This is a genomic window from Paraburkholderia panacisoli, assembly GCF_008369935.1.
GTDB classification, from domain to species: Bacteria; Pseudomonadota; Gammaproteobacteria; order Burkholderiales; family Burkholderiaceae; genus Paraburkholderia; species Paraburkholderia panacisoli.
Map to the genome: position 1 here is coordinate 57,672 of NZ_VTUZ01000037.1, position 43,746 is coordinate 101,417.

Sequence of the window (43,746 nt, forward strand, 5' to 3'; positions counted from 1 at the left end):
GCTGCGTTCCAGGACAACGTTGCGGCCCTTCGGACCCAGCGTGACCTTCACAGCGTTCGCGAGAATGTTCACGCCTTCGACCATCTTGGCACGGGCGGAATCACCGAATACGACGTCTTTAGCTGCCATCTTCTAACTCCTTGAATTCTTTGGATATGACCGGGAAAAGTAGCGGCTTTGCGCTTACTTCTGCACCACGGCCATGATGTCTTCTTCGCGCATTACGAGCAGTTCGTTGCCATCGACCTTGACGGTCTGGCCTGCGTACTTGCCGAACAGGACGCGGTCGCCGACCTTCACGTCGAGCGCGATTTGTGCGCCCTTGTCGTCACGCTTGCCCGGGCCGACTGCGAGGATTTCGCCTTGATCCGGCTTTTCCGCTGCGGCTTCGGGGATCACGATGCCCGACGCGGTCTTGGTTTCTTGATCCAGACGTTTGACGATCACGCGATCATGCAAAGGACGAAGGTTCATACATACTCCTCTCTTAATTGAGACTGAAGAACGCTGAGAAAACCCGGCTGGCAGAGCCAACCGGCGATGTTGTTAGCACTCTCGTGCAGCGAGTGCTAATTATATGGACGGGCGGTGACAAATTCAAGAAGGGATGGCGCGCAATGCGGAAGATCGTGTCGCCATGGGGCTAAGCGGCGCTTTCACGCGCCCGGAAGGAACCGCGCACGCCAACGGGACTCGCTGTCGACGCGAAGAAAGCCAAGCAAAAACAAGCACTTGCAGCCTGATCAGCGGCTCGTGCCGCCGCGCTGTTCGGGCCGCGCGACGCGGTGACTTAAATCAGCGGCGCGTGATCAATGGCGGCGGCTGGCGGATTTCCAGGGAAACCCCTGGCCTGTCTTCGCACACACGCGCGTCCGGCTCCGCGCACGAAAACACCAGCGGACACTTCCCCCGCCTCACTTTCCCGCTGGCGGCCGCACCGCGTTTTTGGCCTGCCACTTGAGCCGCCCGCAATTCGCTTTGATCCGCGACGCGAATTCCGCAGGGTCGCGCTCGCGCAGCGCGCTCATCTGGCCGATGCCGCTCTCCGCGCGGCTCCATCCCACCTGCCAGTGCCGATCGAAGTCGGCGGGATCATGCAGCAACTTTCTCAGCCGCTGTTTGTACCCCTCGACGCGCTCGGCCGACGCCCCGCACAGCGCCTGCGCGAAGTGAGCCCGCTCGCCCGCCGTTTCGGCCTTGGTATCCGCGGGGACCTCGGCGGCCATCGTCGGCTCCTGACTATCCGCTGCCGCACCCAGGGATTTCCCCACACCTTCTCGCCGTTGTCCGCCGTCTGGCGCAAAAGTGTCTTTAATAGACAGCAGGATGGCGTTTTCGCGCGCTATCTGCCCGACTGTCTGGACGATACACGGTGTTACGCTGGAACAAGCAGCCTTCGCAGCAGTGAGCCGCCGTTCAGCGGCAGATTCGAACGCCAACAGAACACGCCGCGAAGCGCACATGGCCAATGAAAAAGGCGAAACATCGCTGCGGGAGCGACTGCGATGGAATTTAAAACATATACCGTACTGACGCTATTGGTGTGCAGCAGCACTGCCTTCGCATGGCAGCCGCTCACCTATCCGATCCGAAGTCAAAGCCCCTATCGGCGCAGCGTCGACACCGCGCTGTGCTACGCGGAAGCGACCCGGGTGACCAAGGTCAACATAGTGCGCGAACCGCAGATTCCACAGCCTGCTGCACCTGCCAGCAAAGCCTCGTCGACCGGCGCACCGGCGCGTCCGCCATTACCACCCAGCACTTTCTCAACCGCGCCGATGAGCGCGAGCATGCCGGCCGCTGCGACCGAGCCCGGCGCGAAGGCGCCAGCGCCGACCGCCGCAACGGCCTCGGGCGCCTCGGCGGCGAAACCAGCGAGCACGCCAGCCACCGCCGCGATGGCGGCTTCGGGGACGATCGCTGACCTCGGCGCATCGGAGGCGGCGATGGCCAGTTCGCCACAGGCGAACGCGGCGTCCGCTGTGAAGCTGCCACCGCTGCCGGCACCCGAGCCGCCCATGACACGGTACTGGGCCGCGTACGGCGCATGCATGCAGGCACGGGGTTACGTCGTCGCCCAGTAGCGATCCCTGCGTGCAAATCTCGTTGCCGCGCCCCGTTCTTCGAATCGTGGCGTCGACATTCGACGCCCGTTAGCGACTTGACCATGCTTAGCGATATGACCTCCAATCAGCCAGGTTCCCGGCGATGCGTCCAGTGCGGTGCGCCGCTAGCCGGCCGCTTTTCGCCTTGTGCTTCGTGCCGGGCGCTGCCGGCCGACACGTTCGACGCACGCGCCGCATCATCGCGGGAATTGCAGATTCCGTTGAATCATCCTCGCTCGATGCTCGCCACGACACTGCCACCGCGCAGAATCTGGAGTCCGACGTCGCGCGCGCTGGTCAAGCGCTACGACTCGATCGAAGAGCCCGCGGGCCCGACGAGCGCCTATCAGCGGTTGCGCAAGCCTATGGTGGTGGGAGTGTCGGTGCTAGTGGCGACATCCGCTGTCTATCTGGGCTTCGTCCATAGCGACGATTTGCGCGTGGGTACACCGATCGCGGTCGCCGGCAAGGTGCAGTCGCAGAACGGCAAGCCGTCCATTCCCGTTGCCGGGCGACCTGCAGCGGTCGTCGCTCAGCGGCAAGCCACCGTGGTCGCTCAGTTGCACCCCGCCGGCGACGCGCAGCAGAAGCCCGGCGTCGTAACGCAGCAGCAGCCCGCCGTCGTTGCCCAGCCGCAGTCAGCCGTCCCCGCTCAGCGACCGCAAGCGGTCCTCGCGCAGCAACAACCCGCCATCCTCGCGCAACAGCAGCCCGCCATCGTCGCCCAGCAGCAGCCCGCCGTCCCCGCTCAGCGACATCCAGCGGTGCTCGCGCAGCAACAGCCCGCCGCCATCGCGCAGCAACAACCAGCGGTCCTCGCGCAGCGGCAGGCTGCCGTCGTCGCCCAGCAGCAGCCTGCCGTCCCCGCTCAGCGACAGCCAGCGGTGCCCGCACAGCAACAGCCCGCCGCCGTCGCGCAGCAACAGCCAGCGGTCCTCGCGCAGCGGCAGCCCGCAGTCGTCGCCCAGCAGCAGCCTGCCCTCCTCGCTCAGCGACAGCCAGCGGTGCTCACGCAGCAACAGCCCGCCGCCGTCGCGCAGCAACAACCAGCGGTCCTTGCGCAGCGGCAGCCCGCCGTCGTCGCCCAGCAGCAACCCGCCGTCCCCGCTCAGCGACAGCCAGCGGTGCCCGCACAGCAACAGCCCGCCGCCGTCGCCCAGCAACAGCCAGCGGTCCTCGCGCAGCGGCAGGCCGCCGTCGTCGCCCAGCAGCAGCCCGCTGTCCCCGCTCAGCGACAGCCAGTGGTGCTCGCGCAGCAACAGCCCGCCGCCGTCGCCCAGCAACAACCAGCGGTCCTCGCGCAGCGGCAGGCCGCCGTCGTCGGCCAGCAGCAGCCCGCCGTCCCCGCTCAGCGACAGCCAGTGGTGCTCGCGCAGCAACAGTCCGCCGTCGTCGCCCAGCAACAGCCCGCCGTCCTCGCGCCGCAGCGACCAGCCGTCGCCGCGCAGCGACAGCCCGCCATCGACGCGCCAAGACTCGCGTCGTTGCGTTCCTCTTCAGTTACACCCCCGGCCACATTGCCACCCGCTCAGCGCCGCGTCGCGCTGGCCACGGCGGAACCCGGGCGCGCCATCGACAATCAGCCAATCAGCCAGGCGGATAAACTGCGCGCCGAGGTGTCGAGGTATCTGAGAGCCGCGCGTGTCAATCTGCAAGCGAACAATCTGTCGGCTACAAAATCGCGCCTCGCGGCGGCCATCGCCGCACAGCCCGACAACCGCGACGCACTGCGCATGCGCTCCACGGTGCGTACGCGCGAACAGCAGCGGGATGCGCTACTCAGCCTCGCGCACGGCTGCGGTTACGTCGGGCATTGGACATGCATGACGCGCAACGCCAGCATTGCCCTGCAGATCGATTCGAGCAGCAAGGAGGCACGGCGTCTCGCGACACTGTCGATGCACGAATCCGCTCCCCCAAGCGCGGCGCCTGCAATCGACGCTGAGCCCGAGCCGTTGCCCGCCATCCGCGGCATGATCGCGCATCATTGACGTTTCGCCGACCGGCTTCGGCGAGTCACGCTCTTCGCCGCGCAACGCTCGCGGGGTACGTTAACGCGCCGCGGAGGCGAAACTCACCTGCCGCGCAATCGCAGGGCAGCGGACGCAGTATCCCTAAGCGTCAGACCGGCGCGCGAGCGTTGTGCGGCTGCTTCAGCGCGACGGCATCGCGACCACGTTCGACTCAGCCAGCACGGTCGCGACACCGGAGCGCGGGGCGGCAACCTGGACGTGCCCGGCGATGCCCCTCTTTCTCCAGCGCAATGACCGCGCGCTGATAGTCGGGGGCTTCAACCACGCCACACAGCACGAGACGCGCACCGCTCACCTGCTCGAGCACTTCGCGAAACGCACGGACCGTCCACGGTGGATTATTTATCGCCGCATACCTACCGATCTGCGCGACCTGCGCAGCAGCGTCGCTGGACCCGGCGCCGTCGGTGAACAAAAGCAGCGCGAGGTCGACGCCGTCGGGACCACGGTCATCGATGGATGCATGCCGATGGCCTGCACATAGTCCGTCACACTTTGGCAGTGACCGGCCTCGCCCGGTCGCCAGAACCCGGCCAACCAGCGACGAATGCGGTCCGGGCAACTGACAACCGGCGAGATTTCCTCACAATGGATCGGTGCGCGACCGTCCGCGATAGACCGACGGCAAAACAACGTCGACGGGGAGGATCAGCAATGCGCCATAAGTATGCAACGCCCTGGATATGGATTTTTCTCCTCCCGCTCGCGCTGGACTATCAGGGGACCGACGCGAACCCGGCCCACTTCGCGCCACTCTTGCTGGTCTTGCTGTCGATGGCCGCGGGCCTCGCGCTGTTGCTGATCGCCCCCCGCTTCCGCGTACCTTCGCGACTGCGTTCGGTCGTCACAATCAGCACGCTGCTCTGCGTGTTCGGCAGCATCGTCTCCCAACTGGCTCAGGGCAATGACACCGGCAACTATCTGCACACCTTGCTGCCCTTCGTGCTGTTCATGCTCGGCTACTTCGTCGCTAGCCGCCCGTGGAGCGAATACCGGCTCGCGCAATTCGAAAAGGCGTTGTTTCTCGCCAGTGTGATCAGCCTCGTGAGCACCTTTTTCTATGGGATGGCCGCGAGCGGCGGTCTCGATGAGGTGCGCTTGAGGATCGTGTCCGTGACGCTGCTCGGATTGCAAGGCGTGCTGCTGCACGAATTCGTCGTGGCGCGGCGCTTCTCGTTCTACACCGTCGCTGCATTCGCGGCCACCGTCCTCGTCGAATTGGTGAGCGAGACCCGGAGTCTGCTGGTCGGCACGGGCCTGCTGTTCCTGCTCGCGACGGCGCTGAGGGCGCCGACCATCCGCCGCATCAGGCACATGCTTGCCCCTGGCCTGGTCGTGGGCGCGGTGCTGGCCGGCACTGGCGGCATCGCGGCCTGGAGCTTTCCGGACGTCGCGCAGCAGTGGACGCAGCACATCTTCGCATCCGGGGAAGCTGTCTCAGGCAAGGATCCGACCGCGATCGCGCGTCAGTCTGAAATGCGCAATCAGTACGACCAGGTGACCTCGTCGGCAAGCACGTTGCTGTTCGGCGAGGGCTATGGGCACGAGTATCGTTATTCACCCGTCCATCTGCCCGGCCTCGCGGGTCAGTTCACTGAAGAGGATCTGAACCCGATCCATGAGTGGGCCGCAGGTCACAACTTCTGGGTCTATCAACTGTTCGCCGGCGGCCTCGTGTTCGGCATCGGTATGCCGCTGGCGATGCTGGCCGCGCTGGCGATCTGCTTTTTCTCCTACCGCTACTGGCGCGCCGTCGTGCCCGAAGCGCCGCTGCTGCCGGTACTCGGTCGCGCGATCATGCTGTTCGCCGCATTGCCGGCGACCTCGATCGGCGGCAATCCGCTCGGCCCGCGTTTCTCCGGCCTGGTGTTCGGCGTCGCGCTCGGCCTGATGATCGCGACCCACGCACGCTTGCAACGCGCGCTGCCGGCGCGCGCGAAGCGCCCCGCATGGCCGCCGCAGCAGTGTTCGGCCGCGATGCCCGATTTGCCGGGCCGCGTTCATCCCGGCATGGGGCGCTCCGATCTCGCGGTCACGCTCGGCATGTCGCATCCGGTGGGCGCCCCGTCCGAGTCGAAGCCGTCCGGCGCGCTGGTGCCGCGCAACTCGCCGGCGCCACACGCCAATCGACCGACGATCGCCCGATGAAAGACCTGCCGCAGGTCGGGCCGAACGCGCGGACTGGAAACGGAAACGCGGCCCGGCAGCTGTCGCCGGGTGCGTCACAGGTCGCCACTTCGACGTAGTGCCCGGCTTTGGGGTTGGCCATGCCGCTTAGGTGCACGCCGGCCGGTATCGCGCATTGCGATGGTGTGCAGGCAAGCGTTTGGGGGGCTCCGCGCGCAAAGCGCGGCGCAAGATAGATTCAACTCCACTTCATCTTCCTGGGGGCCACGATGACCACTCCGATTCGGCATGCTGCGGCATGGATGCTGATCGCCGTTGCAACCTGCGCCGTCCCGGCTTTCGCGCAGAATAACGCTGCAACCGCCGCGATGACGGCCCGCGCTTACGGCGCCGAGGCGCCGGCTCCCTTCCGCCAGACCGAAAACAATCGAAACCGCGAACAAGAGTTGCTCGGCGCACCACGCGAATACGGTGACGGCGACGGCGGTACGCGACGCAATATCGACGATGCGCAAAGCGCTGCGCTACTCGACCAGAACCGCATGACCATAACGGGCGGACAGCCCGCAGCCGGCAAAGGTCAACGCACAGCGCCGGGGGCCGCCCACAACCCGCTGCGCGTCGCCGCCCAGGCCGGCCGTCCGAATGTGGGCGCAGCCCTGCTGCCCGCAGGCGCGGCGAAGAAGAACGCCTACGCCGATCCGTACGGCGCAGGCAAGCGCTCCGTCTACCGCTCGCCGTGGTGAGATCGCAGCGATGAGATGACCGCGTGCCGGATCAATGCCGCGCGGCCTCCTTCACGTCGGCCGGTTTAAGGTCGCCGGCCTCAGCCGTTGAAGGTTGCGCATCGAGATACGCCGCCCTTGCCTTCACCCGTTTCACGCCCCCTGACAAAACAGGCTGGCGAGACGCCGCGCGAAAGCAGCGGCACCACGGCGATCCATTCGCTTTCAATGAAGGGGTTGACGGCCGCCTGATCCGTGAGGTGAAGCTCGGACCGCGTCCGCGTAATGACGCTCCAGTAGCCGTCGGCGGCAAGCCGACGGACGAGCGCCGAGCCAGGCACGCCACGGTGCCCCGCGACGAAGCTGCGTGCCTGCTCGTTGATTGCAGTTACTCGTGGTGCTCCAGCGCGGTGAAGCCAGCCAGCGTGACGAGCGCGTCGCGGCGTGCGATCTGGTAGTCCGAGCGCACCATTTCCTTGACCATCTGCTCGAACGACGTGGTTGGCTGCCAACCCAGATTGGCGTGCGCCTTCGACGGATCGCCCAGCAGCGTTTCGACCTCGGCCGGCCGGAAGTAGATCGGATCGACCCGCACGATCACGTCGCCGGGCGACATCCTGATCTCGCGCCCTTCGACCTTTTCGACAATGCCGACTTCATCCACGCCAGTGCCTTCGAAGCGCACGGTGATGCCCAGTTCAGCGGCGGCATGCTGAATGAACTGCCGCACGCTGTACTGCACGCCGGTGGCGATCACGTAATCCTCGGGCTTGTCCTGTTGCAGCATCAGCCATTGCATCTCCACGTAATCGCGAGCGTGGCCCCAGTCGCGCAGTGCCGACAGGTTGCCGAGATACACCGTCTTCTGCAGGCCAACCGCGATGCGCGCGATCGCGCGGGTGATCTTGCGCGTCACGAAGGTCTCGCCGCGCACCGGCGATTCGTGATTGAACAGAATCCCGTTGCACGCGAAGAAGCCGTAGGCCTCGCGATAATTGACCGTGGTCCAGTAAGCGAACAGCTTGGCGACCGCGTACGGGCTGCGCGGATAAAACGGCGTGGTCTCGTTCTGCGGCATCTGCTGCACGAGCCCGTACAGTTCCGACGTGGACGCCTGATAAAAACGCGTTCTCTCCTGCAAGCCGAGAATCCGCATCGCTTCAAGGATGCGCAAGGTGCCGAGACCGTCCGCGTTGGCCGTGTATTCCGGCTCCTCGAACGACACCGCAACGTGGCTCTGGGCCGCGAGGTTGTAGATTTCGTCGGGCTCGATGCGCTGGATCACGCGCAGCAGGCTGGTCGAGTCGGTCAGATCGGCGTGGTGCAGAAAGAGTCGTTGCTCCGGGTCGTCGTGCGGATCGCGGTAGAGATGATCGATCCGGTCTGTGTTGAACAGGGACACCCTGCGTTTGATGCCGTGGACGATATAGTCCTTGGCGAGCAGCAACTCAGCCAGGTACGAGCCGTCTTGTCCAGTAATGCCGGTGATCAGCGCAACCTTGCGTTTCATGGAACCTTCTCCCAATTAAGTTTTTCCGAGGCCTATGCCAACCCCAACCCGAATACGAATACCCGTTTCAATGCCAATCTCTAGGTGTGAACCGACACCGCGGCGCGGTCCGGCATCCTCCCGGACACCCTGCCTTCATCCGGCAATGCTGTCGTAGCCGTAATAGCCACCCTGATACCCCGAGCCGAGGAACGCACCTTCCTGCGGCACATCGGTCAGCAGCACGCCCCGCATCGCCACCCCGCCATTGCGCAACCGTTTGGCCGTCTCGACGATCTCGTTGACCGGATGGCGGCCGTGGCGCACCACCAGCAGCGTTGTGCCCGCGTATTTGCCGATCAGCGTCGAGTCGGTCACCGCCAGAACCGGCGGAGTGTCAACGATAACGAGGTCGTATTGCGGCTTCAGTTCGGCAAGCATCATTTCGAAGCGTTTACTCATCAGCAGTTCGGCCGGGTGCGCGGGCAAGGTACCCTTGGCGAGCACGTCGAGACCTGGCAGCACGTCGCGCTGGATCATCGAGTTGAGATCGCCGCCGCGCAGCACGTCGGACAGACCCGGCTGATGAGAGATGCCAAAGTGCGAATGCACGTCGCCGCGGCGCATGTCGCCGTCGATAATCAGCACCCGCTTGTTCGCCGACGCCACCAGCGCCGACAGGTTCACCGACAGGAACGACTTGCCGGAGTCGGGCCGCGAACCGGTGATCATCACGACGTTGTTCTCCGCGTGATCGAGCGATAGCTGCAACGAGGTTCGCAGATTGCGCACGCCTTCAACGGCGAGGTCTTCCGGCGCCTGCTGCGCGAGCACATGCTGCCCGCGACGGCGCAGCGAAACCTTGTGCTGCAGGCGCAGCTGGGTCTGGCTGCGCGGCACGACTGCGAACACCGGCAGGCCGAGCATCCCTTCGAGTTCGTCCGGACGCTCAACGCCACCGAACATCGCGCGCTTGACGAAGATCAGCAGGATGCCGAGCGCGAGACCGCCACCGAGTGCGATCAGAATGACCTGCATGCGCTTCGGGCGCACGGGTTCGTCGGGGGCTTCGGCGAAATCCACCACACGCACCGTGCCGACCTGGCCCGCCTTCGCCATGCGCAGCTGCTGCGCACTGTTGAGCAGGTTCGTGTACTGCTCCGTGCTGACGTGCACGTCGCGCAACAGGCGCAGCGCGGTCTGCTCGTTATCGGGCATAACTGCGACGCTGCGGTTCATGCTGATCTGCGCGCCCTGCAACGCGGCGATTTGCGCATCGAGCGCGGCCACCGCCGGATGATTCGCCGTGAAGCGCTGCGACATCTCCGCGCGTTGCTGCTGCAGGTCGAGCAACTTGGTCTTGTTGTCGACGATCTGTTGCAGCAGCAGGCGGCTTTCCTCGCCCAGATCGACCGCGCCGTGCGCGTTACGGAACTTGTTGTAGCGCTGCTCCGCTTCGTCGAGATCCTTGCGCGCGCCCGGCAGTTGCTGATCGAGGAAGGCCAGCACCTGCTCGCCTGCGGTCGACCGGTTCTCCCTGTCCTGACGCACGAACTCGCGCGCCACGCTGTTGACGATCGCCGCAGTCAACGCACTGTCGCCGCCTTCGAGACTCGCGCGAACCACGCCGGACTGCTGCGAGGTTTCCTGCACCAGCAGCGCTTTTTGCAGGCGGTTGACGGTGGTCAGCGTCGACGCGCGCGACAGTTCGAAACGCGAGCCGGGCGCGCCCACCAGCTTGTCGACATGCAGCGCGATCGGGCCGTCGGCGGTATCGGTTTCGACCGTCTCGCCGACCCGGCCCGACAAGATCGCAATGCCGTTGCGGTCACGCAGCACGTACGTCCCCTCGGCGCCCGCAATCAGCGTGAAGGTCGTGTCGTACATCTCCTTCGACGTGTCGAAACGCGATACCGCAATGCTCTGGTTTCCCCATGCGAAGCCGGACAGGTTGATGAACGACGGCAGCCTGAAACCCCACTGGCCGTTCACCAACCCCGCGATCATCCGGCCGATGACCGGAAAATAACGCGGCGTCGCAGTGATATCGAGGTGCAGCTTTCTAACCGTGTCCTCCGTGACCACGCGCGATTTCAGCAATTCGATCTCGGCCGCGGTCGACGGCCGGGTGTCGAACATGCCCGTGAGCTGCGGCAAGGAAGCGTTGCCGTTCGCATTGGCATTGGCCGCCTTGTCCTCGACGTGGAACAGCACGTCCACCCGATACGTCGGCGGCGCGAGGAACGCATACGCGCAGCCCAACGCGAGCGCGATCAGCGTCACCGTCAGGACGGTGCGCCAACCGCGCACGATCGTGCGAAGGTAGTCCGACAAATGAAGCTCGTCCGGTCCGGACACGTCGGTGTAGCCGGTGTAGCGGTTTTCATAATTGAATGCCATGTTGTTCACCCGCCAAAGCCCGCCGGTTATGGGTTCACGCTGCGCATGCCATCATTTCGTCAGCACCACGCCCGTCACAGCCGCATTGATCGCCGGCAGCAGCAGGTTCAACACACGGTTGAAGCGAACCAGTCCGCCTTGGCCGACGTACACGATGTCTTTCGGCTGAAGCTCGAACTGATTGGCGAGCACCATCGACACCGGCGACGTCGCATCGAGGTGATAGATCTGCGGCGCTTCGCTCGTCGAATTGCGAATCACGAACAATTGCTTCGCCGCCGCCGTGTTGGAGTCGAAGCTGCCGCCGTCGGAGATCGCTTGCGACAGCGTCAGCGAACCGTTGCGCATCGGCAGGACGGTCGCCGGCTTGTTGACCTCGCCCATCACATACACGCCGCTGTCTTCACGCGCCGCCACTCGCACGATGTCGCCCTGTTGCAGATAGATCTGCGACGGATTCTTGCCGCGCTTGATCAGATCGTCCAGGTTGAGCGAATAGACGACGCCATTGCGGATCAGTTCGACGCGGCTGCGGTCCCCAGTCGGGTTAAAGCCGCCGGCCTGGTTGATCGCCATCGTCAGTGACATCGGGATGTCGTTCAGCGGTTGCGCGCCAGGCGTGTGCACTTCACCGTCCACATAAACCTGCGAATTGCGGAACGAAGCCACCCGCACCGTCACTTCGGGCTTCTGGTACACCTTGCTCAGACGCTTGTACAACTCCTTCTGAATCGTCCCGACGTCCTGGCCCGCTACATGCAAGGTGCCCGCGTACGGGAACTGCACGTTGCCGCTTTCGTCGATCAGGAAGCCGGGAGTCGCATCCGAACTGCGCGTGCTCTGCGTCGGCTGTCCAAGCGCGGCGGCGAGTTCCGGGTGATCCCATACGACGATCTGCAGCACGTCACCGGGACCGGCCCTGTACACGGGCGGCTTGCCGAACAGCGCGAGCGTCGCCGGCGGCACCTGCGCCGACGTCTGATCCGCATTCAATTTACGTACCAGCGCGAGGTTGATATCGGTAATCGGTACCGTCTGCTGCTGCGAGGGTTCCGTGCTGAAGTCGCCACCCGTGTCCTGAATCGCGGCCGGTGTGATCATTCGTTGGCCTGGTACGATGCTGCATCCGGACAACAGCGTTGCAGTAGCGAAAACCAGGAGACTTCCCGTGCGTAGTCCAAGTGAGCTCATGATGTTTCCTCCGTACGCCAGAGCGACTGTTCTCGGGAGAGGCAGCGCCCAGCAGCGTGTTTGTTAACTACGTCTTAGTAAGCGTTTCGATGCACCAGTCCGGCCACTATCGTCGCGCCGATGATCCGCATGTCGAGTGCGAACGACCAATGACCCAGGTAATACAGATCATGTTCGACGCGGCGCTCCATTTTCTCGATGCGGTCGGTCTCGCCACGAAAGCCGTTTATCTGCGCCCAACCCGTAATGCCCGGCTTGATTCGATAGCGATTGATATAGCCCGCGACCACTTTCTGATAGAGGTCGTCGTGCTCGAGTGCGTGGGGACGCGGTCCGACGACCGACATGTCGCCACGCAACACGTTGAAAAATTGCGGCAGCTCGTCGAGGCTCGTGCGGCGCAGGAACGCGCCCACTTTAGTCACACGCTTGTCATGGCGCGTGGCCTGACTAAGGGTGCCTTTGGCCTCGGTATGCAGCCGCATTGAGCGGAACTTGTAGATCGTGAAGACGCGGCCGTCCGCGCCCTTGCGCTTCTGTTTGAACAGCACCGGCCCGCGCGACGAGAGCTTCACCGCGATTGCGATGCCCAGCAAGAGCGGCGCGAGGCAGAACAGCGCGGTGGCCGCGAACAGGCGGTCGAAGACTTCCTTCTTCAGCATCGAACTGGCGGACAGCGGCGAGGCGACCAGATTGATCGCCGGCACGCCGAGCAGATCGACCACGCCGCTTCCTTCGAACAGCGCGTGGCTGCGCACGTCCGGCACGAAGCGGATGTTCACCAGATCGTCGCGGAACTCGCTGATCAGCGAGCAGATCAGCGGCTCTTCGCTCAGCGAAAGCATCAGCCAGAGTTCATGCACGTCGTTCGTGCGGATGTAGCCGGCGAGCGCGTCGACGGTGTCGAACACGGGCACGCGCGAGTTCGTCACGGCCGACACGTCCGACCGCGTGTTGTAGACGGCCGTCGCGCGAAAGCCGGCAGTCGGCGCGGATTCGATGCGGCGAATGATGGCGTCGCATTGCGAGCCGCTGCCGACGATCGCGACCTGGTGCAGATTCATGCCGGCGCCGCGAGCACGCGCCAGCACCGCGTGCGTGATCAGCCGGTAAGCGATCATGAGGCCGCCCGTGGTCGCGGTCCAGTACGAGAACCACAGCCGCGACACGAGGTCGATGCGATGCAGCGAATACATCAGCACGAGCGCGCAGCACTGCACAATCAGCCACGCGAGCGACACCTGGCCGGCCAGCGCCCGCTTCGAGCGGCCGCGCCACGATTCATAGACACCGAACGCCGGAAAAATGGCGAGTGAGAACGCGGCGGAAAACATCACCAACGCCCAATAGAAACCGGTTTGAGCGAGATAATCGAAGCGGATCTGCGACGCCACCGCCGCTCCCGCCAACACCAACGCGACATCGAAAATTCGCGCGAGCAAATCCTGAAACTTGCGCATTTTGCTTACCTCGTTCTTGCCGTTCTTGCCGTTCCTGTCCGGGAAAGAGTGGCGGCGTGCTGCTTACGAGCAGCGGCCGTAGTTGTCGTTGAACCTCACAATGTCGTCTTCGCCCAGATAGGCGCCTGACTGGATTTCAATGATTTCGAGCGGCACCTTGCCGGGATTTTCAAGCCGGTGGCGCGTGCCGAGCGGGATGTAGGTCGATTCGTTTTCGCTGAGCAGGAACTGCTCTTCGCCGCGCGTGACGAGCGCCGTGCCGCGCACCACCACCCAGTGTTCCGCGCGGTGGTGATGCAGTTGCAGCGACAACTTCGCGCCCGGCGTCACCACGATGCGCTTGACCTGGAACCGCTCGCCACGGTCGATGGAATCGTAGAAACCCCAAGGGCGGTGCACCTTGCGATGCGCGTCGGCCTCAGGCGCGTGCTCCGCCTTGATGCGCGCGACCAGCCCCTTCACGTCCTGCACGTGGGAGCGGTCGACCACCAGCACGGCGTCCGAGGTTTCCACCACCACGACGTTGGTCGTGCCGACGCATGCAACCAGCCGCCCTTCCGAATGCGCGTAACTCGCCACCGCGCCTTCGAACGCGACCCGTCCGCGCCCGGCGTTGCCGTTGGCGTCCTTGTCCATCGCGGCCCAGACGGCATCCCATGAACCGAGGTCGGACCAGCCGGCATCCAGTCTGACGACGACACCCGCAGGCATTGACGCCGGTTCGCCGTCATGCGCGCCGTGCGTGCCGTCGATCGGGCCGGGCTCGGCGCCTTTGGTCAGACGCTCCATCACCGCGTAGTCGATCGAATTCGCCTGCACGCTGAGAAACGCCTCCGGCTGCGGACGGAACATCGCGCCGTCGGCGCTGCCGCCGGCGAATGCGCGTTCGCACGCCGCGTGCATGTCTGGATGCAGGCGCTTCAGCGTCTCGAGCCACACGCTCGCGCGAACGATGAAGATGCCGCTATTCCACCAGTACGTACCGGCCGCGACATACTGCGCGGCGATTTCTTGCACTGGCTTCTCGACGAAGCTGTCGATTGCGTGACCGCCGTCGCCGAGTTCGGCGCCGATACGGATATAGCCGAAGCCCGTATCCGGTCGCGTGGGCGGCACGCCCAGCGTCGCGATCGCACCGCGCTCCGCGTAGCGCGCGGCGCACTCCAGTGCGCCCTGCAAGACCTGCACGTCGGCGATCGAATGATCGGCCGGCATCACGACCAGAATCGCGTCGCCGCCGTCCGCGCACGCGAGCGATGCCGCCAGCGTCAACGCCGGCGCCGTATCGCGGCGCGCCGGCTCCACCACGAGACGAGCCTCGACACCGTTTTCGTGAAGCTGGTCAGCAATCACGAAGCGATGTTCTTCACCGCACACGATAATCGGCGAGGCGTCCACGCGCCAGTCGCCCGGAAAGCCGTCCATGCGTCGCGCAGTGGCCTGCAGCAGCGAGTCAGAGCCGACCACGTCGATCAGTTGCTTCGGAAAGTTTTCGCGCGACACCGGCCACAGCCGCGTGCCGGAGCCGCCTGCGAGAATGACCGGGACGATGTGCGCGCAAGGCGCGCGGACCGCTCCGGCCGCCGCGTCGCCCGGTCCAGGCAACGCGGCGCTTTCAGCTCCCTCATTCGACATATTCGGATTCCTTATGATCACCAAAGGTCCAGCGATTTACTTGCCCCACAACGTGTTGCTCGCCCGGCCGTCAGGCCGGCTCCGTTCGCGCTACTCGCCGACCATGCGGCGGCTTTGAATTCTGAATTCGGTGGGAGAAATTCTCATCCGCTTGCGGAACACCTTCGCAAGGCGGTCACCGTTGCCCATGCCGGTGCGCCGGGCAATCTTGTCGACCGGCAATTCCGATTCGATCAACAGGCTGCACGTCACCGCGAGGCGTTCGTGCAGCAGAAAGCTCGACGGCGTGATGCCCATTTCCATCTTGAAGCGGCGTAGAAAGTTGCGCTCGCTCATCGCGGCGAACTGCGCGGCGTCGGCGATCGAAATCGCCTGCTGGCAATTCGCCTGCAGCCAGCGGGCAGCCGCGCGCACTTTATCGCCAGGGCTCAGACCACCGTCTTCGCCCAGGAGCGGCGCGAGGTTCGAGCACGAATCGGCGAGCAGGCGTTCGGCCACCGTGCGCGCGGTGGCGCCGCCAAGGTCGCGCTTGATCATCGCCAGCGCGCTTCGCATCGATTCGTGACGGTCGCCCGCATCGGCGGCCGATTCAGGCGCTCGCGCGCCGTTCGTCTGCTGGGTGGAATCGCCGCCTTCCTTGCGCTCGGGTGCGTAAGCCACGTCCAGCAGCGCACGCCCCTCCGCGATCGGCCGGATCATGCCGGTGTTGTGCCGGACACAGCGCAGCCATGCGATCAGCCGCTCGTCGTCAGCGGCCGCGAGGGCACCCTTGCCGCCCGCCAGGTACAACGCATCGAAGCCGCTGGAGTGCCGCGCGTCAAGCCCATCCGTCCATACCCGCAGTGCGGACGACGACGTCACCATGCCGCCATCGGCCGAGAGAAAGGAAACCTCGTACAACCAGGCGCCCGAGCCGGACGTAGCCAGTTCATTCGCTGCCTGGAAGACCTCGGCAACAACGCCTGCGCCTTGCAGCGAGCAGTCGTTGAACAACAATATCGCGATGCGACGCACACCCTTGTTCGGAGCATGCGCCCAGCCCAGCATTGCAGACTCGAGACTCGCGCAGGTCATAGTCATCCTTTCAGCAGAAACGGAGTAACAAGTCACTTTTTACCGCCACAATAAGGTCGGCTCTGTTCGGTGCATCATAGTGACGGGCACATTCAGCATTTAGCCGCCATGTCCGAAAAGCGCAGACAGGCCGGTGTCTCGGTGACATGGCCGGATGGCGCAATTCGGGATCCCGCAACTGCGCTGCTTCGCAATTAATCAGGCCGCGATTCGCTATGAATGAATCGGCATTTTGCGAATCTTAATGCAAACAAAACGGGGATTGCGTACGGCAGCGCACACTACGCGACTACTCGAAAATGGCGCACTTACAATTTGACTCGACTCCTGTCAGGTCCGTAATAAGTGATTTTTTGCCACGAGGCCGCCGCCTTGAGTGTAGACGTCCTCCCCCGCCAGCACTTACAGAGCGTCGATGCGGGCGGGTTTCTTCTGAAGATTTATATGGCCGGCACGATTAAAAAAGGCATCCAGTATAGTCACTTTGAAAGCCGACAATGTTATTTAATTGGTGGTAGTTGGCTAAGCAGAATAGAAAACTGGAGATTAATGTTGCAGATCTGAAACACGGAAATAAGACAGCTTTAGATCGGCCGGCAATAGACACGCCAAGAATCGAATGTGTCAGGTCAGGTCCGGTTCGATTCCGCCATTTAATTGCGGAAAAGCACTATGCGATTTATGCAACAGTTTGCTGGCAGAAGCACGAAGGCCGTATTGACCTGGCGAATTAGAACGCTGCGCAGCATTTCGCCTGTAAAACCCTGGTCAGCACATACAAGTTTCACCGTCGGGCCAGTTACACGTGCTGAACATGACGCGCGAGCTCGGCCACCTGCGCGCGCTCCTGCTCGTTGGCCGGCGTAATGCGCACCGCGAGCAGCATGCCCAGCGAGTCGACAGCCATATGAATCATGCTGCCCCGCTTGCGCTCATAACCGTCGTAACCTGCCCGCGGCCCCATTCGGCGACGTGGTGCAAACGTTCGTCGCTGGAAGACGCATGCCGAGAACAAGACGGGGAAGTTATATCGACCATGGATGCCGCCACGTAAGCCAACCCGACTACGGCGCAGGTCGGCCTCAGAGCACTGACCGGACAAAGTATGTGTTGCTCCGCACGGTCGTCGCAAGTGCGCGCGGCGGAAAATGGCGCGCTAGCGGCGCAATCTGACAGCCTTAGCGCTTGTTGGCGCACATAAGATCTGGCCGGAGACGAGTTAGCATCCTTAACAATACGTTGGAGCCGCGCCTATGAACAGCCTTGCATGGCTAATGATGATCCTCGCCTCGATGGTCGGAGCGGTCCTCTTTGCGACGATCGGCGCAATACTGTTCGCGCTGCTGCTTGCAAACGTGTCGAATCAGCTCACCCGGAACGACGGGCATTATCGGGACTATTGGAACTATTAGTGCGCCGACGGACACCGCGCATCGCACTGCCGCCCGACCTGCGGGAGATTCAATGCTGACTCAAATCGATTTTCTAGAAGTGGTCCGTCTGACACCCCTGGTCTCGATCGATCTGATCGTTAGCGATGCCGAAAGGCGCGTCCTGGTCGGCCGCTGCCGCAACCGCCCCGCGCGCGGTACATGGGTCGTTCCTGGCGGCCGCGTTCTCAAGGACTAGACACTCGACGCGGCGTTCGCGCGCATTGCCGAGGCCGAATTGGGCATCGCGAATCTGGCGCGCTCAACCGCGCGCTTTGAAGGCGTGTTCGAACATCACTACGGTGGCCTGGCATGAAGAAGCCGTAAAGGTTATCTGGATGACGCCGCAGGACGTTAAGGCCAGATATTCGTGCGCGAGCTTTGTCGGTTGAAACCGGGTGGTATTCAACATTAAGGGAAACGACTACAGGCTGGTCGTAGCGATCGCCTACCTCCTCGGAGTCGTCTACATCAAGTTCGTCGGAGCGCATGGTGAGTACGACAGGATTGATGCTGAAACCGTAGAACTGGAGTAACCGAGATGGAAATCCGTCCAATTCACAACGAACACGATTACAAGGAAGCCTTGCAGATAGTATCTGGCCTGGTCGACGCCGACCCAGCTCTCCGCTCTCCGCTCTCCGGAAGGAGACCATATTGAGGTGTTGGCTACCTTGGTGGAGCGTTATGAAGCTGAGCATTTTCCGCTCGATCTTCCCGACCCCATTGAGGCCATCAAGTTCCGCATGGAGCAGGCCGGACTGTCAGCCAGTGACATGCAGCCGTATCTCGGCGACCTGAATTGAGTCTACGAAGTGCTCAATCGGAAACGCGGACTAAGCCTTGCCATGATTCGTCGTCTGAATCACGGGTTGAAGATTCCCGCTGAAGTACTGAAGTACTCATCGGCTAGGAAAAGCAACGCGACGGACTCGATAATGTGCAAGCAGATTACTTCGGCCGGTGTGCAAACAGATCGTGGAATGTGGTGCTGTTGATGCCGCTTGTCGATGCGATTGCACCGATTCGCGGTGTACGTGGGCGACCGCCTCAGAAGCCCAAAGTTATTTACGCCGATCGTGGCTACGACTCCGAACCACATCGCCGGAAACGTCGCAAACGTCGCATCAAGCCGGTCATCGCAAAGCGCCAGATCGGGCACGGCAGTGGTCTCGGCAAATTTCGCTGGGTGGTCGAGCGTCCTCACGCATGGCTCCCCAACTTTCGTCGTCTTCACATTCGCTTTGAACGTCGCGCCGACATTCACGAAGCAGTCCTCAAACTCGGTTGCTCCCTCTCTGCTGGAACATCCTCAGGCGTACGCAGCAGTCTTTTTGAAAAGGTCTTTTACAAAGAGAAATTACCCGGCCGCATCGACCGGCTTCTCTCCGATGATTGATCGCTTCCGCCCTTCGATTACATCAGATGATTAATAGCCCGCGACGAGTGAGTTCTTCCGGAATATCTGGTTTCTCCCATTCCGAAGTTCGTCTGTATCCGCCGACGTGCCTTTCGGAGTCGCCGATTGTTGCGCGCAGCTGTCGCGCGCTGGGCAGCGAAGGCTTGCTGCCTGACTTTTTACGCCGGCATCTCCGCCTTAAGGTCGCGTGCGTCTGATGTCGCAGGACCGGGTTCGCCCCGGCGAAAACGCACCAATTATCCGAGCATAAGCGAAAAATCGCCCTCGAACGGTGCATCGCCGACTGGCTCGCTACCGCACTTGAAATCACTCCGCAAAACGCGATTTTTTTCTTGGGGGTCGAATTCTGAATAACTGTAATCATCCAATCCTCTTATCATCACGAGAAAGTAGGGATCTTGGCGACACACCAATTTATTAGAAAAATTATTACTATTTGTCCGAAAAGTACTATTTCCTGGAGGATTTGGAAAGTACTTCGGGTAGGATCTACCCCGTTCACGAAGGGATACGAAAGAAATTGCGTGCTGCTGCAGCGATGGACATTCGTCTGGTGAAACGTTTGCGCATCCGGTGACGAGAGGTCCGAGCAGCAATCAATGTCGTGGTCACGTCGTCTCCCAACTTTTTAAGGCAGTAGGACGGGCGAATCGCTCGCGGCAGCGATCGACGACGCTCGTCTGCTGGATTGCCGCACGTAGTCGAGCCTGCCGTCGCTCGTTTAATCAGCATTTAAGCTGCGTCCGGGATTCAGAAGAAGATCTTTTTACATAATTAGCATAACGAAGTAAACCGGGTTATCCATAAAACTTATTTATTTTAAAGATTAATGTTTCCGAACCACAACCAAGTTGAAAACACCGTAGTCGACCCCCGAATCGCAGTCCGTCGTAAATTGCTGGCCTCGCTCATCGCAGGCGGCGGTGCTCTAGTTCTCGCCGCGTGCGGCGGTGGCGGCAGCGATTCGTCCGTGCCCGATGCAGTTGCCAATCGCAGCAGAAGGGGTGGGAGCGGCGCCAGCTCGGCTTCCCCCGCTTCTTCCGCCAGCACCGCCGCCAACACGTCTGCCGGCTCGAGTGCGCCGCTGCAAAGTACAATCGGCGCTGCGGTTCAGCAGATGCAGATGGCTCATCAGGCCAAGCCAAACGGCGTTCCAGACGGGGTTGCCTGGGCCATGGCTCCTGTCCTTGAGTATCCGACGCCACCGTCCAACTTCACGGCGATGACCGGCTGGGGCGAGATTCAGTGTGCGGTAGGGGCAGCAAACACAGCGACGGCAGCTACGGTTGAAATGCGCAATTTCAGGACCTATGCCATGGACTCGTCCGGCCAGTTGACTTTGGTGCAGAATCAGGGCTCGCTAGATGGCGCACTGATGCTCCCGACTTTCGCGGACAACACAACCTTTCCCACGCAGCTGACAAACTCGGGCGGGATCACTACGACTACCCTCGATCCGACCAAGGCATTCCATTTTTATCCCGATAGATCGACCATTCCGGCGGGGACGCAACGCCTTGTCGTTACAATGGAAGCCAAAATCAGCGCTCCGGCCGGCGTGACAAATCCCAGTATCGATAACAGTTATATACTCATGCTAGGCGCCGACTGGTGGGAGTCTATGACCGCACAGTGGAACTATTTGACAACCAACTTTCTCTGTGGCAGTGGGCGCTTCGTTTATCTGACGACATCCTGGCAGGCTTTTACGTTCACCTCGATCCAAAATCCATCCGCATCGGTGGCAGCAACGCCTTTCGTCTGTTAATTTAGATCTGCATCAGGAAATCGCCTGTGATCAGTGCGTGTGTGGTTGCGGGTTAGGTCATTCGCGCGATGTCCCACACGAATGCGGCCAGCTCCCGGGCGATGGCGATCACGGCAACGTTGGGATGCTTGCCACGGGCGACCAGTCTGCATACCGCTTGCACAGCCGCAGCTGTGCGTCCCACGCGCGGTCGATGATCGCCTTGGGCAGTCCATCATGGCATTGCTGGATGGCGGGGCTGACCTTGGCGGGGTGACGGTACGACCATGCTGCTTCAACCAGCAGGCGACGCGCATGGCTGTTGCCGACCTTTGTGATACTACCCAGCCTGCGCCTCTGGCCGGAGGAATGTTCGGATGGCGTAAGACCAAGCCAGGCAGTCAGCTGCCGCGGGTGATCGGAAGCGTGACAGATCACCGAGCCCGGCAAGCATGCCGATCAAGGTGGTGAACTGAATACCCCGCAACGTCTGAAGCGTTTGGACTGACGCCCTTCTAAAGGTCAAGTAGCAATTTGAACCTGCGCGATCTGGCGGTTTCTCTGCCGAATGAGGCAGTAGATCTCCCGGGCGATATAGCGCTTGAGACAACGAATCGCTTCACCCTTGGAGTGTCCCTCGCTGACGCGTTTGGCGACATACGCCTTTGTACGAGCGTCAGTTCGTAGTCGACCGATGGCAATGATGTGCAGTGCACTATTGGCAGCGCGGTCGCCGCCGCAATTCAGCCGTTGCCGCGTTACCTTTCCCGAAGACAAGTGCGCTGCCATGACGGAGCGCCGTTACCGCACGAGCTGCGTGAGCGGTTAATGCGCGAGTGCGAACGGCTCGCACTCGTCGAACAACAACTTGCGGCGCTGGAGAAGATGCGACAGGCAAACGTACCAGCACCCGCGCGCCAGCGTTGCGATGCGCTGGCGCGCCTGCAGGGGATTGGCGAAGTAGGCGCCTCGCGCCTTGCCCTCGAGCTATTCTGGCGAGAGTTCGACAACCGCCGCGAAGTCGGTGCGTGCATCGGGCTCGTGCCACAGCCCTACGACAGTGGCGAAAGCCAGGTCGACCAGGGGATCAGCAAACAGGGAAACCGGCGGGTGCGCGCGCTGCTGATCGAGATGGCGTGGACCTGGCTTCGCTACCAGCCCGGCAGCGCATTGGCGAAATGGTTTAACCACCGCACACAAGGTACGGGACCGAACCGACGCGCGCGACGCATCGCAATCGTCGCGGTCGCGCGACGTCTTGCCATTGCGCTGTGGCGCTATCTGAAAGACGGCGTCATCCCTGACGGCGCACAGCTTAAGTCCACATAAGCCCCTAAAGTTCGGCAGAAAGGAGATAAAGGTTTGGCCAGGCAGTGACGTAGCAAACATGGTTGAAGTGAACATGCCCGTGGTCACACTGGGTTGCTGAAGCAACCGAATACTTTCAGATGGGGCATGTTCCCGGGCGAATGATTCCGGCGTAACGCGCATGCAGGATAAGGCTGGTGATACGCCAGCGGATAGAAGGCGGTGAGGATGCTGGTTCTTCTCACGAGCGCAAGGGCGGCTTCAGACCAAACACAGGTCAGACAGGTTATGGAAATTTCGGGAAAAGGGATCTTGACAGAAGTCTGCTCATAGAAGTGTGATCCACCGTCGAGATGTACTGCTACGTCGCCCTCAGGAAGCTCGAACAACATGTCTTTAGAGAAACTGAAAAAACCGATCCCCGCATTGACACGGGAAGTCATATCAGTATCTAGCGATTGCATTCATAGCGCCTATACAACGTAGTAGTACTAACTTAGCATGGAAAGAGAAATAACTTATGGCTGTGATGTTAGCTTAACTTACCCAAAAACGTTGGGCGTCGATGAGGTCGAAAAAGCGACCAGTCGTGCCGTTTTCCGGCAGGAAGCAATACTAGTGCATCACCACCACAAAGGTATGAGTGGCTTTAAGTGTGACGAATCCTTCGCTACGGAATTTCAAACGGCGCCTAAAAATAGCCGGCGACAAATTTGCCCGTATGTGCGGAAGCGCACATACAAGCATCAACCTTTTGCCTCGCTCGGCGAGTCGTTCGCTTTTACTTCTAGAGGGTGTTAGGCACTTTGAGTCGGACCAGGTATCCTGGCGAGATGAAAAACGCAGGCCTTACCCAACGGATGTATCGGATGAAGAGTGGTACTTCGCCGCTCCGTACCTGACCTTGATGAACAAAGACGCACCGCAGCGCCGCTACGAACTGCGCGAGATGTTCAACGCGCTGCGCTGGATCGTACGCGCGGGTGCGCCATGGCGTTTGTTGCCCAATGACTTTCCACCGTGGGAACTGGTCTACCAGCAGACGCAGCGCTGGATTCAGGCAGGCTGTTTCGAGGCGATGGTGAATGACCTGCGTTCGATCATCCGGATCGCGCAAGAGCGGCGTGGTCAACCCAGCGCGGTCATTCTCGACGGGCGGACCCTGCAGTCGACCTGCGAAAGTGGTCCTCGCGCGGGTTACGACGGCTACAAACGCAAACGTGGCAGCAAGGTCCACATGGCGGTGGACACCTTGGGACAGTTGCTTGCTGTGCATGTCACGCCGGCCAACGAACAGGAACGCGCGCAGGTCGGAGAACTGGCGCGTCAGGTGCAACAGGCCACGGGCCAGACGGTCAAGGTGGCGTTCGCTGATCAGGGGTATACCGGCTAAGAGCCTGCGCAGGCGGCACTCGACGAAGGGATCGAGCTTCAGGTCATTAAGCTGCCAGAGGCGAAAAAGGGCTTCGTGCTGTTGCCGCGCCGCTGGGTAGTCGAGCGCAGCTTTGGCTGGCTCAACCGCTTCCGCCGACTGGCCAGAGACTACGAGCGATTGCCCGCAACCTTGGCTGGCTTGCACTTCGTCGTATTCTCCGTGCTTATGCTTGTCCACTTTGCAGCCCTTAACAAAAGTGCCTAACACCCTCTAGGCGGCTTGCGTATTGAGCCTTTCACGACACATGTGATTACTTTCATCAGTATTAAGAAATTTTCTTGGATAGCAGCCAGCCGTATGGTCGTTTTACGACAAGAGATAGTATTGGGTTGATTTGACATCCAATTCGGCTAGCATAGGTTGAGCAAGCGAGGCGATGCGTAAGGGGAACATCTTAGGGACGTCATACGTTTACGCGCGATAGCATCCGCGCCTGTCCGATTCGCCCATGGGGATGGAAGTGACCGTGAACGCGCGTGAATGTAACGCAGTCGATAAATTGGAACGAAGCGATGCTCAATCTTGCGATAAGTTTCGCCTGCTCATTTTTGGCTATTTTCTTGATTGTACGCAGCGAGAACACCCACGCTCGATTCACACTAGACCGGGATCTTGATGGCGTCCAAAAAAATCACGCGTACGCGGTGCCGCGAGTTGGCGGCGCCGGCATTGCATGCGGGGCGATAGTCGTCGCTCTAACAGAGTGGTTGTGGTTGAAAACACAGGTCACGGACTTCGCTATGTTGCTTCTTTGTGCCGTACCGGCGTTCGGCAGTGGCATCGTCGAGGACCTCACCAAGCGTGTTTCGGCCAAAGTCCGGCTGTCAAGCGCCTTGGCTTCCGCCTTGGCCGGAGCCTCCTTGATCCATGCAGTGGTTCTACGAGTCGATCTTCCGTTGTTTGATCAAGGGTTGCATGTGTGGCCTTTAGCAATCGGCCTCACTATGATAGGGGTAGCGGGTTTGACCAACGCGATCAACATCATCGACGGCTTCAACGGACTGGCGGCAGTTGTTAGCATGGCCATCTTTGCGTCGATTGGCTACGTCGCTTATCAAGTTTCTGATGTCCTGATCATGAGCATATCGTTGACCATGGTCGGAGCGCTTAGTGGCTTCGTAATCTGGAATTATCCGATGCCGAAGGTTTTTCTAGGAGACGGAGGCGCCTACCTTGTGGGATTCACCATCGCAGAATCGCTTCTTCTCCTGATCGCACGTCATCCTAGTGTGTCCGCCTGGTATGCCATGGTTGTTGTGATTTATCCTGTGACCGAGACGTTATTCTCAATCTATCGGCGCACGATTGTAAGGGGACGAACAGCCGGCGCGCCGGACGGTCTTCACCTTCATACGCTTGTATACCGGCGGATCGTTGGCAAAGGGCTGGATAACGAGAGTTTGCGCCAGCGGACGCGTCGCAATTCCCGAACATCGATCTATCTTTGGATATTGAATTTCATGGGGGTAATTCCAGCGACGCTCCTCTGGAACACCCGGTTGCCGCTCGCTATCACGATGCTAGTATTTGTAATCTGTTATGTATGGCTCTATTGCTTGATCGTTCGCTTCAAAGCACCTCGATGGCTATTGCTGTTTGGGCGTGACGCGATAGTTGTCTCGACCGCGGTCGAGCAAACCCGAAACTGATGCCTCTCGGAAGCAAGACTCGTATAAGAATGATCAAGCGTGGGTCAAGCAGACGAACGGTTTGAGCGTGCAGTGAGGCGCGACCGTGAGCAACGATGCGTCACCGCGGCAGGAAGCCATTCCATTAGTCGGTTCGATGTTGGCGGAATTCATGTTACCAGCAACCAATTCGCCATACTTCCTATCATGGCCTAAGGTCTTAAGACACTCGTTCAACGCCGCAACATAGCTTTTGAACGTTGGGGATGACATGAAAGAAAAACACCTGTTCATCATGGGAACGCGAGGCATCCCGGCGCAGCACGGCGGCTTTGAGACATTCGCCGAGCGACTGGCGCTCTTTCTGACAAGGCGCGGATGGAGTGTGACTGTCTATTGTCAAGGCCAACTTGGCGATACTCGGATTGGCGAGGATAGTTGGTGTGGGGTAGGGCGAATTTTCGTACCCGTTAAGCGAGAGGGCGCAATGGGAGCGATCGAGTTCGACTTGAAGTCGATCCAGATTGCCGCGAAACGGGAACCCGCGCTCGTGCTGACGTTGGGCTACGGCACGTCGGTTTTCTGCACTTATCTGCGTTGGCGCGGCATCAGAAACCTGATCAACATGGATGGGTTGGAGTGGCGTCGTTCGCAATGGCGTTGGCATGAGCGCGCGTGGTTGTACATGAACGAACGCATCGGTTGCTGGACCGGCAATCATCTGATAGCTGACCACCCGTCCATCGCTGCACATCTCGGGACGCGTGTAAGTCATCGAAAGATCACGATGATCCCCTATGGTGCCGACCGGATCGATGAAAAGACTGGCGACATACCTCGGGAACTAGGCCTCGATAACACGTCGTATGCGCTGGTTATTGCTCGTCCTGAGCCCGACAATTCGATAGTGGAGATTGTTACGGCTTTCTCACGCCGGCCTCGTGGCGCCAAACTCGTCGTACTGGGCAAGTACGATCCGGTCAATAACCCGTATCATCGCAAAGTCATCGATGCCGCTGGCGCCGAGGTGTTATTTCCGGGTGCCATCTACGATCAGAATGTCGTGAAAGCGCTGAGACGTCACGCATTGTTTTATCTGCACGGGCATCAGGTTGGCGGCACCAATCCATCGCTCGTTGAAGCTCTGGGAGCCAGTTCCGCCGTGATCGCTCACGACAACGAGTTTAACCGTTGGGTCGCTGGGCCCGACGCGCGTTTTTTCTCTACTGAATCAGATTGCGATTTGCACATCTCCGCGCTGCTCGCCGATTCCGCCGCCGTGCGTGCGATGCGCGAAGCGAGTAGCCGACGTTTCGACAGCGCCTTTCGGTGGGATAGCGTGTTGGCCCAGTATGAGGCGTTGCTCGAGCGTAATCTGCAAGACCAGAGAAAACCAAAAGCCTCGCCGGTGCACCCGTCACCCGATCCGGCACAGAGTAGTAACGCAGTCCCTGAGTCCGCCGCTAATGCGGGTGTAGCACTCGCAGCGACGGGTACGCGCTCCCATGCTGCGCATACCGAAGGAGAAGAGCTTTAGAGAACAGGAGATACCAAACGATCACTAGCCTCACCAGCGAGCAAGCTTAAAGAGGTCGGCGCTCACCTGTTATCGCCACGAGACCCGCAAGACGGTGAGCGGCGGTATTGTGGAACCCGGTGTTACCGCGGATCGATTGGCTAAGAACGCGGTGACGGTTAGCTGAGAACGTTGCTTTCCGCGGTATCACCCACAAACTGAAAATCCCACCACCACGGCCAAACGTACGCAGGAATTGATGGCGCCCAAGCAGCAACGCAACTCCGAGGCCTGCTTCGTCTAAACAACCTGATCCAGCAAGGCGGCCGGCACGTTATTCAGCAGGCAATCGAGGCGGCATTGCTGGAACAGCAATTGTACGTAAAAACGTTGGACGGACAACGATGAGATCGTTCGCGACGGCTAACCATTACACACTCCGTCCGTCCACCTAGCCCGAAACGCGGGCACGCGCGCCGTTCCCGAGTGCGACGAGGTCCACGGTCCTTGACAGAACCTTCGTGCAGTGCCACCTGCTCAAATTCGATGGTCGCGGCTAGCGCCTCAGGCAAGCCGCAGAAAGCCTTGCGCCACTCTTTTCATTCTATGTGCCGCGAAGAGAGTCATAAATGTCTCGAATCCGCCGATAATGTATCTCAGAGGAGAATTGCTGCTCGGCTTTGCGTCGCGCTGCCCGGCCCATTCCGGGATTGCGGCGTTGCTCCCAGACCGTCCGTACTGCCGTGCAGAGCGAATCCACATCTCCCGGCTCGATGATGTCGCCATCTTCGCCCGGCGAGATCAATTCCGGCAGGCCGCCGATGCGCGTGGCAATGACTGGCCGCCCCATAGCAAAACTTTCGAGAACCGCCATCGGACAGTTTTCATACCATTCCGACGGCAGGATCGATGCAACGGACTGCCCCACCAACGAATAAAGTTCTGAGCCGTCCTTGAAGCCGGCAAAGTTGATGTTAGGGCTTGTGGCAGCCAGTGCCTGAGCCTCGGGAAGAAAATTCCCTTCCCCGATTACCATGAGCGGAATATCCGGCATTTGCATGAATGCCTTGATTAGCGTCCCGACTCCTTTCGATTGCTCAACCCGCCCAAAGAAGACAAAGTAACGTCCGGTCTCCGTTTGTGGCGTGAACTGCGCAATGTCGATGAAATTCGGCACAACCGAAATCCTGCGCGGATCAATTCCGTTCTCCGCCATCCGAGTTGCGCTGAATTGACTCACGGCGATAAATCTGTCAATCGCGTCGACGCTGCCTAGCCATCGGGAAACATATGACTCTGACATGGATATCGCGCTTCGCAGATAAGAACCGCGATTGCATTTATGCACCATCGCTCGCCAATATTCTTTCCCGTGGCATGCCTCACAGAGCGATCCACCGCGACTGCAGCTGTACACCGCGCATATCAGCTTGTAATCATGCGAGGTATGAATGATCGGGATACGCGCATCCTTAAGAACCGGCAAGATCGAGGAAGTCAATTTGCCGTAGTAAATATGAAGATGAGCAATATCGAACCGATTGCCGGAAAGGAGCTTCCGAAGATTGTATTTCGCGGCCGGTGAATAGTGATACTTCAGAACGTCCAGCACCGATGGCGACTCGATGTCCGCCCCGGACGGAAAGTACGTCGCCCACTCCGATGGCTGGTCCTTGTCGCTCTTCGCACAAAACGGAACCACGAGGTTCCCCTCTTTTGAAAGAAGCTCGCCCAGAGAAAGAAAATACCGATCCGAACCGCCTCTCACGAAATGATTATGCGATACGTTCAAGATATGCAATCGTGTGTTCATAATCTCCTCGACGCTTCGTTCGCGCTGGCAACTTAAGTGCCACGCATGTCTTCAGACTAGTTAAGCTCGGAATGCCGGACGCTGCTTGAGAGGGCGCCTGCTGTGAAATATAGAAACGACATCACCAGGAAATTGTTAACCAGGTTGTCCGACAAGAAATAAATACATATAAAGACCACGGGTATTCCTGTGAACTGCCTTCCAATGTTTCTCAATATCAAAACGTTTAGCGTGACGAAGCAAATGAACAAACCGGGACCGAGCTCAAAGAAGAACCTCATATAGTCGTTGTGAGGCACAAGATTGAGATCTGTGAGTTTCACGCTGCTCCCAACACCGAAACCGAATAGTTGATTGATCAGCGGGCCATCCATGTATAGGCCGATCAGATTGACCCAGTGCTTCAGCCGGAAGATCAACGAGATGTCGCTGGTTCCAGAGGCAAGGTAGATCTGCGCGTAGTCCAGTTTGCTAAGCCCCCAGACTCCGCCCGACTCCGCTAGCACGCTATTGAGCGAGCGCGAGGCAGTGCCCGCCCGCGACAATACGTCGAATCTCTCGTTGAACTCGACATAGAACGCTGTGAGTGCGGCTCCAATTGATAGATTGGGCAGTATCCTGAAGCAGCCCGGGTAGAGAAGATAGATCGCCACCGTTACGGCCAGCAATGCACCCAACGTCTTGAACGCGAACACGCACGCGGCGAGGTAGACAACGATCAGCCAGCGCTTGACGCCGCCAAGCACCAACGCCCACGAGCTGACGACGGCAAATGCGACCGCATTGTTCCGGTTCGCGAAGAAAGACAGCGTCTGTTCGTTGAAGTCACTGCTCGCTGCTCCACCCCCGCGGTATAGATCGAAGAGCGCGCTGAGTACAGGCACCCCAACGAACAGTGTGGCTAGCCACAAGTTCGGGGGGCTTTCGAAGTATTCTTCGTCAGTTGTTAGCCCCGCAAAATAGAACATGAAAATGGACAGTATCTTGATGGTCTCGCCGACCTGTGCGTCATCGATATTGACGATCAGATTGGCCACAGCGAAAAAAAGCGTGAAACACATGAGGACACGAGAGGTACGGTCGAGCCGGTTGGCTTGCGCGAGCAGCACGATGCCGACCCGCAATACCAATGCAAATGCGTACCCGTTGGCGACAAGCTTCACGGGCTCGCTATCACCCGTGTAGGCCCAAAGCATGAGAATCGCTACATAACCGAATTCCCACAGCAAAAACGATTGGTAGGAGAAGCCGCCGCTCCGCGCGTACTCGCTACTGGCGAACCTCAGATTCATACCATCCCCCGAAAAATGACGCGGGCCAGACGGCCCGGCTCGGCCGGCGATCCTCTTGCGTAGGCGTCACCGTGACGTGTACTTTTCAACGGCATGACGGGACGACGGATCCATGCAAGCATGTTCAGAACAGGGAGATCGTCCGGTTCTCCCGAGCCTTTGGAATACCCATGCAAGCGATAAATCGTCGCTGCCCCACCGCAAATCCATGATATAGGGCGTAGGCGCGGTCGTCGGCACGTGCCTGCAGATCCGGCATGACCGTCTGGTAAGTGGGCATGCGTCGCAATACGTGTCATGGCTCGTGTAGGCGGCGGACGCGGCGAGCAGGCTTGCCAGCTGTGCGGCGATCAGGTTTCGATACAGCAAATCGGGATCTCCATTGTTATCTGGATGAGCGGTTTCGTTCGATATCGATCGGGTTGCTTTGTGCCGCGGCGTGCTCCCTAGCCGAACTTCGAAAGCAACTTCAGCAGAAACAGCATAGGCCTGAACGACACCGGTCTCGCATCCGGATTGAGGGCGAGGCGAACGAAATAGACGGCATATGCGGGCACCTCGCGGAAGGTCCAATAAGCATCCATCGCGCGGAGGTGATGGGGATAAGTGCCATAGACGACAGGCGCGCCTGCCCGCTCGATTGCGAGCCTAGCTCTGGGAAGATGGTAGGACTGGGTCACGAGCATGACGCGCCTCATGCCGTGCTTCCGCATGAAAGCAATGGCGTTTCGCGCCGAAGCAAGCGTGTTGTTGCCGTGCTCGTCGACGACGACGGCGTCTTGCGCCACGCCATGATCGATCAACCATGTGCGCATCGCCTCCGCTTCATTGAGGCCGGGATCTTCGATGGCGCCACTCACGAAGAGCGTAGGACACTGTCCCGCGCGATGACATTGCAAGGCAGTATCGAGCCGTGCCACGAGAATCGGTCCTGGCGTCCCGTCATCTTCGAGCGCGTTGCCGAGAATGACCGCGATATCGGCGTCTCCGTAAGGCGCGGTCATACCCTTCAGGCAAATCAGAACCGCAGCCACAAACCAACAGAGCGCTGTGGCAACGCCGACGCGCAGAGCAAACCGAATCAATCTCCGTGACATCGCAGCTCCCAAGGAATTTCCGCGTCACGCACGATGCGGCGCGATACCCACTTGTCCCCGCAGCCACTCGACATCGACGTTCTCAAGATAGCGCTTGATGCTCCCCGAGACAGGATGGAAGCCCTACCCGCCATAGAGCAGTTCATCCTCGGCCTGCTGCTTCGTCCAGCTTTGGAATAGCACGCGATACAACGCCGACACGAACCCTGTGCGGTCCGCGCCATGCTGGCAGTGGATGAGGAGGACATCACGGCAAACTGGAGTCGTAGTGATGCGCGACATAGGCGCTTGTGCCGTACCGTCTCGCCAGTGCGTAGTTGCTGCTGCGCACCTTCACCCTGTTGAGTATGATCCCGCTGATGCGAGCGCCCGCGTGACCTAGACGCTTGATCGTTGCATCGATTTCGCCGACGAGCGTATCTGCAAAGCGCACGACCAGGAAAACTGAACCGGCGACCGGCGCCATCATGCCTGCGTCGGACACCGGTAGTACCGCCGGTGTGTCGATCAGGATGATGTCATAAGCCCGTGACGCATTCCGGATGCACTCGCTGAAGCGTCCGGTCATCAGGAGATCCGCGGCTGCCGCCGGGTAGCTGCCGGTCTGAAGAAGATCGAGTTTGGGCGTTCCTCCCGTTGTGACGACCTCATCGAACTGCCTAAGGCCCGACAGCACCTCGCTGAGACCATCACCCTTGGGAACGCCGAGATACCGGTAGAGTTGCCCCTTTCTTAAATCGCCATCGACCAACAGCACCCGCTTGCCGCCCGTAGCCAGCACGGTCGCGAGGTTAGCCGCCAGAAAGGATTTGCCTATCTCGGGCAGTGGGCCCGCGAGCATGATCACGTTGTTTGGCGCGCCGATCAACAGTAACTGGATGGCGGATCGCAAGATGCGCAGGCTCTCGATGGCGGGGTCGAGCGGATAGCTGGCCGCGAGCGGCAACTGCTGTGGCAAACCATGTTCAGCTCTCCGCGTGATCTCTTCCTGCCTGTTGCTCAGCGGTATCGTCGCGTAGACACTCAATCCGCTTGCGGACTCAATGTCATTGGTATCGGTCACGCCCCGGCGCAACCGATCCCAAACGATGGCGCCTCCTCCCCCAAGCACAGCGCCCATCAAGAGGGAACTGAGCATGATCAGCCACTTCACAGGCCTGACAGGACGGCCTGGAATTTCTGCAGGATCGATGATTTCTGCCGTGCCTGCTTTCCCGGCGCTCACGAGTTGCATTTCTTCCGCATACTTGCGCATCGCCACGTACACGTCGGTGTTGACGCGAACATTGCGCATCATTTGCAGAGCAATCTGCTCGGCCCGAGGCATGGCGCGCACGCGGAGATTCAGCGCATCGATTTCGCGCTGGGTTGCCTGAATCTGCTGGTCAGCCGCCACGACGTTCGGATTCGCGGCAGCGAGCGTTGCGGAGAGCGCCTGACGCTTGCGCCGAAGGTCGAGCAGCGCCGCATTGTTATCAGCGATTTGTTTAAGTAGTAGCCGCCCCTCTTCACTGAGATCGAGCAACCCATTCGCGTCGCGATAATTGTTGTACGCGGTCTCCGATTCTGTGACCTGTTTCTCCAAATCCGGCAAGGCTTCGCTGATGTGGGCGAGCGCATCATGCGCGATTCTGGCCTTGCGCTCGTTGTTCCAGTTCACATACAAATCGGAGATCTCCTTGACGGTGCTAGCCAATACTACGGGGTCATCGCCCTGCATGGACAGCTTGATGACGTTCGTCTTCGTGCCCGCCTCGGCGAGTTTGAGCTTCTTTTGCAGTTCTTCTACCAGCACTGGTTCCGAGTTCCGGGTGACGATGAACTCACCTCCCGGCCTGCTGTGTATGGAGTCAATGCGTACAGTCAGCGGCCCCACTTTCGTGTCGAATCGCTCCGTCACTCCAATGCGTCCAGCAATGCTGGACTTCAGCCCGGGACCAACCAGCTCGTAGCGGTCGTTGGCGAGGGCGCGAATGGCGAATTTCTTCTTTTCTAGTTTTGCGGGAACGTCAAAAGCGCCCACCTTAATAGTCTCATCGCCCCAGACGTAGCCTCCAAGCCCAAGTAGTCCTGGAGCAGAAAGGCCTTCTCTGTAGTGGGCGATCGCTGACCCGATCAGTGGAAAACGGTGCGGTTTCGCTTCGATATAGAGCTTATTGTTCGCCATCGCCTGTGCAACGATGCGCCTCGATCCGATAACCTGAATCGCGCTCTCGGCCGATGCGTTGTCGTTGAAAGCGGGCGCGACGTAGTAACTCAGCGTATCTGCTGCCGCCGGCGGCTGCTTATCGCCATCGGCGACCTTGATCAGCGCGTTTGCCTCATAGACTGGCGGAGCTAGAAACGCATAGGCGCAGCCGATCAGAAAAGCACTGATAGTTGTAACTGCAATCAACTTTCTGTGATCCAGCAAGGAGTCGATAGCAGTAGCAAGGCCGATCCCGTCGGTCGACGGACGTTGCTGAACATGCTTCTGGTCTTTCGTTTTCATCGGAACCCTCGTCCGAACACGATACGCGGTGCGCCCGAGCCGACCTATTCCAATTGGTCGGTTACTCTAGCTGCAAACCCGCCGAGGAACTGCGCGAAGACGCACATCTAAAATTGCGGAAAACGCCCGTCCCATCGCCCGCTGCGAAGCCAGTACTTAAGCAAGCGCGGAATACCTGTTAGTTGAACTGCGAGCAAGGCGGTCGATGCCTTATCGCCGATAATCATCGCTCGCAGACGGAATGGATCGGTCCGTTCATCGTTCCAGCCGATGTCGCAAGTGCGTGCTGTTCGGTACCCCGCCGCTTTTACCAATTCAATCTCTCTCGGGCCATAGTTGCCGTTGGGAAAAGCGAAGTGCTCGCAGGGGCGTTTCACGAGCGCCTCTACCTCGTGCTTCGAAAGGGCGATTTCATCTGCGCATTCGGTGTCGTTGCAACACGTGAGAATCGGGTGAAATCGCGTGTGCGATTGAAAGTCCACGAAGGGCCGCATTGCCTTAATCTGGCTGATTGTTAGCCCGGTCGCCTCATCGTCGCCGTCCTGGCGAAAACCAGCTTCCTCGAGTTCCGCGACGCGCGTATCGTTCGGTTGTCGCTTCAGGCGCTCGAGGCCCGCGCGTTCGGCACCCGGATGCATCCACCAGTGCATGCGTGGTCGTCCAACGATACGGCTGCATAGAAAAATGGTGGGACGTACCTCGTGCTTGATAAAGACGGGTAACAGGTCGGCATTGCCCGCATGGCCATCATCGAGCGTGATCGCTGCGCGCGGACGGCCCGTTCCAGGTCGACTAAAGTCGTCAAACGGTACCAGATCGCAGAACTTGCTCAGGTACGTGAGGTGTCGGTCCAGCGTCGCTGGATCGGGATCGTGATAGAGCAGAATCGCGACACGGTCGCGCCATAGCAGCATTCGCGTCGCACGCGCAAGGCCTATCCAGATCACGACCTGGACAAGAGCTTCCTTTAGCGCCGCCTTCTTTCTCATTTCCAATGCCCCTTCCCATGAAGGATAACCTGGCACCCACGCGTGCATGACCGACCGACTCCGCGCCTCCCCCCCCTCTAACCATAACCGCTCGATCCCGACGTCATCGTCGAACAGTTTCCCGACATACCACGCGTGTTCTGGACGGCAATACAGGTTGAGGCACTGTCAGGATTCCTGCGTTACGGTCAGATGTGCTCGTAGCAATCGTCGAGGCGCACACCGTCGATGAGATAGGATCCGTAGCGAATCTCAAGTCACTTTCCGAGATGAGGAACTTAGCGTTATCACGATTGGAGGGCGCTTTGCCGCGCTCCAAGATCGCGTTCCCTTCTTTGCTTCTGCGATACCTCACTTGACCACATCAAAATAAGTACGAACATCGGCCATTTCGCCTCATATCAGAGCACGAATTGTCGATCCGAGGGGTAGCGTTGTTCGACTAGTGTGCGCCTGAAATTACAGCAACTAGACCGGGAGCGCTAGCGAAATAAAGTAAGGTTTGCCCCAAGTGTGTCTTGCAGGGGAGTTAATCTTACCTGCGTACGGTATCGCACATATCGCAAAGGAGTCTTATGATATTTTTTCTCGGCAACGAAGCGCCCAGCGATATAGTCTGAACTTTCAATCATATTATTAGTTTGAAAGTCAGAGTCGATCTTGAATATGCGGCACTCGCATAGCTGCCCAAAAAAGCACGTACGTGAGCGGAGACCGATTTATCAAAAAGTATCAAGTTTGTCGGTAGAGGCTAGTTTGGCGTCGAGAGTCGTCTTGCATCCGATCAGAGTCTCGTAGCCGGACGGACAGGCTCGACGCCAAGGCGTTATGGTCGCATGCCTGCCGCCGTGTGCTTGGAGTCGTCCACGACCTGATCCTAGACGCCTTTCAGGTCGCGATATTGTTGTCCAAGCCTCAGCATGGCGCCGGGTGCTGTTTAAAACGGATTTTTGTCGGATCCTATCCATGAACGACGCGTATTGTTAACAACACTGGGGGCAATATCAATTACAAAGTTTTCAGTTGTCAAGCGTTTTCACTTCGCTGGATGTGGATTTTGTGCTTCGATTCGAGATTACTTCTCGCACATTTCGGATTGCGAAACATGCGTTTGGCTCGTACGTATATTTTGCGATTGGGAGCGGGTATCAGGTCGAACTCGCGTAGGGCGCTCGCAGATTCGAGTGAAAGGATCCCAATGAAATCGGGGGAGCGGAAACACAATGCACGAAGATCTGGTAGCGATAATACAGTCGACTTACGACGGCCAGAAGTACCCTGCCGAACAACTGGACAGTCTCCTGGCGCAGGATGACGTCGACGTCGCGCTGCTGATCATGGGCGACAGGGCGCGCGGCTCCGACCTGTCTATCCTTCGCGGCTTTGCTTCGCACCATGAAAACGTCCAGCGGATCGCCTGCGATAACCGCCTGGGCGTGGCCAGAAGCTTCCCGATCGCGCTGCAGCATGCCGAGAGTTCAACCGAATTACCTCGAATTCTCCCGATCAGGACGACGTCTGAAATCCCCGCAAGTATTGCCAATTCGGTGGAAGCGTTAAATGCCGAACGCGACAGCGATCGACCGGCTCTCTTACCAGTCGGCCCGAAATTTGGTCATCTCGACAGAGTCGGTGCGCGACTTTTTGATGCAGGGGTGATGGTGTTATCTCGCGGCATCGGCGTTCGGCCAAGTGGTCGTTGATGACCGCTCTGAATAGAATGCTGGGAGCATAGAAACGATCAGGCAGGCGTCCACACGAGCCTCCGTGGGAGTATCCGAATACGCTATGAACGCATGTTCAGAGGCTTAAACTGTTGGTTTTCGTCTGAACAGAACAGTCGTTTTCTTGTTACACGTGGTCAACGTCCGGCGGGCGACAGGCGTCGATTCACGGAACTGATGCTCGGCCTCGGGCGCGGTCCGCGCCGACGATTCGAGTTCGTTTCGTTGAGCGAGATTCTGGTGCGAAACCGCTTGGACAATGTTCTCACCCGCGTCATGTTCCTGTAGAACCGGTTCTGAGAGCATCCTGTTGCCACCGAGTCTAAATTCTTGGGATGTCCGAAATGTCCGCTGCTCCGTCGCTCGTGAAGAATCTGGTGTACAACATCACCCGGCCTCTTCTTCCCTTCGTCGTTGGGGTTGGCGTCATTCCGCTCCTGCTGAGCCATATTGGCACCGAGCGGTTCGGTTTGTTGACGATCGCATGGACCGCAATCGGCTATCTCTCGATTTTCGACTTCGGCGTGGGGCGATCCCTCACCTTATATGTTTCGCGTAGTTTGGTAAGTGGTCAGCTTCACGAAATCAGGCCCATGGTGCGCAATGCATTGATCATGATGGTTCTGATAAGCCTTATCGGATCTGCCGTATTGTTGTTCTTCAACGAAGCATTCATTGCCTGGTTGAACGTCAAGCCTGCCTATCTGAATGAGACCCGCGCATCGTTCCTCATGCTGGGTTTGGCCATTCCGCTTATTGTCTTGGCGAGTGGATTGCGTGGTGTGCTCGAGGCTTTTCAACGCTTTGACGTGTCCAACGGCGTTCGCGTCTTGCAAGGCATATGGTTTTTCGTCGGGCCTGCATGTGTTTTGCCATTCTCAGTTCGACTGGACGTGATGGTGGCTACCCTAGTCGTCGGACGCGTGGCGACAACCCTCGCGTACGCCGTGGCCGTGTACAGGGAGTTTCCGCCGTCGAACCCGACGACATCCCAGCCAACCGTGAGCCTGAAGGATCTTCTGTTCTACGGCAGCTGGGTGGCATTGTCGAACATGTTGTCTGTTGTCATGGATTACATGGACAGGTTCTTTATCAGCTCGGCTCTAGGTGCAGCGGTTGTAGCGTTTTACACCACGCCCTCTGAACTAGTATTCCGGCTGAACTTCATTTCCGAAGGCATTCTGGGAGTTCTGTTCCCATTGATGTCGAAGCGAATCGCGCTCAGCGTAGACGGAATGGCGGCGGCGGAGATGATGAGCCTCGGCACCAAACTCATGGCCGCTTGTATATTTCCGTTCGTTCTGGTCCTAGTGATCGTCGCACATCCGCTTTTGCGTCTCTGGCTGGGACCGGTTTTCGAGCAGAAAAGCGCGCTCGTACTGCAAGTGCTTGCTCTCGGATTGCTGGTCAATAGTCTCGCGAGGGTACCGTCGGATCTGATTCAGGCGAACGGCCGCTCGGATGTTACCGCCAAGCTTCACATCATCGAACTGCCAGTCCATGTACTCTGTCTGCAATGGGCGTTGGCGCGGTATGGCATCGAAGGCGCGGCTGTGGTCTGGAGTGCACGGATGTTGCTGGACCTCGTTTTGCTGCTATGGGTGAGCGGTGCCGTGGCCCGCGTGCCCGCCGCGGCGATTTGGCGACTGGCACTGATTTGCAGTGTGCAGACGCTGACTGTGGGCGGTGCTATCGTCATCGACGGCATAGGCTCGCAAGTGGTCTACGGAACGATATGTCTCGCGGTGCTGTCGCTGGCCTTCTATCGCTATGTACTCCTCGAGACGGAACGTGCTCTATTGCGTCAAATGGCGAGCCTGGCCCTAGCCATGATAGCGCGACAGAGCCGCAAAATGCATCAGTGAAACTTACGCCTGACGACGGATCTTTCGTGTCGTGTTGATGACAGAGGTTCAAATGAAACACTCACGGACTTTTTTGCGGGTCCTCGTAGACTTAGCCGCACCATGTCTCGCGATGACGACGGGCCCTGCGGCGCTGGCCAATGACGTAGCGCCGCTGACGATCACTGTCGGAGAGGCGGTGCGGCATATGAAGATGTCGCACGAAGCCATACCGTATGGAGTTCCGGCATCGTTTGGCTGGCACACCAAGCCTGTCGTTCAAGATATCGACGCTACCGCGCGTAACTTTCGCGCGATGACTGGGTGGGGGCAGATATTTCGCGCCGATGGTACCAAACCGATCAGCCTGCGTGTATCGCTCCGAAACCTGAGAACTTACGTGCTGACGACTTCTGGAGATCTGAAGCTTGTTCAGTCGGAAAACTCGTTCGATGGCGCCCAGTTTCAGACCGACTATGCGGACAATCGACACACCAAAGCCAACATTGGGCGCGACGCGGGAGGCAATACAGTCGCCACCACTGACCCTTTCGCAGCATTTCATTTTTGGCCGAACTCGAGGAGAGCGGAAATCGACCCTCAGACAGTTCGGGGCGTTATCGTGACACTAGAGGCAAAGCTTGATCCTGAGGCGGGGAGCACGAAGGCGGATCTGAGCAAGCGAGTGGTCCTCTCAGTAGGCGCTGACTACTGGCTCGCTGCGGACTCGGAGTGGGACAAGTACCGTACCAATCTGGGCCTAGGGGTGGGGCGTTTCGAATATGTCGGTACGCAGTGGAAATGTTTTACGATGACGACGATCACTCGCGCGGACGCACAAATTCTGTCTACAGCGATTCTGTGTTAATCGCTGTCGAAAGGCCAGCGACAAACAGAGCGCGCCGACGACAATTACGATGAGGCAACACGACCGGCCGTGCTGCTTGACGAACGCGACCCGGCTTGCAAGGTAATATCGCTGTGACGCTCGACGAGGATTTGGCTGCAGGCTTGTATGCAGACAGCTGCACTTGACTCTACAGACAGTGTCAGTTCCTGTAGTCATTCCCGACTTGCGGCTTGGTAGCTGCCTTTCCGGGACGAGGAAAAGGTCAAGACCTAAGCCGCGTAACGGGACGCCAGAGGCGCAGGCTTGAGCTTCGACTCATGCCGGAAAAACATTCCTTCGGTCGGTGAGTATGAACATGAAAATCGACGGGAATTCGGGGCGTTTTGAGCAACTTGCGTGATGGACATGCAGCCGCGAACCTCATCGAGGTTGCCCAAAATATGCTGACGGCAATGAAGTCGCCGTTGAATGCTGCACTCATCTCATCCTCACGGAGCATTTGATGATCTGATGATCAGCGAAACCATTGACAGCAGGTTCATACCATCTGCTAGTCGTTCGAGCAGATCAGCCGAACAAGTTGCCACAGCACCTTAGGGATACCTACCGGAGATCGCATTCCGAGGGCGTATTCTTCGACCCCCGAGGCACGCAATAGTGGCCCGATCCCTCCCTGGCGCATGCGCTATACTCCGGCCGCATTCAGCCCTACATTATGTGAAATAGTTTCAAGGGAACCTCCCTATGTTTCAAAGGGACCTCCCTATCTATCTACACTTGGCTACGGCAATGCGCCGGCACAATTTTTGCGGGACATATGATCGCCGTGCAGTGTCGCGGCCCGAATGGACTCTTGGAATTCATGCTTCCATCTGACATAAAAGTGGTACCATTCAGCGAAATTGTCTAACTAAATTCCGGCTTCCGGTTAATCGTATGAAGATTGTCGAAATAATCCTGTCGATTGCTTTATTCGGTCTGACAGTGCTTGCGCTGCTAGCGGTATTCGACGTTCTCTTTGGTCTCCGCCTCCCTGGTACGCGAACCCTGAACCGGGCCGCCGTCATCGAAAGGACCTGTGCGTCCTTCAGAAAGCTCGGTACGCGTTGCGTCGCTTGTCGGCGCGCACGACGGGCAACCCGTCAGGACCGTCAGGATAGAGGGAAGTCAGCCTGATCATCATCTTACTTTCGTGTTGCGTCTGAAAGAATTTAATTCAAACGATTTACTGGAAATACGATCGCGTGCTCGTCGTTGAGAATGTACGGCCGGTACTGTTCTGGCAAAAGGGCGGAAGTAACGGTCCAGACAGAAACCTCATCTTGCCCGATATCTTCGATAACGGCTCAGCCGCCCATCCGGATTTTAGTCAACGCAAACCCTAGCGTTTGTATGTTGGCATTCGGCGAATGCAGGCCATCATCTGTAAACAGATCCACATCATCCGGTATCTCTGATTTCAATACGTCAAAACTCGCCAGATCGGTTTTATCAATGTAAAACGGCTTTATTCTGTCTTCTTCAAATAGAATTCTTTTATCGATATCAGCGCCGTAAATTTTAGAGAATGAAAGGGACTTCCCCGTCCCGAGGCTGCGGCGGAAGCCGCGAGTCGGCGTTAGGCACTTTCAGTCGGACCTGGTATCCTGGGGTGATGACACAACGCAAGCCATACCCGAGGGATGTTTCGGACGAGGAATGGAGCTTCGCCGCTCCGTACCTGACCTTGATGAGTGAAGATGGACCAACTGGCAGCGTGACCCGCACGTTATTCCACCGTCACTGATTTAGCGAGGTTGCGCGGCTTGTCGACATCGGTCCCTCGCGTGCACGCCGTGTGATACGCGAGCAGTTGAAAGGGCAGCACGTGCAGGATCGGCGACAATGTCCCGTAATACTCCGGCATCTGGATGACGTGCTGGTTTTCTTCGTTCGACAGATTTGCGTCGGCATCGGCGAAGACGTACACCAGTCCCCTGCGTGCGCGGACCTCCTGAATGTTCGACTTCAGCTTTTCCAGCAAGCCGTCGTTCGGCGCAGTCACGATGACCGGCATCGACTCGGTTACGAGCGCAAGCGGTCCGTGCTTCAGTTCGCCGGCGGGGTAACCCTCGGCGTGAATGTACGAAATTTCCTTGAGCTTCAATGCGCCTTCCAGAGCGATCGGGTAATGCGATCCACGGCCGAGGAAGATGGCGTCATCCTTGCGCGCGAGCTCATGAGCCCACGCGATGATCTGCGGTTCGCGTGCAAGCACACTTTGAAGTGCCGTGGAGAGGCCCGAGAGCTGCGAACGATAGGTCGCTTCCTGTTGCTCATCAACGTGACCGCGCAAGCGGCCGAGCGTCACCGCGAGAAGAAACAGCGCCACGAGCTGGGTGGTAAAGGCCTTGGTCGATGCGACGCCAATCTCGGTGCCGGCTTGCGTGATGAACGACCAGCACGACTGCCGGACCATCGCGCTGGTCGCCACGTTGCAGATCGCGAGTGTGTATTCGTGACCCAGCGATTGCGCATGCATCAGGGCGCCCAGCGTGTCGGCAGTCTCGCCCGATTGCGAAATTGGCACCACGAGCGTGTTCTTGCCAGGGATCGTCTCCCGGTATCGATATTCACTGGATATCTCAACCTGCGCCGGAATCTTCGCAATCGATTCGAACCAGGCCTTGGCGGTCATCGCGGAATGGTGACTCGTGCCGCAGCCGAGTAGCAGGATGCGGTCGATCGGGGCGAACGCATACGGGCTGGTTGCTCCGAAGAGGGTTGCGTCGAAAGGCCTCTTGCGCCGGAACGTTCTGGCCACGGCGTGTGGCTGCTCGAAAATTTCCTTCTGCATGAAGTGGCGGTAAGGCCCGAGGGCCGCCTCGGCGGGCGGCTGGCTCAACGTGCGCCCCCCCCGCACGACCGGTTGGCCGTCGCGATTCATGATCCGACTGCCGTCGCGGGAAAGATCGGCGATCTCGCCGTCCTGCAGGAACACGAACCGATCGGTAACGTCGGACAGCGCAAGCGGGTCCGATGCAAGAAACAATTCCCTGCCGTTCACCCCGATGACGAGCGGCGAGCCATGCCGCGCACCGACCACCCGCTTCGGTTCGGCTTTGCAGAAGACCGCGATCGCATAGGCGCCGCGCAGCTCGGTCACGGCGCGACGCACCGCGTCCGCAAGATCGCCGTTGTAGTAACGATGGATCAGATGGGCGATCACTTCGGTGTCTGTCTGGCTCGAGAATTCATAGCCCGCGCGAGTCAGTGTGGTCTTTAGCGCCTCGAAGTTTTCAATGATTCCGTTGTGAACGATCGCAATCTCGTTCTTCGAAAAGATTGGATGTGCGTTCTGGGTCGCTGGCGCGCCGTGTGTCGCCCATCGGGTGTGCGCGATGCCCGTGCCGCCCTCGAGTCCCATCTCGCGGACCTCGCGATCCAGAGAGCGGACGCGTGTCAGACTGCGCACGCGATGTGGCGCGCCATCCCGAAGCACTGCGACACCGCACGAGTCGTAGCCACGGTATTCCAGCCGTCGCAAGCCTTCGAGCAATACTGGAACGATGTTGCGTTCTGCAACCCCCGCTACGATTCCGCACATATTCTTCCTCCGGCTATGGTTTGCTCCGTTTCGCAACTCAACACTGTTTGACACATCGCGTGGACTTTTTCAAAGCATGCTGTACTGCCAAAGACGCCGCAGACTTTTACCCATAGTCAGTAACATAGCGGACAGATGGATATTAGAAGAACGATCGAACCCGAGCGGGACTATTGCCGATATCGGCGAACTGTTGGCGAACACTTTGGGCGAGTTTTTCGCCCTTCATCAAAGGACGTCTGGCAACGCCGGTACGCCAGGCACGGCTCCAGACCAGCTCGTAGGGATTCAGATCCGGTGCGTAACCAGGCAGGAAGTGCAGGGTCAATTTCCCTTGGGTGCTGCTCACATGGTCTTTTACGCACGGCGCGACGACGTCAGAACATCAACTTTTCGAGCAGAACAACAAACAGCTCGCCCGTAAGCGCGCCGGGGTAAGTGTCGAACCAGAAAGCTCCCCTAGAATCCACGGCTGAGGCTGCGCTCATGCTTTGGCGTTCGCCAGCTCCGACGATCGGGATCTCGCCAAGCTGTGCCCGGGTTCTGCCGTGAACCGGGTCGTCCCGAAAGCCAGACTCGTCCCAGAAGAAAACATCGGCATTCTCACGGCTGGCTTGCTGCGCAATGGCAGGAAAGGTCTCGTGCTGCCAGCGCTCGATGGCGACTGGATCACATTGATAGGCACGTTGGAGCGGTTTTTGCGGCGTCACACCTAGGCAGGCAAGCAGCGTACCGATCGAAGCCAGACTCAGTCTGACATCAAACTCGCGCCGGATCAGCCCGGCTACAGGAGCGCGCGTCCACAGTGCGAAATCGAACCCGTACTGCAGCGGATTTTGGCCGTGAATCCAGTGTCCTCAAGCGTGTCATCAGCCAATGCCAGACCATCTCGCTTCATGAAATGCTCCGACGAGTCCTAGCAGGCTGCGGAAATACCTCGCACTGAAGTCATCGCGACGGATAGCAAAAGCGTTGATGTAAGAAGCTCACCCACCACGAAATTATGCGCGGCGCCGACACATTCACCGAGAGTTTGTTTTCAGTGCGTAAGTTGGACGATTTCGTTCCGACCTCGCATCCGCTGCGCTCGATTCGCGTCATGGCGAACGAGGCGCTGGCGAAGATGGATCGAGTGTTTGCGGGGATGTACGAGGCCGACATCAAGGGAGGCCGGCCGAGCATCGCGCCGGAGAAGCTGCTGCGGGCGATGCTGGTGCAGGTGCTATACAGCGTCCGGTCCGAACGTCAGCTCATGGAACAAACACAATACAACCTGCTGTTTCGATGGTTTATCGGTCTGTCAATGGACGATTCGGTTTGGGTGGCGACGGTGTTCA

Annotated in this window: 32 protein-coding genes and 11 pseudogenes (1 of these 43 cut by a window edge); 20 read left to right on the forward strand and 23 right to left on the reverse strand. The window is 59.3% G+C overall.

Annotated elements, in window-relative coordinates; all coding sequences use genetic code 11:
* The 3 genes from groL to FVF58_RS37320 all read right to left on the reverse strand — a co-directional run.
* Positions 1 to 129, reverse strand: partial view of a chaperonin GroEL gene (groL, locus tag FVF58_RS37310; RefSeq protein WP_149674710.1) — the start only. The gene continues 1,512 nt to the left of window position 1, outside the view; the window shows 129 of its 1,641 coding nt (coding positions 1–129); it begins with the start codon at positions 127 to 129; its stop codon lies beyond the left edge, outside the window.
* A 54-nt stretch (positions 130 to 183) separates the two neighbouring features.
* A complete protein-coding gene (gene groES / locus FVF58_RS37315) occupies positions 184 to 474 on the reverse strand; it encodes a co-chaperone GroES (RefSeq protein ID WP_007178996.1) in 291 nt (96 codons plus the stop codon).
* 440 nt (positions 475 to 914) lie between these two features.
* The gene (locus FVF58_RS37320; protein ID WP_149674711.1) at positions 915 to 1,226 is read right to left on the reverse strand and encodes a hypothetical protein; all 312 of its coding nucleotides are present in this window, start codon (positions 1,224 to 1,226) and stop codon (positions 915 to 917) included.
* A gap of 279 nt (positions 1,227 to 1,505) precedes the next feature.
* Here FVF58_RS37320 and FVF58_RS53335 point away from each other — a divergent pair, with 279 nt between their 5' ends.
* Complete coding sequence (locus FVF58_RS53335; RefSeq protein WP_149674712.1) at positions 1,506 to 2,084, forward strand: hypothetical protein; 579 nt, start codon at positions 1,506 to 1,508, stop codon at positions 2,082 to 2,084.
* Positions 2,085 to 2,743: 659 nt separating this feature from the next.
* On the opposite strand, the gene FVF58_RS53340 is transcribed toward FVF58_RS53335, so the two are convergent.
* Entirely contained in the window at positions 2,744 to 3,508 is a 765-nt protein-coding gene (locus FVF58_RS53340) for a hypothetical protein (RefSeq protein ID WP_246217357.1), read from the reverse strand.
* 81 nt (positions 3,509 to 3,589) lie between these two features.
* Between FVF58_RS53340 and FVF58_RS53345 the strand changes: the two genes are divergently transcribed.
* The 4 genes from FVF58_RS53345 to FVF58_RS37350 all read left to right on the forward strand — a co-directional run bounded on the left by FVF58_RS53345 (position 3,590) and on the right by FVF58_RS37350 (position 7,011).
* On the forward strand, positions 3,590 to 4,096 hold the full coding sequence (locus FVF58_RS53345; protein ID WP_246217358.1) for a hypothetical protein: 507 nt from the start codon (positions 3,590 to 3,592) through the stop codon (positions 4,094 to 4,096).
* Positions 4,097 to 4,247: 151 nt separating this feature from the next.
* Positions 4,248 to 4,622, forward strand: coding sequence for a hypothetical protein (locus tag FVF58_RS54525; RefSeq protein ID WP_149674713.1), 375 nt, complete (start codon positions 4,248 to 4,250; stop codon positions 4,620 to 4,622).
* A 170-nt stretch (positions 4,623 to 4,792) separates the two neighbouring features.
* Positions 4,793 to 6,286, forward strand: a complete 1,494-nt coding sequence (locus FVF58_RS37340) for a hypothetical protein (protein WP_149674714.1) — start codon at positions 4,793 to 4,795, stop codon at positions 6,284 to 6,286.
* A 281-nt stretch (positions 6,287 to 6,567) separates the two neighbouring features.
* Entirely contained in the window at positions 6,568 to 7,011 is a 444-nt protein-coding gene (locus FVF58_RS37350) for a hypothetical protein (RefSeq protein ID WP_246217359.1), read from the forward strand.
* A gap of 80 nt (positions 7,012 to 7,091) precedes the next feature.
* Here the strand turns inward: FVF58_RS37350 and FVF58_RS37355 are convergent, their stop codons facing one another.
* From FVF58_RS37355 to FVF58_RS37390, 8 genes and pseudogenes are all read right to left on the reverse strand, one after another.
* Positions 7,092 to 7,373, reverse strand: a complete 282-nt coding sequence (locus tag FVF58_RS37355) for an NAD-dependent epimerase/dehydratase family protein (RefSeq protein ID WP_149674741.1) — start codon at positions 7,371 to 7,373, stop codon at positions 7,092 to 7,094.
* Between the two features lie 5 nt (positions 7,374 to 7,378).
* The gene (gene gmd, locus FVF58_RS37360) at positions 7,379 to 8,500 is read right to left on the reverse strand and encodes a GDP-mannose 4,6-dehydratase (RefSeq protein WP_149674716.1); all 1,122 of its coding nucleotides are present in this window, start codon (positions 8,498 to 8,500) and stop codon (positions 7,379 to 7,381) included.
* A 135-nt stretch (positions 8,501 to 8,635) separates the two neighbouring features.
* Positions 8,636 to 10,879, reverse strand: coding sequence for a polysaccharide biosynthesis tyrosine autokinase (locus tag FVF58_RS37365; protein ID WP_149674717.1), 2,244 nt, complete (start codon positions 10,877 to 10,879; stop codon positions 8,636 to 8,638).
* 51 nt (positions 10,880 to 10,930) lie between these two features.
* Positions 10,931 to 12,070 (reverse strand): polysaccharide biosynthesis/export family protein, encoded by a 1,140-nt coding sequence (locus FVF58_RS37370; protein WP_149674718.1) that lies wholly within the window; start codon positions 12,068 to 12,070, stop codon positions 10,931 to 10,933.
* 74 nt (positions 12,071 to 12,144) lie between these two features.
* Complete coding sequence (locus FVF58_RS37375; RefSeq protein WP_149674719.1) at positions 12,145 to 13,530, reverse strand: undecaprenyl-phosphate glucose phosphotransferase; 1,386 nt, start codon at positions 13,528 to 13,530, stop codon at positions 12,145 to 12,147.
* A gap of 63 nt (positions 13,531 to 13,593) precedes the next feature.
* On the reverse strand, positions 13,594 to 15,165 hold the full coding sequence (locus tag FVF58_RS37380; RefSeq protein ID WP_149674720.1) for a sugar phosphate nucleotidyltransferase: 1,572 nt from the start codon (positions 15,163 to 15,165) through the stop codon (positions 13,594 to 13,596).
* A gap of 90 nt (positions 15,166 to 15,255) precedes the next feature.
* Positions 15,256 to 16,239 carry a helix-turn-helix domain-containing protein gene (locus FVF58_RS37385; RefSeq protein WP_149674742.1) on the reverse strand — a complete coding sequence of 328 codons (984 nt, stop codon included), beginning with the start codon at positions 16,237 to 16,239 and terminating at the stop codon, positions 15,256 to 15,258.
* 752 nt (positions 16,240 to 16,991) lie between these two features.
* Positions 16,992 to 17,203 (reverse strand): annotated as a pseudogene (locus FVF58_RS37390) (transposase); the annotation flags it as partial.
* Between the two features lie 289 nt (positions 17,204 to 17,492).
* On the opposite strand from FVF58_RS37390, the gene FVF58_RS51800 reads away from it, so the two are divergent.
* The 6 genes and pseudogenes from FVF58_RS51800 (at position 17,493) to FVF58_RS51805 (ending at position 20,857) form a co-directional block, all read left to right on the forward strand.
* Positions 17,493 to 17,651, forward strand: a complete 159-nt coding sequence (locus FVF58_RS51800) for a hypothetical protein (RefSeq protein WP_188131053.1) — start codon at positions 17,493 to 17,495, stop codon at positions 17,649 to 17,651.
* Between the two features lie 52 nt (positions 17,652 to 17,703).
* Positions 17,704 to 17,970 (forward strand): annotated as a pseudogene (locus FVF58_RS37395) (NUDIX domain-containing protein); the annotation flags it as partial.
* A gap of 4 nt (positions 17,971 to 17,974) precedes the next feature.
* A pseudogene (locus FVF58_RS37400) lies at positions 17,975 to 18,205 on the forward strand (type II toxin-antitoxin system HigB family toxin); the annotation flags it as partial.
* Positions 18,206 to 18,210: 5 nt separating this feature from the next.
* A pseudogene (locus FVF58_RS37405) lies at positions 18,211 to 18,565 on the forward strand (helix-turn-helix domain-containing protein); the annotation flags it as partial.
* Between the two features lie 86 nt (positions 18,566 to 18,651).
* A pseudogene (locus tag FVF58_RS37410) lies at positions 18,652 to 19,007 on the forward strand (transposase); the annotation flags it as partial.
* A 911-nt stretch (positions 19,008 to 19,918) separates the two neighbouring features.
* Positions 19,919 to 20,857 carry a hypothetical protein gene (locus FVF58_RS51805; RefSeq protein WP_188131054.1) on the forward strand — a complete coding sequence of 313 codons (939 nt, stop codon included), beginning with the start codon at positions 19,919 to 19,921 and terminating at the stop codon, positions 20,855 to 20,857.
* A 52-nt stretch (positions 20,858 to 20,909) separates the two neighbouring features.
* Here FVF58_RS51805 and FVF58_RS37420 read toward each other — a convergent pair.
* Both FVF58_RS37420 and FVF58_RS37425 read right to left on the reverse strand, forming a co-directional pair.
* Positions 20,910 to 21,341, reverse strand: a pseudogene (locus tag FVF58_RS37420) (transposase); the annotation flags it as partial.
* A gap of 17 nt (positions 21,342 to 21,358) precedes the next feature.
* A pseudogene (locus tag FVF58_RS37425) lies at positions 21,359 to 21,610 on the reverse strand (IS110 family transposase); the annotation flags it as partial.
* Between FVF58_RS37425 and FVF58_RS37430 the strand changes: the two are divergent.
* Positions 21,599 to 22,165: pseudogene (locus FVF58_RS37430) on the forward strand (transposase); the annotation flags it as partial. The pseudogenes FVF58_RS37425 and FVF58_RS37430 sit on opposite strands and share 12 nt — an antisense overlap.
* 83 nt (positions 22,166 to 22,248) lie before the next feature.
* Here the strand turns inward: FVF58_RS37430 and FVF58_RS37435 are convergent.
* Positions 22,249 to 22,608: a hypothetical protein gene (locus tag FVF58_RS37435; RefSeq protein ID WP_149674721.1), complete on the reverse strand. Its 360-nt coding sequence runs from the start codon at positions 22,606 to 22,608 to the stop codon at positions 22,249 to 22,251.
* 377 nt (positions 22,609 to 22,985) lie between these two features.
* Between FVF58_RS37435 and FVF58_RS37440 the strand changes: the two are divergent.
* From FVF58_RS37440 to FVF58_RS37450, 3 genes and pseudogenes are all read left to right on the forward strand, one after another.
* Positions 22,986 to 23,783 (forward strand): annotated as a pseudogene (locus FVF58_RS37440) (IS5 family transposase); the annotation flags it as partial.
* 308 nt (positions 23,784 to 24,091) lie between these two features.
* Positions 24,092 to 25,228 carry an MraY family glycosyltransferase gene (locus FVF58_RS37445; RefSeq protein ID WP_149674722.1) on the forward strand — a complete coding sequence of 379 codons (1,137 nt, stop codon included), beginning with the start codon at positions 24,092 to 24,094 and terminating at the stop codon, positions 25,226 to 25,228.
* Positions 25,229 to 25,478: 250 nt separating this feature from the next.
* Positions 25,479 to 26,744 (forward strand): DUF1972 domain-containing protein, encoded by a 1,266-nt coding sequence (locus FVF58_RS37450; protein ID WP_149674723.1) that lies wholly within the window; start codon positions 25,479 to 25,481, stop codon positions 26,742 to 26,744.
* Between the two features lie 583 nt (positions 26,745 to 27,327).
* On the opposite strand, the gene FVF58_RS37455 is transcribed toward FVF58_RS37450, so the two are convergent.
* The 6 genes from FVF58_RS37455 to FVF58_RS37480 form a co-directional block, all read right to left on the reverse strand.
* On the reverse strand, positions 27,328 to 28,536 hold the full coding sequence (locus FVF58_RS37455; protein ID WP_149674724.1) for a glycosyltransferase family 4 protein: 1,209 nt from the start codon (positions 28,534 to 28,536) through the stop codon (positions 27,328 to 27,330).
* Between the two features lie 56 nt (positions 28,537 to 28,592).
* Positions 28,593 to 29,828: a hypothetical protein gene (locus tag FVF58_RS37460; RefSeq protein ID WP_149674725.1), complete on the reverse strand. Its 1,236-nt coding sequence runs from the start codon at positions 29,826 to 29,828 to the stop codon at positions 28,593 to 28,595.
* A 446-nt stretch (positions 29,829 to 30,274) separates the two neighbouring features.
* Entirely contained in the window at positions 30,275 to 30,937 is a 663-nt protein-coding gene (locus tag FVF58_RS37465; RefSeq protein ID WP_246217360.1) for a YdcF family protein, read from the reverse strand.
* A 111-nt stretch (positions 30,938 to 31,048) separates the two neighbouring features.
* Positions 31,049 to 31,207: a tyrosine-protein phosphatase gene (locus tag FVF58_RS55210; RefSeq protein ID WP_246217361.1), complete on the reverse strand. Its 159-nt coding sequence runs from the start codon at positions 31,205 to 31,207 to the stop codon at positions 31,049 to 31,051.
* On the reverse strand, positions 31,173 to 33,416 hold the full coding sequence (locus FVF58_RS37475; RefSeq protein ID WP_149674726.1) for a GNVR domain-containing protein: 2,244 nt from the start codon (positions 33,414 to 33,416) through the stop codon (positions 31,173 to 31,175). The genes FVF58_RS55210 and FVF58_RS37475 overlap by 35 nt, the downstream gene beginning before the upstream one ends.
* A 107-nt stretch (positions 33,417 to 33,523) precedes the next feature.
* Entirely contained in the window at positions 33,524 to 34,453 is a 930-nt protein-coding gene (locus FVF58_RS37480; RefSeq protein WP_246217362.1) for a polysaccharide deacetylase family protein, read from the reverse strand.
* Between the two features lie 1,175 nt (positions 34,454 to 35,628).
* Here FVF58_RS37480 and FVF58_RS37485 point away from each other — a divergent pair.
* The 4 genes and pseudogenes from FVF58_RS37485 to FVF58_RS51810 form a co-directional block, all read left to right on the forward strand.
* Positions 35,629 to 36,108 (forward strand): glycosyltransferase family protein, encoded by a 480-nt coding sequence (locus FVF58_RS37485; protein ID WP_149674728.1) that lies wholly within the window; start codon positions 35,629 to 35,631, stop codon positions 36,106 to 36,108.
* A 365-nt stretch (positions 36,109 to 36,473) separates the two neighbouring features.
* A complete protein-coding gene (locus FVF58_RS37490) occupies positions 36,474 to 37,994 on the forward strand; it encodes a flippase (RefSeq protein WP_188131055.1) in 1,521 nt (506 codons plus the stop codon).
* 52 nt (positions 37,995 to 38,046) lie between these two features.
* Positions 38,047 to 38,841 (forward strand): hypothetical protein, encoded by a 795-nt coding sequence (locus FVF58_RS37495; protein WP_149674730.1) that lies wholly within the window; start codon positions 38,047 to 38,049, stop codon positions 38,839 to 38,841.
* Positions 38,842 to 40,477: 1,636 nt separating this feature from the next.
* Positions 40,478 to 40,579: pseudogene (locus FVF58_RS51810) on the forward strand (transposase); the annotation flags it as partial.
* 12 nt (positions 40,580 to 40,591) lie between these two features.
* Here the strand turns inward: FVF58_RS51810 and glmS are convergent.
* Both glmS and FVF58_RS37510 read right to left on the reverse strand, forming a co-directional pair.
* Positions 40,592 to 42,409 (reverse strand): glutamine--fructose-6-phosphate transaminase (isomerizing), encoded by a 1,818-nt coding sequence (glmS, locus tag FVF58_RS37500; protein WP_149674731.1) that lies wholly within the window; start codon positions 42,407 to 42,409, stop codon positions 40,592 to 40,594.
* Positions 42,410 to 42,551: 142 nt separating this feature from the next.
* Positions 42,552 to 43,260, reverse strand: a pseudogene (locus tag FVF58_RS37510) (transposase); the annotation flags it as partial.
* Positions 43,261 to 43,412: 152 nt separating this feature from the next.
* Between FVF58_RS37510 and FVF58_RS37515 the strand changes: the two are divergent.
* A partial coding sequence (locus FVF58_RS37515) for a transposase (RefSeq protein WP_149674734.1) occupies positions 43,413 to 43,746 on the forward strand: 334 nt, incomplete at its 3' end.

Bases quoted from the DNA above. Each gene is read 5' to 3' on its own strand.
- FVF58_RS37495 (WP_149674730.1), top strand. From the start codon at position 38,047: ATGAAACACTCACGGACTTTTTTGCGGGTCCTCGTAGACTTAGCCGCA.
- FVF58_RS37490 (WP_188131055.1), top strand. From the start codon at position 36,474: ATGTCCGCTGCTCCGTCGCTCGTGAAGAATCTGGTGTACAACATCACC.
- FVF58_RS37480 (WP_246217362.1), bottom strand. From the start codon at position 34,453: ATGCACGCGTGGGTGCCAGGTTATCCTTCATGGGAAGGGGCATTGGAA.
- FVF58_RS37375 (WP_149674719.1), bottom strand. From the start codon at position 13,530: ATGCGCAAGTTTCAGGATTTGCTCGCGCGAATTTTCGATGTCGCGTTG.
- FVF58_RS37350 (WP_246217359.1), top strand. From the start codon at position 6,568: ATGCTGATCGCCGTTGCAACCTGCGCCGTCCCGGCTTTCGCGCAGAAT.
- FVF58_RS37370 (WP_149674718.1), bottom strand. From the start codon at position 12,070: ATGAGCTCACTTGGACTACGCACGGGAAGTCTCCTGGTTTTCGCTACT.
- FVF58_RS37450 (WP_149674723.1), top strand. From the start codon at position 25,479: ATGAAAGAAAAACACCTGTTCATCATGGGAACGCGAGGCATCCCGGCG.
- FVF58_RS51805 (WP_188131054.1), top strand. From the start codon at position 19,919: ATGTTTCCGAACCACAACCAAGTTGAAAACACCGTAGTCGACCCCCGA.
- FVF58_RS53335 (WP_149674712.1), top strand. From the start codon at position 1,506: ATGGAATTTAAAACATATACCGTACTGACGCTATTGGTGTGCAGCAGC.
- FVF58_RS37475 (WP_149674726.1), bottom strand. From the start codon at position 33,416: ATGAAAACGAAAGACCAGAAGCATGTTCAGCAACGTCCGTCGACCGAC.
- FVF58_RS37380 (WP_149674720.1), bottom strand. From the start codon at position 15,165: ATGTCGAATGAGGGAGCTGAAAGCGCCGCGTTGCCTGGACCGGGCGAC.
- FVF58_RS37385 (WP_149674742.1), bottom strand. From the start codon at position 16,239: ATGACCTGCGCGAGTCTCGAGTCTGCAATGCTGGGCTGGGCGCATGCT.
- FVF58_RS37320 (WP_149674711.1), bottom strand. From the start codon at position 1,226: ATGGCCGCCGAGGTCCCCGCGGATACCAAGGCCGAAACGGCGGGCGAG.
- FVF58_RS51800 (WP_188131053.1), top strand. From the start codon at position 17,493: ATGAACAGCCTTGCATGGCTAATGATGATCCTCGCCTCGATGGTCGGA.
- FVF58_RS37485 (WP_149674728.1), top strand. From the start codon at position 35,629: ATGCACGAAGATCTGGTAGCGATAATACAGTCGACTTACGACGGCCAG.
- FVF58_RS37340 (WP_149674714.1), top strand. From the start codon at position 4,793: ATGCGCCATAAGTATGCAACGCCCTGGATATGGATTTTTCTCCTCCCG.
- glmS (WP_149674731.1), bottom strand. From the start codon at position 42,409: ATGTGCGGAATCGTAGCGGGGGTTGCAGAACGCAACATCGTTCCAGTA.
- gmd (WP_149674716.1), bottom strand. From the start codon at position 8,500: ATGAAACGCAAGGTTGCGCTGATCACCGGCATTACTGGACAAGACGGC.
- FVF58_RS37460 (WP_149674725.1), bottom strand. From the start codon at position 29,828: ATGAATCTGAGGTTCGCCAGTAGCGAGTACGCGCGGAGCGGCGGCTTC.
- FVF58_RS37365 (WP_149674717.1), bottom strand. From the start codon at position 10,879: ATGGCATTCAATTATGAAAACCGCTACACCGGCTACACCGACGTGTCC.
- FVF58_RS37455 (WP_149674724.1), bottom strand. From the start codon at position 28,536: ATGAACACACGATTGCATATCTTGAACGTATCGCATAATCATTTCGTG.
- groES (WP_007178996.1), bottom strand. From the start codon at position 474: ATGAACCTTCGTCCTTTGCATGATCGCGTGATCGTCAAACGTCTGGAT.
- FVF58_RS37445 (WP_149674722.1), top strand. From the start codon at position 24,092: ATGCTCAATCTTGCGATAAGTTTCGCCTGCTCATTTTTGGCTATTTTC.
- FVF58_RS37435 (WP_149674721.1), bottom strand. From the start codon at position 22,608: ATGCAATCGCTAGATACTGATATGACTTCCCGTGTCAATGCGGGGATC.
- FVF58_RS55210 (WP_246217361.1), bottom strand. From the start codon at position 31,207: ATGTCGCGCATCACTACGACTCCAGTTTGCCGTGATGTCCTCCTCATC.